Origin of the sequence: Lentzea tibetensis, from assembly GCF_007845675.1 — a bacterium.
Classification (GTDB): Bacteria; Actinomycetota; Actinomycetes; order Mycobacteriales; family Pseudonocardiaceae; genus Lentzea; species Lentzea tibetensis.
Genome location: NZ_VOBR01000045.1, coordinates 1 through 48421, shown reverse-complemented (window position 1 = coordinate 48421; position 48421 = coordinate 1). Strand labels below are relative to the sequence as shown.

General features: G+C 70.6%; 45 protein-coding genes, 2 pseudogenes and 1 riboswitch. Of the genes and pseudogenes, 28 read left to right on the top strand and 19 right to left on the bottom strand.

The genetic code is table 11. The features are described 5' to 3' along the window. From FKR81_RS45395 to map, 4 genes and pseudogenes are all read left to right on the top strand, one after another. Positions 1-179: pseudogene (locus FKR81_RS45395) on the top strand (flavodoxin-dependent (E)-4-hydroxy-3-methylbut-2-enyl-diphosphate synthase); the annotation flags it as partial. Positions 180-282: 103 nt separating this feature from the next. Continuing rightward, positions 283-1137 carry a GNAT family N-acetyltransferase gene (locus tag FKR81_RS40345; RefSeq protein WP_186763461.1) on the top strand — a complete coding sequence of 285 codons (855 nt, stop codon included), beginning with the start codon at positions 283-285 and terminating at the stop codon, positions 1135-1137. 27 nt (positions 1138-1164) lie between these two features. Then, positions 1165-2964: a penicillin-binding transpeptidase domain-containing protein gene (locus FKR81_RS40340; protein WP_146360428.1), complete on the top strand. Its 1800-nt coding sequence runs from the start codon at positions 1165-1167 to the stop codon at positions 2962-2964. Positions 2965-3067: 103 nt separating this feature from the next. After that, entirely contained in the window at positions 3068-3925 is an 858-nt protein-coding gene (gene map, locus FKR81_RS40335; RefSeq protein WP_146360426.1) for a type I methionyl aminopeptidase, read from the top strand. Positions 3926-4254: 329 nt separating this feature from the next. Here map and FKR81_RS40330 read toward each other — a convergent pair whose 3' ends face one another. Beyond that, the gene (locus tag FKR81_RS40330) at positions 4255-4941 is read right to left on the bottom strand and encodes an alpha/beta fold hydrolase (protein ID WP_235922196.1); all 687 of its coding nucleotides are present in this window, start codon (positions 4939-4941) and stop codon (positions 4255-4257) included. 28 nt (positions 4942-4969) lie between these two features. Here FKR81_RS40330 and FKR81_RS40325 point away from each other — a divergent pair, with 28 nt between their 5' ends. After that, positions 4970-6481: a cobyric acid synthase gene (locus FKR81_RS40325; protein WP_146360436.1), complete on the top strand. Its 1512-nt coding sequence runs from the start codon at positions 4970-4972 to the stop codon at positions 6479-6481. Here FKR81_RS40325 and FKR81_RS40320 read toward each other — a convergent pair. After that, positions 6408-7298, bottom strand: coding sequence for an EamA family transporter (locus tag FKR81_RS40320; RefSeq protein ID WP_146360424.1), 891 nt, complete (start codon positions 7296-7298; stop codon positions 6408-6410). The two genes, FKR81_RS40325 and FKR81_RS40320, sit on opposite strands and share 74 nt — an antisense overlap. A gap of 72 nt (positions 7299-7370) precedes the next feature. Here FKR81_RS40320 and FKR81_RS40315 point away from each other — a divergent pair, with 72 nt between their 5' ends. After that, the gene (locus FKR81_RS40315) at positions 7371-8264 is read left to right on the top strand and encodes a LysR family transcriptional regulator (protein WP_146360422.1); all 894 of its coding nucleotides are present in this window, start codon (positions 7371-7373) and stop codon (positions 8262-8264) included. Here the strand turns inward: FKR81_RS40315 and FKR81_RS40310 are convergent. From FKR81_RS40310 to FKR81_RS40300, 3 genes are read right to left on the bottom strand one after another with little or no spacing between them, the layout of a single operon-like run. Then, positions 8245-9318 (bottom strand): winged helix DNA-binding domain-containing protein, encoded by a 1074-nt coding sequence (locus FKR81_RS40310; RefSeq protein ID WP_186763460.1) that lies wholly within the window; start codon positions 9316-9318, stop codon positions 8245-8247. The genes FKR81_RS40315 and FKR81_RS40310 overlap by 20 nt on opposite strands. Beyond that, positions 9315-10418, bottom strand: a complete 1104-nt coding sequence (locus tag FKR81_RS40305) for an epoxide hydrolase family protein (protein ID WP_146360412.1) — start codon at positions 10416-10418, stop codon at positions 9315-9317. Before FKR81_RS40305 ends, FKR81_RS40310 begins: the two co-directional genes overlap by 4 nt. A gap of 39 nt (positions 10419-10457) precedes the next feature. Further along, the gene (locus FKR81_RS40300) at positions 10458-11132 is read right to left on the bottom strand and encodes a FadR/GntR family transcriptional regulator (RefSeq protein WP_146360410.1); all 675 of its coding nucleotides are present in this window, start codon (positions 11130-11132) and stop codon (positions 10458-10460) included. 162 nt (positions 11133-11294) lie between these two features. On the opposite strand from FKR81_RS40300, the gene FKR81_RS40295 reads away from it, so the two are divergent. Further along, a complete protein-coding gene (locus FKR81_RS40295) occupies positions 11295-12434 on the top strand; it encodes a CynX/NimT family MFS transporter (protein WP_235922195.1) in 1140 nt (379 codons plus the stop codon). Here the strand turns inward: FKR81_RS40295 and FKR81_RS40290 are convergent. From FKR81_RS40290 to FKR81_RS40275, 4 genes and pseudogenes are all read right to left on the bottom strand, one after another. Next, positions 12431-13296, bottom strand: a pseudogene (locus FKR81_RS40290) (N-acetyltransferase family protein). The gene FKR81_RS40295 and the pseudogene FKR81_RS40290 sit on opposite strands and share 4 nt — an antisense overlap. 53 nt (positions 13297-13349) lie before the next feature. Next, a complete protein-coding gene (locus tag FKR81_RS40285) occupies positions 13350-13769 on the bottom strand; it encodes an NADPH-dependent FMN reductase family protein (protein WP_146360406.1) in 420 nt (139 codons plus the stop codon). Between the two features lie 64 nt (positions 13770-13833). Beyond that, positions 13834-15207, bottom strand: a complete 1374-nt coding sequence (locus FKR81_RS40280; RefSeq protein ID WP_146360404.1) for a mycothione reductase — start codon at positions 15205-15207, stop codon at positions 13834-13836. Between the two features lie 380 nt (positions 15208-15587). Next, positions 15588-16115: a YbhB/YbcL family Raf kinase inhibitor-like protein gene (locus FKR81_RS40275; RefSeq protein WP_146360402.1), complete on the bottom strand. Its 528-nt coding sequence runs from the start codon at positions 16113-16115 to the stop codon at positions 15588-15590. Between the two features lie 125 nt (positions 16116-16240). On the opposite strand from FKR81_RS40275, the gene FKR81_RS40270 reads away from it, so the two are divergent. The 3 genes from FKR81_RS40270 (at position 16241) to FKR81_RS40260 (ending at position 17986) form a co-directional block, all read left to right on the top strand. Then, positions 16241-16969, top strand: a complete 729-nt coding sequence (locus FKR81_RS40270) for a polysaccharide deacetylase family protein (RefSeq protein ID WP_235922194.1) — start codon at positions 16241-16243, stop codon at positions 16967-16969. Between the two features lie 25 nt (positions 16970-16994). After that, positions 16995-17444, top strand: a complete 450-nt coding sequence (locus FKR81_RS40265) for an AMIN-like domain-containing (lipo)protein (RefSeq protein WP_146360398.1) — start codon at positions 16995-16997, stop codon at positions 17442-17444. 62 nt (positions 17445-17506) lie between these two features. After that, entirely contained in the window at positions 17507-17986 is a 480-nt protein-coding gene (locus FKR81_RS40260; protein ID WP_146360396.1) for an AMIN-like domain-containing (lipo)protein, read from the top strand. A 50-nt stretch (positions 17987-18036) separates the two neighbouring features. On the opposite strand, the gene lon is transcribed toward FKR81_RS40260, so the two are convergent. Continuing rightward, positions 18037-20355 carry an endopeptidase La gene (lon, locus tag FKR81_RS40255; protein WP_146360394.1) on the bottom strand — a complete coding sequence of 773 codons (2319 nt, stop codon included), beginning with the start codon at positions 20353-20355 and terminating at the stop codon, positions 18037-18039. A 92-nt stretch (positions 20356-20447) separates the two neighbouring features. Here lon and FKR81_RS40250 point away from each other — a divergent pair, with 92 nt between their 5' ends. Continuing rightward, positions 20448-21026, top strand: coding sequence for an HD domain-containing protein (locus FKR81_RS40250; RefSeq protein ID WP_146360392.1), 579 nt, complete (start codon positions 20448-20450; stop codon positions 21024-21026). Here FKR81_RS40250 and FKR81_RS40245 read toward each other — a convergent pair. Continuing rightward, a complete protein-coding gene (locus FKR81_RS40245; protein WP_146360390.1) occupies positions 21023-22237 on the bottom strand; it encodes a cytochrome P450 in 1215 nt (404 codons plus the stop codon). The genes FKR81_RS40250 and FKR81_RS40245 overlap by 4 nt on opposite strands. An 85-nt stretch (positions 22238-22322) precedes the next feature. Here FKR81_RS40245 and FKR81_RS40240 point away from each other — a divergent pair, with 85 nt between their 5' ends. Then, positions 22323-23117 (top strand): SAM-dependent methyltransferase, encoded by a 795-nt coding sequence (locus FKR81_RS40240; RefSeq protein WP_146360388.1) that lies wholly within the window; start codon positions 22323-22325, stop codon positions 23115-23117. Here the strand turns inward: FKR81_RS40240 and srmL are convergent. Next, on the bottom strand, positions 23087-24133 hold the full coding sequence (srmL, locus tag FKR81_RS40235) for a PheS-related mystery ligase SrmL (RefSeq protein WP_222598566.1): 1047 nt from the start codon (positions 24131-24133) through the stop codon (positions 23087-23089). The two genes, FKR81_RS40240 and srmL, sit on opposite strands and share 31 nt — an antisense overlap. Before the next feature lie 258 nt (positions 24134-24391). Here srmL and FKR81_RS44100 point away from each other — a divergent pair, with 258 nt between their 5' ends. Both FKR81_RS44100 and FKR81_RS40230 read left to right on the top strand, forming a co-directional pair. Beyond that, entirely contained in the window at positions 24392-24550 is a 159-nt protein-coding gene (locus FKR81_RS44100; protein WP_186763459.1) for a hypothetical protein, read from the top strand. Between the two features lie 67 nt (positions 24551-24617). Then, positions 24618-25823 carry a DUF6585 family protein gene (locus FKR81_RS40230; RefSeq protein WP_146360384.1) on the top strand — a complete coding sequence of 402 codons (1206 nt, stop codon included), beginning with the start codon at positions 24618-24620 and terminating at the stop codon, positions 25821-25823. On the opposite strand, the gene FKR81_RS40225 is transcribed toward FKR81_RS40230, so the two are convergent. Genes FKR81_RS40225 through FKR81_RS40215 form a run of 3 tightly spaced genes read right to left on the bottom strand, consistent with a single transcriptional unit; the run spans position 25807 to position 29497 of the window. Continuing rightward, positions 25807-27693, bottom strand: a complete 1887-nt coding sequence (locus FKR81_RS40225; protein WP_146360382.1) for a patatin-like phospholipase domain-containing protein — start codon at positions 27691-27693, stop codon at positions 25807-25809. The genes FKR81_RS40230 and FKR81_RS40225 overlap by 17 nt on opposite strands. Positions 27694-27734: 41 nt before the next feature. After that, positions 27735-28370, bottom strand: coding sequence for a CatB-related O-acetyltransferase (locus FKR81_RS45390; protein ID WP_235922193.1), 636 nt, complete (start codon positions 28368-28370; stop codon positions 27735-27737). Then, complete coding sequence (locus tag FKR81_RS40215; protein ID WP_146360380.1) at positions 28367-29497, bottom strand: alpha/beta hydrolase; 1131 nt, start codon at positions 29495-29497, stop codon at positions 28367-28369. Before FKR81_RS40215 ends, FKR81_RS45390 begins: the two co-directional genes overlap by 4 nt. Positions 29498-29610: 113 nt before the next feature. Between FKR81_RS40215 and FKR81_RS40210 the strand changes: the two genes are divergently transcribed. Next, entirely contained in the window at positions 29611-30180 is a 570-nt protein-coding gene (locus tag FKR81_RS40210) for a TetR/AcrR family transcriptional regulator (protein WP_146360378.1), read from the top strand. A 78-nt stretch (positions 30181-30258) separates the two neighbouring features. On the opposite strand, the gene FKR81_RS40205 is transcribed toward FKR81_RS40210, so the two are convergent. Continuing rightward, positions 30259-32136 carry an ABC transporter ATP-binding protein gene (locus FKR81_RS40205; protein WP_146360376.1) on the bottom strand — a complete coding sequence of 626 codons (1878 nt, stop codon included), beginning with the start codon at positions 32134-32136 and terminating at the stop codon, positions 30259-30261. Between the two features lie 34 nt (positions 32137-32170). Continuing rightward, positions 32171-33076, bottom strand: coding sequence for an alpha/beta hydrolase (locus tag FKR81_RS40200; RefSeq protein ID WP_186763458.1), 906 nt, complete (start codon positions 33074-33076; stop codon positions 32171-32173). A 71-nt stretch (positions 33077-33147) separates the two neighbouring features. Between FKR81_RS40200 and FKR81_RS40195 the strand changes: the two genes are divergently transcribed. Genes FKR81_RS40195 through FKR81_RS40185 form a run of 3 tightly spaced genes read left to right on the top strand, consistent with a single transcriptional unit; the run spans position 33148 to position 35706 of the window. Next, the gene (locus FKR81_RS40195; RefSeq protein WP_146360372.1) at positions 33148-34173 is read left to right on the top strand and encodes a M48 family metallopeptidase; all 1026 of its coding nucleotides are present in this window, start codon (positions 33148-33150) and stop codon (positions 34171-34173) included. A gap of 15 nt (positions 34174-34188) precedes the next feature. Next, complete coding sequence (locus tag FKR81_RS40190; protein WP_146360370.1) at positions 34189-34968, top strand: S1 family peptidase; 780 nt, start codon at positions 34189-34191, stop codon at positions 34966-34968. A gap of 18 nt (positions 34969-34986) precedes the next feature. Further along, positions 34987-35706 carry a S1 family peptidase gene (locus FKR81_RS40185; RefSeq protein ID WP_146360368.1) on the top strand — a complete coding sequence of 240 codons (720 nt, stop codon included), beginning with the start codon at positions 34987-34989 and terminating at the stop codon, positions 35704-35706. Here the strand turns inward: FKR81_RS40185 and FKR81_RS40180 are convergent. Then, entirely contained in the window at positions 35703-36311 is a 609-nt protein-coding gene (locus FKR81_RS40180) for a LysE family translocator (protein WP_146360366.1), read from the bottom strand. The genes FKR81_RS40185 and FKR81_RS40180 overlap by 4 nt on opposite strands. 149 nt (positions 36312-36460) lie before the next feature. On the opposite strand from FKR81_RS40180, the gene FKR81_RS40175 reads away from it, so the two are divergent. Together FKR81_RS40175 and FKR81_RS40170 are read left to right on the top strand one after the other, a co-directional pair. Continuing rightward, positions 36461-37192: a serine protease gene (locus FKR81_RS40175; protein ID WP_235922192.1), complete on the top strand. Its 732-nt coding sequence runs from the start codon at positions 36461-36463 to the stop codon at positions 37190-37192. A 13-nt stretch (positions 37193-37205) separates the two neighbouring features. Next, the gene (locus tag FKR81_RS40170; protein ID WP_146360364.1) at positions 37206-37658 is read left to right on the top strand and encodes a GNAT family N-acetyltransferase; all 453 of its coding nucleotides are present in this window, start codon (positions 37206-37208) and stop codon (positions 37656-37658) included. A 33-nt stretch (positions 37659-37691) separates the two neighbouring features. Here FKR81_RS40170 and FKR81_RS40165 read toward each other — a convergent pair whose 3' ends face one another. Then, on the bottom strand, positions 37692-38867 hold the full coding sequence (locus FKR81_RS40165; protein ID WP_146360362.1) for an 8-amino-7-oxononanoate synthase: 1176 nt from the start codon (positions 38865-38867) through the stop codon (positions 37692-37694). Positions 38868-38905: 38 nt separating this feature from the next. Here FKR81_RS40165 and FKR81_RS40160 point away from each other — a divergent pair, with 38 nt between their 5' ends. The 8 genes from FKR81_RS40160 (at position 38906) to FKR81_RS40125 (ending at position 48288) form a co-directional block, all read left to right on the top strand. Continuing rightward, positions 38906-40000, top strand: coding sequence for a cytochrome P450 family protein (locus FKR81_RS40160; RefSeq protein ID WP_222598565.1), 1095 nt, complete (start codon positions 38906-38908; stop codon positions 39998-40000). Positions 40001-40026: 26 nt separating this feature from the next. Further along, on the top strand, positions 40027-41034 hold the full coding sequence (locus FKR81_RS40155; RefSeq protein WP_222598564.1) for a threonine aldolase family protein: 1008 nt from the start codon (positions 40027-40029) through the stop codon (positions 41032-41034). After that, positions 41032-41176: riboswitch (cobalamin riboswitch) on the top strand. It overlaps the preceding gene by 3 nt. A 36-nt stretch (positions 41177-41212) precedes the next feature. Next, the gene (locus FKR81_RS40150) at positions 41213-43123 is read left to right on the top strand and encodes a putative cobaltochelatase (protein WP_146360358.1); all 1911 of its coding nucleotides are present in this window, start codon (positions 41213-41215) and stop codon (positions 43121-43123) included. Positions 43124-43149: 26 nt separating this feature from the next. Next, on the top strand, positions 43150-43764 hold the full coding sequence (gene cobO / locus FKR81_RS40145; protein WP_146360355.1) for a cob(I)yrinic acid a,c-diamide adenosyltransferase: 615 nt from the start codon (positions 43150-43152) through the stop codon (positions 43762-43764). After that, positions 43758-45137, top strand: a complete 1380-nt coding sequence (locus FKR81_RS40140; RefSeq protein ID WP_222598563.1) for a cobyrinate a,c-diamide synthase — start codon at positions 43758-43760, stop codon at positions 45135-45137. The genes cobO and FKR81_RS40140 overlap by 7 nt, the downstream gene beginning before the upstream one ends. A 33-nt stretch (positions 45138-45170) precedes the next feature. Further along, a complete protein-coding gene (locus FKR81_RS40135; protein ID WP_146360351.1) occupies positions 45171-46205 on the top strand; it encodes a cobalt-precorrin-4/precorrin-4 C(11)-methyltransferase in 1035 nt (344 codons plus the stop codon). Continuing rightward, a complete protein-coding gene (locus FKR81_RS40130; RefSeq protein ID WP_146360349.1) occupies positions 46205-47032 on the top strand; it encodes a bifunctional cobalt-precorrin-7 (C(5))-methyltransferase/cobalt-precorrin-6B (C(15))-methyltransferase in 828 nt (275 codons plus the stop codon). The genes FKR81_RS40135 and FKR81_RS40130 overlap by 1 nt, the downstream gene beginning before the upstream one ends. Continuing rightward, positions 47029-48288 (top strand): cobalamin biosynthesis protein, encoded by a 1260-nt coding sequence (locus FKR81_RS40125; RefSeq protein WP_146360347.1) that lies wholly within the window; start codon positions 47029-47031, stop codon positions 48286-48288. The genes FKR81_RS40130 and FKR81_RS40125 overlap by 4 nt, the downstream gene beginning before the upstream one ends. Positions 48289-48421 lie beyond the last annotated feature (133 nt).

Here is a 48421-nt window from a genome sequence, read left to right as displayed (position 1 = left end):
AGGCCCGCGAGGCGGACCTGGGTGTCGCCTCGGGCAACGGCAAGGGCCAGATCTTCGTCAAGGGCAAGGTCATCAAGACCGTCCCGGAGCACGCGATCGTGGAGACCCTCATCGAAGAGGCCATGCGTCTCGCCGAGCAGATGGAGGAGGCCGGCGAGCCCGTCGTCTCGGTGGGCTGATGCCGTGATGCCGTTCGGGGGTCTCCATCGTCACGTGGTGTAGGCCCCCTGCGGCACTGTTGGCTGATGCCGATCGGACGTCTCGTCTGGCAGTCTGGTGGGCGTGCTGAGGCTGGCCGGAGCGCGTTTGCTCGATGAACGGGATCTCCCCGAGGTGCTCGGGGTGTTCGAGGACGATCCCGTCGGTTCGTGCATGGTGGCCGCACGCGTCGAGTCCGCAGGACTGGACCCGTGGCGGCTCGGTGGTGAGATCTGGGCGTCGGACAGCCGCTCGCTGCGCGGGAACCGGGTGGACGGGCTGTGCTTCTCCGGCCCGAACCTGATCCCGTTGCGTGGCAACGCCTCGGCCATGCGGTCTTTCGCGGACCGCGCACGCAGGCGCGGCCGCATGTGCTCGTCGCTGGTCGGACCGGCCGAGCAGGTGCTCTCACTGTGGGAAGAGCTGCAGCCGGACTGGGGTACGGCCCGTGAAGTACGCGCTGACCAGCCGTTGATGGCGCTGGGTGGCCCGCCGACGGTGAAGATCGACCCGCTGGTGCGCCAGGTGCGCCCGGACGAGCTGGACCGCTACCTGCCCGCCGCGATCGCCATGTTCATCGAGGAGGTCGGCGTCGACCCCTGCGCGGACGACGGCGGCGCCGGGTACCGCGCGCGGGTGGCCGAGCTGATCGCGGGCGGCCGCGCGTTCGCCCGGTTCGAGAACGGCGAGGTCGTGTTCAAGGCCGAGATCGGCGCGCTGTCGAAGAAGGTCGGGCAGATCCAGGGCGTCTGGGTGCGTCCCGGCCGTCGCGGCGAGGGGCTCGGGTCGGGTGGCACCGCCGCGGTCGCGGACCGGCTGCTGCGCGGGCTGGGACGGACGGCGTCGCTGTACGTGAACGGCTACAACCACGTGGCGCGCGCCGCGTATCGCCGGATCGGGTTCGAACAGGTGGGCACGTACGCCACGGTCCTGTTCTGACCGCGTTCCTACTCCCGATCCGCAATACTGCCCGCCGTGCGGATCATCACGGTGTGTGCGGTGGTCGTGTTGCTCGTCAGCGGCTGCGGGCTGTTCGAGTCCAAGCCCGGCCCGTCGGACGTGACCAACGACTTCCTCGGCAGGCTGTCCAGCGGTGACACGCAGGGCGCCGCCAACCTGACCGACGATCCCGGCGCGGCGAACGAGCTGCTGGAGAAGTTCCGGGGCGTGCTGAAGCCGGCGGGCCTGACGACGAAGGTCGAGCAGGTGCGTGAGGCGTCCGGCGAGTCCGCGTCGTCCGAGGCGACCGTGACGCTCGACTGGGACCTCGGCAAGGGCAGGCGCTGGAGCTACCAGGCGAAGTACGACCTGCGCCGCGAGGCGGACGTCTGGAAGCTGCACTGGTCGCCGTCGATCGCGCACCCGAAGCTCGGCGCGCAGCAGACGATCGCGCTGACCGAGCTCAAGCCGGACCCGGCGCCCGTGCTGGACCGCGACGGAACCGCGTTGCTCACGCCCGAGAAGGTCGTGTCGGTGCTGCTGGACCGCAAGGAGGCCGGTGACCTGGCCGCGGTGTCCGCGACGCTGGCGGCCGCGCTGACGCCGTTCGACAAGGCGATCACCCCGCAGTCGATCACCGAGGGCGCGACGAAGACGCCCGACGGGCAGGTCTACCAGGTGGCGGCGCTGCGCGACGCGGACTACCAGTCCGTCAAGCCCAAGATCTACGAGCTGCCCGGCGTGCGCTTCACGACCCAGACGTCCGTGCTGCCGCCGACCCGCGGCTTCGGCTCCCAGGTGCTGCCCGCGGTCCGCAAAGCCGTCGAGGAGGAGATCGCCGGGCACACCGGGTTCCGCATCGCGACCGTCGACGCGGCGGGCGGCGAGGTGGACGAGCTGCACGCGACGCAGCCGTCACCCGCGAAGGCGATCAACGTATCGCTCAGCCGGGTGATCCAGTCCGCGGCCGAGGACGCGATCGAACCGGCCACCCAGCCCGCGATGCTGGTGGCGATCCAGCCGTCGACCGGCGACATCCTGGCCGTCGCGCAGAACGAGCCCGCCGACGCGCAGGGCGCGATCGCCCTGACCGGCCGCTTCGAGCCCGGCTCGACGTTCAAGATCGCGTCGGCCATGGCGGCGCTCGACTCGGGCAAGGTCAACGCCGACTCGCCGGTGCCGTGCCCCGGCAAGACGACCATCGCTGGCCGCCGCGTCGTGCCGAACTCGTCCGAGTTCGACAAGGGCACCATCCCGCTGCGCAGCGCTTTCGCGTTCTCCTGCAACACGACGTTCGCGACGCTGGCGGTCGACATGCCCGCCGACGCGCTGACCAAGTCCGCGCACTCGCTGGGCCTGGGCGTGGACTTCGACATCCCGGCGCTGACGACGATCACCGGCTCCGTCCCCGCCGCACCGGACGTGGTGGAACGCGCCGAGGACGCGTTCGGCCAGGGCAAGGTGCTCGCGAGCCCGTTCGGCATGGCCCTGGCGGCCGCGACCGTGGCGAAGGGCACCATGCCGACCCCCACGCTGCTGCGCGGCCGCGAGACCAAGGTCGAGAAGCCGGGGCCCGCGCCGATCGGGCTCGAGCCGATCCGGCAGATGATGAAGGAGGTCGTCGACTACGGGACGGCCACCCAGCTCAAGGCCAACGGCGACGTGCGCGGGAAGACCGGGACCGCCCAGTTCGGCGACGGCGTGCACTCGCACGGATGGTTCGTCGGCTATCGCGGCGACGTGGCGTTCGCGGTGCTCCTGCTCGGTGCGGACAGCTCGACGCCCGCCGTGGACGCGTCGGCCCGGTTCCTCAAGGCCATCCCGTGAGCCGCGAGGCAGCGCCTCGTTCGCGCTCGTCAGGTTGGTGCACGAGGAGGTGAGGCTGGTCTCCCGGCGGAGTCGCCGGGGGCGTCCGGCTAACCTGGTGGGCATGGCTGTTCGTGCTCCGCTGGTCCCAGGTGTGCAATCCCCGCGTCGTCAGGTGCCTTCCCGCATCACGCGTCCCGAGTACGTGGACAAGCCCGCACCGGCGAAGAACACCGACCCCTGGGTCCAGCCGCCCGAGATCATCGAGGCCATGCGCGTCGCGGGACGGCTCGCCGCGCAGGCGTTGCAGGAGGCCGGCAAGGTCATCACGCCGGGCGTCACCACCGACGAGATCGACGCCGTGGCGCACGAGTTCCTGTGCGACAACGGCGCCTACCCGTCGACGCTGGGCTACCGGAACTTCCCGAAGTCCTGCTGCACCTCGCTCAACGAGGTCATCTGCCACGGCATCCCGGACACCACCGTCGTCGAGGACGGCGACATCGTGAACGTCGACGTCACCGCGTTCATCGGTGGCGTGCACGGCGACACCAACGCCACGTTCCTCACCGGTGACGTGTCCGAGGAGAACCGGCTGCTCGTCGAGCGCACGCTCGAGGCCACGATGCGCGCCATCAAGGCCGTGAAGCCCGGCCGCGAGATCAACGTCATCGGGCGGGTCATCGAGGCCTACGCCAAGCGCTTCGGGTACGGCGTGGTGCGCGACTTCACCGGGCACGGCATCGGGCGGTCGTTCCACAGCGGGCTCGTGGTGCTGCACTACGACGAGCCTTCGATGAAGACCGTGCTCGAGCCCGGCATGACGTTCACCATCGAGCCGATGATCACGCTGGGCGGGATCGAGCACGACATCTGGGCCGATGACTGGACCGTCACCACCCAGGACAAGAGCTGGACCGCTCAGTTCGAGCACACCATCGTGGTGACCGACACGGGCGCCGAGATCCTCACCGTCTGCTGAGCAACGCGCACTCGCGTACGGGTCCCCGCCCAGGGGATCCCCTGACTTTCATTCTCCCAGGCGGCACCGACAGTTTCGGCGGCTCCGAGGCGTGAACGGGCCGTTCACGCCGTCAGTTCGCGCACAGCGAACCTGTCACCCCACCGTCGAGTTCGCGCGCGACGAACCCGTGCGCAGTCGGTGTTCAGGCACGGCCAACCCGGCACAGCTGAGGACGGTGAACTCGGCGCGGCGAGCGCGCGGCGAACTCGGCGCGCAGCGAGCCCGGCTCAGTGAACCCAGCGCGGCCAACTCAGCGCACAGAGAACCCGCGCGCCGAGCCGCGCACCTCACAGCTTGCTGAGCACCGCGTTCAACGCGGTGGCGACCACCTCGGGGTCGGTAGCCATGGCGAGGTGGTGCAGCCCCACCCGCTGCACCGGCCAGTCACGCGCCTCAGCCTCGAGCGCCGCCTCGTCGTAGGCAGAGCTGAGCTGGACGTACCCGGAAGGCCCGAGCCACGCCACCGAGGGCCGCTGCTCCTTCAGGAACTCCCACGACACCTCGGGCACCTCGTCGCGCAACGACGCGCGCAACGCGTCGGAAGCCACCAGCTCGGCCAGCGGGTCCGTGTCGAACCACAGGTCCCATCGGGGCAGCTTCCCGGCCCGAACGCGAGACTTGATGTGAGTCACAAGAGGGGCCGGGACCGTGTCGCGCCACGAACGCCCCGGCGTCGGTAGATCCGAGTCCAGGTAGACGATCCCGGACACGGTGGTCTCCAAGGCGTCCGCGAACGACGGCAGCAGCGGCCCCGCGCCGCTGTGCCCGACGAGCACGATGTCGTCGGTGACCAGCGAGTCCTCCAGTGCGTCGGCGAACGCGCCGATCAGGCGCTGGTGCACGGGTGCCTCGTTGACGGTCATCTGCAGGTCCATCAGCAGCACCGGCCAGCCCTGCGCGGCGAGCGCGTCGGCCAGCGGACGCATGCTCGCGGGACCGAGGAAAGGGCTGTGCACGAGTACGACGGTGGACATGCCCGTGATGATGGCAGCATTGGCGTCCATGCGGGGTGCGTTGTTGATCGCCGGGACGACCTCGGACGCGGGCAAGAGCGTCCTGGTCGCCGGGTTGTGCCGGTTTCTCGCGCGCCAGGGGATCGACGTGGTGCCGTTCAAGGCGCAGAACATGTCGAACAACTCGGTCGTCACGCTCGACGGCGGCGAGATCGGGCGCGCGCAGGCGCTGCAGGCCGCGGCGTGCGGCAAGGAGCCCAGCGTGCGGTTCAACCCGGTGCTGCTCAAGCCGGGCGGTGACCGCACGTCGCAGGTCGTCGTGCTCGGCAAGGCCGTCGGCGAGGTGTCCGCGCTGGGCTACCGCGAACGCAAGGCCGGGCTGATGAGGACCGTCCTGTCCACATTGGACGACCTGAGAGTGGACCACGAGGTCGTCATCTGCGAAGGCGCGGGCTCACCCACCGAGATCAACCTGCGGGCGAACGACATCGCGAACATGGGGTTGGCGACCAAGGCGAACCTGCCGGTGCTCGTCGTCGGCGACATCGACCGCGGTGGTGTCTTCGCGCACCTCTTCGGCACGCTCGCCCTGCTCGACGCCGCCGACCAGGCGCTGATCTCCGGCTTCGTCGTCAACAAGTTCCGCGGTGACCCGAAGCTGCTCGAACCAGGTCTCAAACAAATCGAGGCGCTCACGAAACGACCGGTGCTCGGCGTCCTGCCGTGGCGCGAGGAGCTGTGGCTCGACGCCGAGGACTCGTTGTCCTACACGGCCGACGGTGTCGTGGGCAGGCCGAAGCCGCCGGTGGGGGAGGAGTGGCTGCGGGTCGCGGTGATCCGGCTGCCGCGCATCTCCAACGCGACGGACGTGGAAGCGCTCGCATGCGAGAGCGGCGTGTCGGTCCGCTTCGTCACCGAGCCGTCCCGCCTCGCGGACGCCGACCTCGTCGTGCTCCCCGGATCGAAGGCGACGGTCGACGACCTGGCGTGGCTGCACAAGACCGGGCTCGCACAGGCGATCCTGGCGTTCCGCGGCCCGGTCTTCGGGATCTGCGGCGGTTTCCAGATGCTCGGCAAGCGCATCGACGACGCGGTCGAGTCGAAGGCGGGCAGCGTCGACGGGCTGGGCCTGCTCGACGTCGACTTCCGCTTCGCGCCGGAGAAGACGCTCGCCACGCCGTCCGGCACGGCGCAGGGCGTGCCCGTGACGGGCTACGAGATCCACCACGGCCAGGTCGTGCGCTCGGGCGAGGACCCGTTGATCACCGAACCGGCCGAAGGCGCGATCACGCAGCGGATCTGGGGCACGCACTGGCACGGGCTGCTGGAGAACGACGAGTTCCGCCGGACGTTCCTGCGGTGGGCCGCGCACGAGTCGGCCCGGCGCGGTTTCCGGCCCGGCGCGGTGAGCTTCGCGCAGGCGCGGGCCGCCCAGCTCGACCTGCTGGGCGACCTCGTCGCGGACCACATGGACACCGGCGCGGTGTTCAGGCTGCTGGAACGCGGGGCTCCGCGAGGACTTCCGTTCGTGCCGCCGGGCGCGCCACCAGCTGCGGGATAGCCAGCCCCAGCAACACCAGTGCGCCCGCCGCGAGCCGCAGCACGGTCAGCTGCTCGCCGAGGAACAGCCACGCGGCGAACATCCCGAAGATCGGCACCAGCAACGAGAACGGCGCGACCGTGCTCGCGTCGTACCGCTGCAGCAGGTAGCCCCAGAGCCCGAACCCGAGCAGCGTCGCGAGCCACGCGACGTACCCGACGGCGCCGATGCCCGCCCAGCTCAGCCGTCCGAGCGCCGACATGTCCTCGAACAGGAACGACAGCAGGAACAGCGGAAGCACTGCCACCGCGCTCACCCACACCATGAACCGCAACGTGTCCGGCGGCCGCGCATACCGCAGGATCACGTTGGACACGCCCCACGACGCGGCCGCACCGACCACCAGCAGGAAGCCCAGCACCGGGCTTCCCCGGCCGTAGTCGATCGCGATCAGCAGGATGCCGGTGGACGCGATCACGATGCCTGCGACCTGCACGTACCGCGGCCGCTCCCGCAGCAGCACGAACGCGAACACGGTCGTGAAGATCACCTGTGACTGCAGGACCAGCGACGACAGTCCCGGCGGCATGCCTGCGTGCATGCCGCCGAACAGGAGCGTGAACTTCACGACGCCCAGCACCAGTCCGGTGAGCAGCACCCAGCGCCACGCCACCCGCGGCAGACCCACGAAGAAGATCGCGGGCACGGCCGCGACGAGGAACCGCAGTGCGGAGAACAGGATCGGCGGGAAGTTGTCCAGGCCCAGCTCGATGAACACGAAGTTGAAGCCCCAGATCGCTGCGACGAGGACGGCCATGGCGACGTGACGTGGGTTCACGCTTCGAGTCTGCAGGCTTCAACAATTAAGAACTAGCGATGAGTTCTGCACGGTTCGGTTTAGTATCGCTACATGTTGGATTTGGGACGGCTGAGGGCGCTGCACGCCATCGCGGCGCACGGTTCCGTGGGTGCCGCGGCGGGCGCGCTCGGCTACACACCGTCCGCGGTGTCGCAGCAGATCGCCAAGCTGGAGCGCGAGACCCGCACCGCCCTGCTGGAGAAGCGCGGCCGCGGCGTCGCGCTGACCGACGCGGCGCAGCTGCTCGTCGACACCGCGGGCCAGGTGCTGAAGCTGGTCGAGGAGGCCGAGGTCACCCTCGAAGAGCTGCGCGGCGCGGCCGTCGGCAAGCTGTGCGTCGGCGCGTTTCCCACGGCCGCGCGCGGCCTGCTGCCGGACGTGCTGTGCGCATTGGCGGAGCGGCACCCCGCGCTCGACGTCCGGGTGCTGGAGATCGACCCGACCGAGGCGCTCGACGCCGTCACGCGCGGCGAGCTGGACCTCGCGGTCGTGCACGACTGGGCCAACACGCCGCTGCCGGTGCCGGAGTCGTTGTCCCGCATGCGGATCTGCGACGACGTGGCGGACGTGCTGATGCCCGTGTCGAACCCGTTGTCCCGCAAGGCGTTCCTGGAGCCCGGCGATCTCGCGGGCGAGCGGTGGATGTGCCAGCCGGAGGGCTCGATCTGCCACGACTGGCTCGTCCGCACGTTCCGCGCGGCGGGCGTCGAGCCGAACCTGGTCTACCGGGTCGGCGAGTACCAGACCCAGTTCGCGCTGCTGGAGCGCGGCATCGGCGTCGCGCTCCTGCCCCGGCTCGGCCGCGGCCCGATCCCGGGCAACGTGCGTGCCGTGCCGTTGCGGCCGACGCCGACGCGCCGCCTGTTCGCCGCGTGGCGCACCCAGGCGTCGCGCCGACCGGCGATCACTGCCGCGCTGGAGGTGATCAGAGAGGTCGCATCGTGAACGTGTGCGGCTCGTCCGGCGCGAGCACCTTCAGCAGTGCCATACCCTCGCGCTTCAGCGCAGCGACGTCCTTTTTGGACACGTTGGCGTACGGGGTGAGCACCAGCGTGCCGCCCTCGGCGACCCACGTCCCGCGCACGAACCCGTCGACCAGGAACGTCTGCGGGAAGACGCCGTTCTTCCCGGCACCCCACACCTTCCGGTGCTCCTCGGCGATGACGCGGGTGCGGTCGGCGTGCGACAGCAGCACGTTGTCGTAGACGCCCAGGTACCGCACCGGTGTGGGGACGTCCTCATCGGTCAGCTCGCCGTCGGGCACGTCGAGCAGCTCGCGCCCGTTCGGGTCCTGGTGGCGCACGAGGTCGAGTGCGTTGATGTGCGGGCGCAGGCCGGTCAGCCGCGACCACGCCGCGACGTCCGCCGCCGACGCGGGACCGAACGCGCGCAGATACCGCTCGATCATCGGCCCGGCCGGGGCGGTCTCCGGCAGGTCCTCGCCGATCCACTGCGCGAACGACGCGTTGGCCGAGGTCGCCGACCGGCCCCAGATGCCGCTCGGCGGCACGCGCACCATCGGCGTCAGCAGCTGCGCCCCGAAGTACAGCGACCGCTCGGACTCGTCCGGCCACCGCTCCCGCAGCCGGGCACCGATGTCCGTCAGCGGAAGCGGCCCGTCCGCGAGCACGTCCTTCGCGGCGGCGACCACCTTCTCGATCCCGATGGCGGCGAGTCCTGGGTGGAGGGTCAACAGCGCCTTGGTGAGCATCGGTTGCAGCACGGGGCGCAGCACCGCGCAGTCCGCGGCCGGGGCCAGGTGCAGCGTGCCGCGCATCAGCGTCATCCGCACCAGTGCGCGGCTGGTGATCGCGTCGCTCAGGTCGTCGAACCGGAACCCGTGCAGTCGCGACCACAGTGCCAGGTAAGGAGGTCCGGTCGTCTGCGCCTGCAGTCCGACCAGGTGGCTGACGGCGGGGGAGACCGCGAGCTCCTGGCGTGCCAGCAGGAGCTGGCGCGCCAGGAGCGTGCGGTTCAGCGTGCGCAGACTCAGTTTCACAGTGCTCCGAAGAACTTCCTGATGTCGTCGACCAGCAGGTCGGGCTCCTCCATGGCCGCGAAGTGGCCGCCGCGCTCGAGCTCGGTCCAGTGCACGATGGTCGGGATCATCTTGTCCGCGATCTTGCGCACCGGGTGCCCGAGGTCGGCGGGGAACACCGCGACACCGGTCGGCACGGTCGTCAGCGTCCGCTGGCCCCACGAGGAGTCCTGCTCGCGGTAGATCTGCGCCGACGAGCCCGCGGTGCCGGTGAACCAGTAGATCGAGATGTTGGTCAGCATCAGGTCCCGGTCGACCGCGTCCTCGGGCACGTCGACGCAGTCGGTCCAGTCGTGGAACTTCTCCGCGACCCACGCCAGCTGGCCGACGGGTGAGTCGTGCAGCCCGTAGGCCAGCGTGCGCGGGCGCGTGCGCTGGATGTGCATGTAGCCGGACAGCTCGTTCTGGTAGCGGTCCAACGACTTCAGCCGCTCCCTGTCCTCGTCGGACAGATCACTTCCGTCGCCCGTGGGGAACGTGAGCAGCATGTTCACGTGCACGCCGACGACGTGGTCCGGGTCCACCTTGCCGATCTCCTGCGAGATGCTCGAACCCCAGTCGCCGCCCTGCGCGCCGTACCGCTCGTAGCCGAGTCCGGCCATGAGCGCGGCGAACGCGCGCGCGATCCGGTTGACGTTCCAGCCGATCTCCTTCGTCGGACCGGAGAAGCCGAAGCCGGGGATCGACGGGATCACCAGGTGGAAGTCGTGCGACAGCGGCTCGATCACGTCGAGGAACTCGACGAACGAGCCCGGCCAGCCGTGCGTGAGGATCAGTGGGAGCGCATCCTCCTTTGCGGACCGCACGTGTGCGAAGTGGATTCGCTGTCCGTCGATCTCGGTGGTGAACTGCGGAAGCTCGTTCAGCCGTGCTTCGGCCGCACGCCAGTCGTAGCCGTCTCGCCAGTACTCGGCGAGCGGCCGCAGGTAGCTGACCGGGATGCCGTACGACCAGCCGACACCCGGCAGGTCCTCCTCCGGCCAGCGCGCGTTCGCGAGCCGGGCGCGGAGGTCGTCGAGATCGGACTGCGGGACGTCGATGCGGAACGGGGTGATCTCCATGTCGTCCACAGTACGAAGAAACCCGGACAGGTTCAGTCCTTATTCACCGTGCTTCTGGAGCAGGTCCTCGAGGAACCCACCCGCCTCGGCGGCGGCCTTGGCCGGGTCGCCCGCGCGCACCGCTTCCAGCAACCCGGTGTGCGACACCTGGTTGTGGAACGGCAGCGAGGTGTCGACCGACGCGGCGACACTGGCCCGGACGGCCTCGGACAGTCCCTGGTAGAGCTCGGCGAGCAGCGCGTTGTGTGAGCTTCTGACCAGCAGCTGGTGGAAAGCGGTGTCGGTCTCGACCACCTTCTCCCAGTCCTGCGCGGCGAGAGCGGTGTCCCGCTGGCCGAGCAACGTCGTCAGCGTCGCGAGCTCGGTGTCGGTGCGGTGCGTCGCGGCGAGTCTGGCGCCCTCGACCTCGAGGGTGCGGCGCACCTGGAGCACGTCGCGCAGCTCGCTGCCGCACATCCGGCGGACCGCTCCGGAGAGCTCGCTGGTCGCGCGGACGAACGTGCCATCGCCCTGTCTGACCTCCAGCAGTCCGGCGTGGGAGAGAGCGCGGACTGCTTCGCGCACCGTGTTCCTGCCGACGCCGAGCGCGGTGACGAGCTCCGGCTCCGGCGGGATGCGCTGCCCGACGGGCCATTCGCCGCTGGTGATCGTCGCACGCATCTGCTCGATCACCTGGTCGACAAGGCCCGCCCGTCGGGTAGTGGCCAACGGCACAGCGTCATCCTTTCATCCGAACATCCCATGTCTGCGATAGTGGAGCGCGTGACGATTCAGCAGACGACTCTTGCGGCCCAGACTGCCACTGTTCGCGTGTCCGGGGTGTCGATCTCTGCAAAGAACCGCCACGTTCCGCTGGTCGGAAGCACGTTGCTCGCGATGGGGGTCGCCCTCGCGGCCGCGAATCTCCGTCCCGCGGTGACCAGTCTGGCCTCGGTGCTCGGCGATGTCCGGTCTGCCCTCGGTGTTTCCGCCGCATGGACCAGTGCGCTGACGGCCGTTCCGGCGCTGTGCTTCGGCTTCGCGGCGTTCGCCGCCCCGTGGCTCGGTCGCAGGCTCGGCATGGCTCGCGCGGTCGGGCTGTCGCTCGCGGTGCTGACGCTCGGTCTCGTGCTCCGCGTGATCGACGGCCCGTGGGTCGTGCTCGGCGGCACCTTCGTGGCGTGTGCCGGCATCGCTGTGTCCAACGTGCTCATCCCGGTCGTCGTGAAGGACTCGTTCCCGGCTCGGGTCGGTCTCCTCACGGGTGTCTACACCGCCGCGCTCGCCGCCGGTGCCGCCGTGGCGGCCGCGGCGACCCCGCGTCTCGAAGAGCTGATCGGCTCGTGGCGGGGTGCGGTCGGTGCGTGGGCACTGCTCAGCGCCGCTGCGCTCGTCGTGTGGTTCGCGGGCGCGCGGCACGGTGCTCCAACTCGGACATCTGGTGTTCGTGTCAGCGGCTCATCCGGTTCGAAGTCGCTGTGGGCCAGTCCGCTCGCGTGGGTGATCACCGTCTTCTTCGGCCTGCAGTCGCTCTTCGCCTACACCGTCATGGGCTGGCTGCCGCAGATCCTCGGCGACGCGGGCGTCGACCGGAACACCGCAGGCCTGCTGCTCGCGGTGTCGATGCTGCTCAGCGTCCCGGTCAGCCTGATCGTCCCGCCGATCGCGGCGCGGCAGCGCAGCCAGGTGGGCATGGTGCTGCTGCTCGGCCTGCTGTCGTTCGCGGGCATCGCCGGCCTGCTCGTCGCCCCCACCGTCGTCCCGGCGCTGTGGGTCGTGCTGATCGGTCTCGGCATGGGGATGTTCCCGCTCGCGCTGCTGATCCTGTCGCTGCGCACCCGGTCCACTTCGGACACCGCGCGGCTCTCCGCGATGGCGCAGAGCGTCGGTTACCTGATCGCCGCAACCGGTCCGTTCGCGTTCGGCGTGCTGCGCGAGATGACCGGTACCTGGTCGATCGCCCTGGTCGTGCAGCTCGTCCTGCTCGGCGCGCTCACCGCGTTCGGCGTGATCGCCGGGCGCCCGCGGTTCGTCTAGAACTCCCGGCGGCGGTCCCGGACCTCGGGGAGTTGCTCGAACCCCGCTGACCGGTAGGTGGCGACGGCGCCGACGTTCGAGCTCGGGGTGCAGACGATCGCGCTCGACGAGCCGAGCTCCTGGAGCGCGGCCGCCGCGGCGACGGTGATCGCCCTGCCGTAGCCGTGACCGCGGTGGTCCCGGTGCACACCCATCGGCTCGAGCAACCCCGGCTTTCCCGGCCCGGCCGACCACACCGTCACCGCTGCCACCGCGTCGCCATGGTCGTCGTGCGCGACCAGGCAGCGGCGTCGGCGTACGGCAACCCGGCCGCCATCGCGTGCCATCTCTCGTCCGTGAACGTCGACCTGTCGAACGATGCCCGCTGCACGGCGGTCCGCAGGTGCGTCTGCTCCGGCCCGGTCACCTCGATCCGCACGCCGGGGTCCACCACCTGCTCCGTGAGGTCGCGGCGCAGCGGCGTCCACGGCTCGTCGGTGCTCCAGCCCTCTTCGGCCAGCAGGTCCTGGACCAGTGCGCGCATCGGTGCCTCGACGTTCACCTGCCCCTCGGGCAGGACGCCGCGCTTCGGCTCGGTCACGTCCGCCACCAGCTGCCGCGCCAGCTCCTCGTCCTGCTGAGCGTCGGGCGCGATCGTCATCCGCAGCAGCTCGGGACCGTCCAGCAGCCCGACGGCGAGCACCCGCCCGTCCCGGCTCCAGGTCCGGACCGCGGCGGCCGTCGCCTCCGCGCCGAACCGCCAGAACCAGCCCAGGTCTCCCGGATGCAGTTGCATCGGCGCACCTTCGTGCTGCCACTCCCGCAGCACGCCCACGGCCTCGCTCAGCCCGTCGACTCCCGGCTCGTCCAGCACAATCGCCATGCCCTGATCAGACACCACAGCGCTGATCGTCCGCACCCGGATTCCGGCAGGGACTAGTTGCTGACGAACCCCCTGTGCAGCACGGTGAGCTGGTCCGCGAGATAACGCGCCCAGGCTTTCGCGCGGTCCCAGTCCGGTGACGCGCCGCCGAAGCTGACCGGCCCGTTGGCCGCGAAGCGGCGGACCATGCGCGTGACCTCGGGCGGCACGGGCGGCTGGCCGCGGTGGAACAGCCACAGCGGTGTGTGCTTCAACGGTGCCTTGTGCAGTCGCACGAACCGGTGCGCGTCACGGGCGGCGGCGTCTCCCATGATCACCGCCCCGAAGTCGTGGAGGTCCGGTGTGTCTGCGACGGACAAAACGGTGACACGGAGCCCGCACCCCGCGAGCTCCGTGCCGATGACTTTCGCGATCTCGTCTGTGGCGGCGATGGCCGAGGTGTAGGCGACCAGCACCTTCCCCTTCTCTCCCATCGGTGCATCCTGAACGGTCGAATGCTCGTGCGGGAGCGGCGGAAGTCCCTATGTCGTAGGGCATTCAGTCCAGCGGAAGGCTCAGCAGCGCGTTCTCGACGATCTCGGGCATCGCGGGATGGATCCAGTACTGCCCGCGCGCCATGCTGCGCGCGTCGAGCCCGAAGCTCATCGCCTGCACGATCGGCTGGATCACCGACGACGCCTGCGGCCCGATGATGTGCGCGCCGAGCAGCAGTCCGGTCTCCGGGTCCGCGATGATCTTGGTGAACCCGGTGGTGTCCTCCATCGCCCAGCCGTACGCGATCGACGCGTACGCCTGGCTGGCCGTGACGTACCGGATTCCCTTGGCCCTGGCCTGTTCCTCGGTCAGCCCGACCGACGCGATCTGCGGCGACGAGAACACGGCCGCGGGAACGTAGCGGTGGTCCGACTTCCGCATGTCTTCCGGGTGCAGCAGGTTGTGCTGCACCACGCGGGCTTCGTGGTTCGCGACGTGCTTGAGCTGGTACTCCGAGCTGATGTCGCCCATCGCGAAGATGCCCTCTTCGCTCGTGCGCTGGAACTCGTCCACCTCGATCCGCCCGTCGGCGTGCAGCGCGACGCCGGTCTTGCCCAGGTCGAGCAGGTCCGTGTTCGGCTTGCGCCCCACCGCGACCAGCAGCTCGTCCGCCTCGACGACCTCTGCGCCGTCCGGGCCCTCGAGGTGCAGCCTGATCTTGTCGCCGGTGCGTTCGGCGCGCACCGCCTTGCGGTGCAACCGAACGTCCCACTTGCTCTTCGCGATCTCGGTGAACCGCTCCGCGATCTCCGCGTCCTCGGCGCGCAGCAGCACGTCACCGCGCGCGATCAGCGTGACCTCGACGCCGAAGCTGGCGAACACGTGCGCGAACTCGGTCGCGACGAACCCGCTGCCCAGGATGATCATCTTCTGGGGGAGCCGCTCGAGCCGCATGATCGTGTCGCTGGTGTGGAAACCGGCTTCCTCGATGTCCGCGACCTCGGGGATCACCGGCCTGCTGCCGGCCGCGATCACGAACCGGTCAGCGGTGATCGTCTCGCCGGTGCCCGTGTCGAGCGTCTTCGGCCCTACGAACCGCGCCGTGCCCTCGTACACCGTGACGTTCGCGTTGTCCTGCGCTCGCCAGCGGCGGCCGCCTTCGGAGATCGGGTCGATGCGCCCGAAGATCCGGTCCCGGATCTCCGGCCACCGCACCCCGTCGAGGTGCGCGTCCACGCCGAGCTTCTTCGCGTTGGCGGGCGCCGCGGCCTGGTCGGCGGTGTGCACGAACATCTTCGTCGGAATGCAGCCGACGTTCAGGCACGTGCCGCCGAACACGCCTTTCTCGACGATCGCGATGTTCAGATGCGCGAACCGCTCGTCCGGGATCGAGTTGCCCGAGCCCGTGCCGATGATGACCAGATCGAAGTGCCTCACGTGGTGATCCAACCACCGGGGCGGGGTAGTTGTTCCCCCGTGGTCCGCACGTCACACGGCTCCTGCTGGTCAGGCGGCTGCCGGGTACTCCGGCCGGTCACACCGCTGCTGGCCGCACCGCTGCCTGCCGGTCGCACCGCTGCCAGCCACACCGCTGCCTACAGGTCGCACTGCTGTCAGCTGGCCGCACCGCTGCCGGCCGCACTGCTGCCTGCCGGTCCGCACTGCTGGCCGCATCGCTGTCTGCCGGCCGCACCGCCGTCCCGTGCCGCGACCGCCCCCCGCGCGCTTCCTCCTGGCGCAACGATCGCCGACCCCCGATCGTTCCGCCCCAGCCGGAACCGCGTGCGTGAACGGGCCGTTCACGCACTAACTCCTGGTTAGTGCTGGTAAGTAGGCGTGATGATGGCGCGCGCCATCGTGTGGAACGCCAGGTTGAAGCTGACCACCGCGGGAGAGGCGTCGGAGTCGACGTCGAGGGCGTCGACGTCCACCGCGTGCACCACGAAGAAGTACCGGTGCGGATGATCTCCCTTGGGCGGAGCGGCCCCGCCGAACGCCCGCTGGCTGTAGTCGGACCGCACGTGGAAGGCGTCACCGGGCAACGAGGAGTCCGCGGCGCCCGCACCGGTATCCAGTGAAGTGACGGTCGCGGGGATGTTCACCGCAACCCAGTGCCAGAAGCCGGACGGCGTGGGCGCGTCGGGGTCGAAACAGGTCACCACGAAGCTGCGGGTCTCCGCGGGAAACCCGGACCAGCTCAGCTGCGGCGACGTGTTGCCGCCTTCGAAGACCTGTGCGTCGTTCAACTGCTCGCCGTCGCGCACGTCGGTCGACGTGACGGAGAACGACTCCACCTTCGGCAGCAGCGCGTAGGGGTCGGGAGCGACAGGACGCTCGAGGCTCATCAGAAAGTCCTCCACACGAGTCGGGTGTGACCTGGATGACCTTAACGCCGTGCAACGTGATCGACCTCTTCGGCGTCATTCACAGCGTGGGGGGAAGACTGCGCGTTGCCGCCGCGCTCGCTGTCGTGGCCATTCTCGTTTCGTGTGCGCGTGAACCGGAGCCGCGAGCTCCGGTTCTGACGACCGCGCCACCGACTACTACTACAACAACATCCGCACCGCCGCCGGTGATGTTCCCGCCGCCGTACGCGTACGGCACGGTGCAGGCGACGGCGCCGCCGATCACCGGCGGGCTCGTGCCCGTGGTGAACCGGATCGCGACGGACAAGCCGTACGTGTTCATCACGATCGACGACGGGGCGATCAAGCACCCGGCCGCCGCCGAGATGATGCGCAAGGCCGGCATCCGGCCGTCGTTGTTCCTCAACACCAAGTACATCGAGGGTCAGCGCGACTACTTCAAAGCGCTGCCGGTCACCGTGCACAGCCACACGTCGACGCACCCGAACCTGTCCGGCAAGGGGTACGACTTCCAGAAGAACGAGATCTGCGGCAACGCGGACTTCATCACCGGTGAGTACGGGAAGCGGCCGACGCTGTTCCGGCCGCCGTTCGGCAACCACGACAACACCACGCGCAAGGCCGCCGCGGACTGCGGGTTCAAGGCGCTGGTGATGTGGACGGCCGCGGTGAACGACGGGCGCGTGCAGTTCCAGGCGGGGGACAAGCTCAACCGCGGCGACATCGTGCTCATGCACTTCCGCACGACTTTCGCCGAGGACTTCCAGGCTTTCCTCGATCGCGCCAAAGCCGACGGCCTGACCCCTGTTCCTCTGGAAGACTTCCTGGCGTAGTCACATCGCAAGAGGGGGAAAGTTCATGAAGCGTCTATTTGTGCTGCTCACAGTCGTGTGTGCGACGTTGGCGGTAGTGCCGGCCGCGTCGGCGGCCGAGCCGATCGCCGACCTCACGGGCATCCGGACCAGCCGTTTCGCGACGTTCGACCGGGTCGTGCTCGACCTGTCCGGGACGAAGCCCAACGTCGACGAGTTCGTCACGGACGAGGTGACGGGCTGCGCCTCCGGCAAGCCGATCACGGTGCCGGGCAACCAGTTCCTGGAGGTGCACGCGCAGCCCGCACGCGGGTGGAACTACAGCGGGTCGCGCAAGTTCTCGACGCCCGAACTGGCGAACGTCCGCGGCATCGCGATCTCGTGCGACTTCGAGGCCGACCTCGGCATCGACATCGGTTACGAGAAGCCGGGATCGGCGTACACGGTGTCGTTCATCGACGACCCGATGAGCGTCGTGATCGACATCCGCCACTGACGCAACCCCGGTGGCACTGGGACGTCTGCACTTCATCAAGGCAACCCTGAGAGGGGGCCGACGTGAAGAGAGTCGTCGTTCTGCTGCTGGCTGTCGTGGCGGTGTTCTCGTTCATCCCGGCTAGTTCCGGGATGGCTGCCTCGGCTGCCGGCACCCCGACCCTGACCGACATCAGGACGGGCCGTCACGCGACGTTCGACCGCGTGGTGCTCGACCTGAACGGCCAGCGGCCGGAGTACTTCGTCAACGAGGTCGACCAGCTCGTCAACTGCGGGTCCGGACAGCCGGTTTCCGTCCCCGGCAACGGTTTCCTGGAGGTGCGGCTCGCTCCGGCCGCCGCGCACGACGAGTCCGGGAACCCCACCTACACGGGTCCGAGGAACTTCCCGACGCCTGGACTGGCCAATGTTCGCGGTGTCGCGCTGACGTGCGACTTCGAAGCGAACCTGACCGTTGGTGCCGGCTACGCCAACGCCAACTCCTGGCACCGGGTGTTCCTGCTCGACAACCCGACCCGAGTCGTCATCGACATCGGGGTGTGAACGAAAGCCTCGTGGGGGAGCTGTCGCCGCAGCTCCCCCACGAGGGTCCATCAGGCCGCCGCGGCGGCGGCCGGCTTCTCCAGGGCGTGCTGCAGAACCTCGGTCACGTCCGACACCAGATGCACGGTGAGCGCTTCCAGGACCGACGCGGGCACGTCGTCCAGGTCGGGCTCATTGCGTTGCGGGAGCAGCACTGTCGTGATGCCCGCCCGGTGGGCGGCGAGGAGCTTCTGCTTCACGCCGCCGATCGGAAGCACCCGCCCGGTCAGCGAGATCTCGCCCGTCATCGCGACGTCCGACCGCACCGGCCGTCCCGACAGCAGCGACGCGAGCGCCGTCGTCATCGTGACGCCCGCCGACGGACCGTCCTTCGGCACCGCGCCCGCGGGCACGTGGATGTGCACGCCCGCGTCGTCGGACTGCGGGGGAGCGATGTCGTGCGAACGCAGGTACGACAACGCGATCTGGGCCGACTCCTTCATCACGTCACCCAGCTGCCCGGTCAGCGTGAGGCCCTTCCCGGCCAGCGACGCCTCGACGAACAGCACGTCACCACCGGCACCCGTGACGGCCAGACCCGTTGCGACACCGGGAACAGCGGTCCGCTGCGCCGTCTCGTGCGTGTGCTTCGGGCTGCCCAGGTACCCGCGCAGCGACGGCTGGTCCACCGTCAGCGGCAGCTCGGCGTCGCCGAGAGCGACCTTCGACGTCACCTTGCGCAGGATCCGCGCGAGCGCGCGTTCCAGTTGCCGCACACCGGCTTCCCGCGTGTACTCGCCGGCGAGCTGGCGGATCGCCGCCTCGTCGACCGACACGTCGTCCGGGGTGAGCCCGGCGCGCTCGATCTGCCGCGGCAGCAGGTGGTCACGCCCGATGACGACCTTCTCGTCCTCGGTGTAGCCGTCGAGCTGCACCAGCTCCATGCGGTCCAGCAGCGGAGCCGGGATCGACTCCAGCACGTTCGCCGTCGCCAGGAACACCACGTCCGACAGGTCGAGCTCGACCTCCAGGTAGTGGTCGCGGAACGTGTGGTTCTGCGCCGGGTCCAGCACCTCGAGCAACGCGGCCGTCGGGTCGCCCCGGTAGTCCGAGCCGACCTTGTCGATCTCGTCGAGCAGCACGACCGGGTTCATCGAACCGGCCTCGGAGATCGCCCGCACGATGCGGCCGGGCAGCGCGCCGACGTAGGTGCGCCGGTGCCCGCGGATCTCCGCCTCGTCCCGCACACCACCGAGCGCGACGCGCACGAACTTGCGGCCCATGGCCCGCGCGACCGACTCGCCCAGCGACGTCTTGCCGACACCGGGCGGCCCGACGAGCGCCAGCACCGCGCCGCTGCGCCTGCCGCCGACGACACCCATGCCGCGGTCGGCCCGGCGCCTGCGCACCGCCAGGTACTCGGTGATCCGCTCCTTCACGTCGTCCAGCCCCGAGTGGTCCGCGTCCAGCACCTCACGCGCGCCCTTGATGTCGTAGGCGTCCTCGGTGCGCTCGTTCCACGGCATCTCCAGCACCGTGTCGAGCCACGTCCTGATCCACCCGACCTCGGGCGACTGCTCACTCGTGCGCTCCAGCTTGTCCACTTCGGACAGAGCGGCCTTGCGCACGTTCTCCGGCAGGTCCGCGGACTCGACGCGGGCCCGGTAGTCCTCCTCCTCGGACGCGGGCTTGCCGTCGAGCTCGGCGAGCTCCTTGCGGACGGCGGCGAGCTGCTGGCGCAGCAGGAACTCCCGCTGCTGCTTCTCCATGCCCTCCTTGACGTCCTTGGCGATGGTCTCCGCGACGTCCAGCTCGGCGAGGTGGTCGCGCCCCCACTCGAGCAGCTTCTCCAGCCGCTCGGCCACGTCGCTGGTCTCCAGCAGCCACACCTTCTGCGCGTCCTTGAGGTACGACGCGTACCCGGCGAGGTCGGCCAGCGCGGACGGGTCGTCCACCTGCTGCACCGAGTCGACCACCTGCCACGCACCGCGCTGCTGCAGGATCGTCGTCACCAGCGCCTTGTACTCGCGGGCCAGCTCGCGGGCGCGGTCGCCAACCGCTTCGTCGACGACGGTCGCCTCGACCCACAACGCCGCACCGGGCCCGGTCGTCCCGCTGCCGATCTTCACGCGCTTCGTGCCCCGCACGACGGCCGCGCGCTCGCCGCCCGGCAGGCGTCCCACCTGCTCGATGACGGCCAGTGTGCCGACCCGCGCGTACTTCCCGTCCAATCGGGGGACCAGCAGAACCTGCTGGTCAGCGGCCGCGGTGGCGGCGTCCACCGCGGCTCGGGCCTCGGCGCTGGCGTCCGCTCCGGAGATCCGGATCGGCACCACCATGCCGGGCAGTACAACCACGTCGTCCAGCGGCAGTACCGGCAGAGCCACCATCTCATCCTCCAAAGTTGAGTCTGACTGGCTCAACCAAGTGGAGCTGGCTGGTGTTCCCTTGTTCGCTGTCAGCGAGCGCCACCTTGGACGGGGTGACCTCTGACCTGCTGCGTCGTGCCCTGACCTCCGAACGTACTCTCCGTCCGCTGCCGGCCGCGGCCGTTGCCCTGCTGGAGGAGCTGCAGGCTCCGCCCCGGCTGGCCGCACACCTGCGCGCGGTCCACGACGTGGCCGCTCAGCTGGCCGACTGGCTCGCGGAGCACCATCCCGCCGTGGTGATCGACCGGGAGGCCGTGCTGTTCGGCGCCGCCACGCACGACATCGGGAAGGTCGAGCACCCCGCGGAGCTGTCCGGGCCGGGGTCGGCGCACGAACAGGCGGGCTGCGACCTGCTGCTGGCCCGCGGCGTCGAGGAACGCTTCGCTCGCTACGCGCGGACGCACGGCTCGTGGTCGGCCGACCTGCCCCTGGAGGACCTGCTGGTCACCCTCGCCGACAAGGTGTGGAAGGCCAAGCGCGTCGCGGACCTGGAGCAACTGGTGACGGACCGGCTGGCGGTAGCGAGCGGGCAGGAGCCGTGGGAGGTGTTCCTGGCGCTGGACGACGTGCTCGACCGGATCGCGGCGGGCGCCGACGCCCGGCTGGCCTTCCAGTCGGGCTACCCGGTCTAGAGCCGTACCGGCAGCGCGGTCAGCCCGCGCAGCACGGGATCCGCCCGGAACACGGGCTCCACGCCGGTGAGCCCCAACGCCGGAAACCGCGAGAACAGCTTCCCCAGCGCGACCCGTGCCTCGGCCCGCGCGAGCGAAGCCCCGATGCAGTGGTGCACCCCGCCCCCGAAGGCGAGCACCCCGGACGGCGCCCGCGTGATGTCCAGCCGATCCGGGTCGGGATACCGGACGGGATCGCGGTGAGCGGCGCCGATCACGGGGAACAGCAGCTGCCCGGCCTCGATCCGCCGCCCGCTCAGCACGATCGGCGCCGTGGTGAGCTGTGGCGGCATCACGGGCACCGGGGTGTCCCAGCGCAACAGCTCCTCGACCGCGGAGTCGATCAGCGACGGATCACGTCGCAGCAGGTCCGCCTGCGCGGGGTGGCGCAGCAGTGCGAGCGTGGCGTTGCCGATGAAGTGCGCCGTCGTCTCCAGGCTGCCGTTGATCAGCACCAGCACCAGGAGGATCAGCTCCTCCTCGGTGTAGCCGGGGGACGCGGCGATCACCGAGATCAGGTCGTCCGCGGGTGCCTTGCGGCGCCAGCGGATGAGGTCCTCGAGGTAGTCGAACGTCTTGACGGTGGCGACGTGCGCGGCCCGCGCCGCGCCGACCGGGTCGTCGGACGGCAGGGCCTGGCCGATGATCTTCATGGCGTCGCCGACGAGTGCGATCAGGCCGTCGACGTCCTCGTCCGGCACGCCGAGCAGGCGCGTCACCGCGATCGCGGGCAGCGGGTAGGCGAGGTCGCGCAGCACGTCGGGGTCGGGCTCGTCCGCCATGGCGTCGAGCAGGTCGTCGGTGGCGCGCTCGACGTGCGTGCGCAGCGCCTCGGTCGTGCGGGGCGTGAAAGCCTTCGACACCAACGTGCGCAGCCTGCCGTGCTCCGGCGGGTTGGCGAACGGGAGGCTCGTCTCGATCTTCTCCTCGAACCACGCGAGCTCGGCGCGCACGTCGCCCGGCAGGCGTCCCAGCAGCATCTCGCCCGCCGGCGGGCGGACGGTGCGCGGGTCGTTGAGCACCGTCCGCACGTCGTCGTACCGCGTCACGAACCAGCCGCCGAGCGCGGGCTCGAAGTGCACCGGTGAGTACTCCCGCAGGAACTGGTAAGCCGGGTACGGGTCCTGGATGAACGCGGGGTCAACGGGGTTGAACGCGGCGGCCGTGGGCATGGCGAGCACACGTGAGACGACGCGTCTCAGTTCGGACGTGTGGTGGTGGACACCCGTGTGGCGTACAGGCAGGATCGCCGCCGTGATGGAACAGCTCAGATGGGTGCCGTCCACAGTCGACGTCACGAAGCCGAGCGTCGCTCGGATGTACGACTACTACTTGGGCGGGTCCCACAACTTCGAGGCCGACCGCGCCGCCGCCAAGGCAGTGGAGCAGATCTTCCCCGGTATCGCGCTCACCGCGCAGGCCAACAGGTCGTTCCTCCGCCGCTGCGTGCGGCACTTCGTCGCGCAGGGCGTCACGCAGTTCCTCGACCTGGGGTCCGGCATCCCGACCGTCGGCAACGTGCACGAGATCGCGCAGCAGGACGTGCCGGACGCGCGGGTCGTCTACGTCGACGTCGAGCCGGTGGCCGTGTCGCACGCGAACGCGCTGCTCGCCGAGAACCCGTGCGCCACGGCCGTGCAGGCCGACCTCCGCTCTCCCTCCGCCGTGCTCGCGGGGTGCGACCTCCTGGACTTCTCCAAGCCGGTCGCGGTGCTGCTGATCGCCGCGCTGCACTTCGTCCCGGACGCCGACGACCCGCACGGCGCCGTCGCGCACTACATGGACGCCTGTGCGCCCGGCAGCTTCCTGGCGCTGTCGCACGGCACGCACGACGGCCTCAACCTCGAGGAGACCGCCGAGGCCAAGCAGGTGACCGCCATCTACAACAAGACGGACAACCCGCTCACGATGCGCTCGCACGCTGAGGTGTCCCGCTTCTTCGACGGCCTGTCACTGCTCGACCCCGGCGTCGTCGCCGTCAACGACTGGCGTCCCGACACCTACACCGACTACATGAGCATCTACGCGGGCGTGGCCCGCAAGGACGCGTAGATCCGGTCGCGGATCTCGTTGGCCTCACCGTCGGTCAGCGTCCGCGCCGGAGCGCGGAGCGTCAAGCGCAGCAACACGTTCTTCTGCCCCGGCCGGGCGCCGAGCCGTTCGGCCGCCTGCCGGGGCAGCTCGTCGACGGGTGTCTCGGACAGGATCTCGATCTCCTCGACGACCTCCTCCGGCACCACGTCGCGCACGACGGCGCCAATGGTCTCGAGATCCGCTTCAGGTGTGGTGGCGATCGAGATGTCCCTGATCATCCTGGGGTGGCGGGACACCGGCCGGTACGGCGCGGGGTCGCGCATCTGCCGTGCCACCCGAGGATCGGACTCGCGCAGCAGCCTGATGTCCGGGACTCCCTTGCGCAGCATGAGCAACCGGTCGAGCCCCCAGCCGCTCGCCAGCCCGTGCACGCCGGCAGGCAGCCCGGCCCGGTCGAGCACGTGCCGCGCGGCGGTGCCGCACTCGCCGACCTCGACCCACTGGCCGTCGTGCCGGACGTCGACCTGCCGGCCGGTCTCGGTGTACGGGTGCTCGGAGGGCGTCGTGCGGTACTCGGCGCCGGGCAGCGCCGCCCGCACGACCGCCTCGACCAGTGCGTCGATGTCGCCGGGAGCGTCGCTGATCCGCCACACGTCGAGCTGGTGCGGTGTGCCGGTGTGCAGCCGGTCGACGGTGTCGCGCCGGTACACCATCCCCGGACAGACGAGCGTGGTGTTCGGGCTGGTCCGGCGCAGCGCGGGCGGGATCATCGCGGACGTGTGGCTGCGCAGCATGCACGTCTCGCTGACGTACCGGGTGTAGCGCGCGTCGCGCGTCACCGCGTCAGCCGGGTAGCCGAGGTGCTCGTAGTTGTGGTCCACCGGGACCACCGGGTGCTGCCGGACCACGCGCACCGGTCCGGGGAGTGCGGCGGTGATCGCGTCGACGACCAGCTGGATGGCGTGCGGGCCCTGCGCGGGGTCGGTGAGGTCGCGGACGGACAGCGCGCGGGTGAGTTCTTCGGTGCGGTGCATGAGAAGTCCCATCGGGTGGAAGCGGGCGTGGGGGTCACCCCCGGACTGGCCCGCCGCCGATGAGAGTCAGGCGCGCGTGCACGCCCCGGCGACTGGCACTGCCAGCCGGGGGCGGATGAATCGCTGCGTCATGCCTTCCACGGTAGCGGAAGGCGCAAGGGTGATAGGGCCATTCGGGTGGCCGGGCACGTGTTGCGCTAACGGTCGGTAGTTACCGGGCGAAGAACGTGCAAGCCGAGTGTCTGAAGGTGACCACCAGTGACCGAACCGTTCGCCGAGCCGACCTGGCCGCAGGCCGCGCCCGGTTACGAGCCGCAGGTGTACGAGGAGCCGGAGAAGAAGCGGGTCTGGCCGTGGCTCGTCGCTGCCGCCGCCGCGGTGCTGATCGCGTTCGGGGCGGTTCGCTCAGTACGCTGAGGGCCGCGCTGATCGAGTGCGTTGTGCGTGTGGTGGCGATGTGGTGAGTTTTCCTACGTTGCCGGGCATGTCGAAGAAACGCGGTCCCTGGGCGAGGCTGACGCCTCTGTTCATCATGATCGCCCTGGGAGCGGGTCTCGCCAGTGTGTGGGCGTGGCCGGCGTACACGTACAAGTTCGGTGAGCGTGTGATGGTCAGCTACACCGGACCGTGTGAGACCACGTACGGCCGCAGGGGCGGCAGCACCACGGACTGCCCCGCCACCTGGACCGTCGACGGTGTCGAGGTCTCCGGAGAGCTCACCGACAGCGTCGGTGAGGACATCCGGGACAGCAGCGACGGGGGTGCCATGGTCACGAGCGTGTGGGGGAGCACGGCTCGGACCCAGGTGCAGCAGCCGGAGTACGGGCTCGGCCTGGCCGGGCCGTGGGTGCTGCTGGCGTCAGTCGCGCTCGCCTTCACGTCGAGCGCGCTGGACAAGCGCCGCACCCGCAGGCGGATCGCGCAGGGTCTCGAGGACCCGAACGCCGACCCGCTCGACCTGGCGGACACGCCGGACCTGACGCCGGAACTCCTGGCACTCGAACGCCGGCTGGGGAGGCCGGTCGCCGAGTACACCAGCAGGGCGCCCATCGGGTGGCTGCTGTTCGGCGGGGTGCTGTTCTTCCCGTTGGGCTACAGCCTCTTCCAGGGCATCGAGACCGTGTTCGAGTACCTCGTCGCACTTGCGGGCGCGGGTGCGATGGTGTGGGGCACGATCAAGATCCGGCGGCGGAAGGCTTGGCGCGCCACGTTCTTCGACAACGGCGTGCACGTGCGTCAGGACAAGAGGATCTTCACGTGCGGCTGGCAGGAGGTGACCGCGGTGCTCGCCGCGGTCACCATCCAAGGCGCCACGAAGCGCCACAAGTACACGGTGTGGCGCAACTCCGAGGAGAGCTACGTCTTCGACGACGACTGGTCCGGCATCGATGAGCTCGGGCAGCGGCTGGTGCGCGACGCCAACCAGGCGATGCTGCCGCGCTACGTCGAGTCGTTCGACGCCGGTGTGGCGTTGAAGTTCGCCGACCTGGTCGTCAACAGGGACGGGCTCAGCGTGGGCAACCAGTTCGTGCCGTGGGGAGCGGTCACGCACTTCGCGTTGTCCAACGGAATGGTGGAGATCCGCGCGGGCGGTGTGCACAAGCTGCAGGCGGTGGCGGACACGCCGAACGTGCCGATCCTGCTCGCACTCGCCAACGCGGCCCGCAAACGGGTCACTCGGGTGGAGTGAGCCTCAGGTCCGGATCGACGGGCGGGGCCCCGTCGTACGGACCGAACCCGGCGAGATCGCCCGCGCCGGTCAGCGCGTTCGAGATCTCCGGCCCGCACGGATCGGTTCCGCTCGGTGGGGTGTGGAACCACCCGTGCAACGCGGCCGGGATCTCGAACCGCTCGACCAGGTCGTGGTACATCGCCGTCCGGTCGGCCACCTCGGTGCCGAGTGCCTGGTACTCGCGCATCGCGATGCGCAGCCGGATCCAGCGGTAGCGGTCGGTTTCGGACTGCCGGGAGAACCGGTCGTGCAGCAGCTGCCCGGCGCGTTCACCGCGTTTCGCCAGGCGCAGAATGGTTTCCGGCGGCATGAACAGGTTCGTGCCGCCCTCGTCCGCGTGCTGCCGGACGTGCGCGATGCGGCCGCGGTAGCCGGGCAGCGCGGACTGCATGGTGTCGCGCCAGCTCAGGAACGTGTCGAGGATCGACACCATGAACGACCGGGTCGAGCCGAGCCGCGCGTACGGCGCGCCGCTGGTCGACGCGTCCTGCTCGGGCAGCCAGATCTCGTCGTCGTCACCCGCGGGGAACGCCTGCAGGCTCAGTCCGAACGTGGGCCAGCGGGGGAGCAGCGAGTCGAAGAAGTGGATCGGGAAGTTGCTGGTGATGCCGCCGTCGGAGAACCAGTGCACCCGTCCGTCGCGGCACAGCGGCACCGACGCGATCAGTCCGGGGCAGGACAGGCTCATCCGCACGGCGAGCGCGACCGGCAGTTTGTCGTTGGGAGGCAACGGACGCAGCTTGGTCGCGGGGTGCAGTGGGCAGGCCTGGGTCTCTTCGTCGCCCTTGAGCGCGTCGACTGTTCGGGCGGGGAGCACGTGGCCGAGGCACTCGGTGCAGTACTGCCAGTGGTTCTCGTCGTGCCAGGGCAGCCGGTACGGACGTCCCTCGGACAGGTCCGTCGTCATCAGCACGAGGTTGATGTTCTCCAGGTCGCCGAACGTCAGCGGCTCCTCGGTGCCCGCGAGGTCGTCGAGCCGGTCGGCGATCCAGTCGCTCAACGGTGGCACACCGGTCGACTTCGGCACACCGGAGAGCCGGTCGAGCAGCGACGGCTTGAAGGTGCCGGTGCCGGGGATCAGTCCGAAGTGGATCCGTTCGGCGTTGTCGTGCAGGAACCGTTGCACGGCGAGGCCGTAGGTCACGATCAACGCGCTCGCCCCGGCGAAGCTGAGCACCAGCCACGTGATCAGCGCGACCGCCGCGGTCGCCCAGTGCCGTGCGAAGGCCAGCCCGATCACCAGCGGAATGGCCGCGACCAGCCACGCCCGCCACGGCAGTGCGCGGCGAATGCGCAGCAGCACCAGCGGAACCGTGGCCAGCGCCAGCACCACCAGCGTGATCGCGAGCCAGCGCTCGTACGACTTCGGCGCGAGCACGGCCGTCCACAGCACGGGCCCGCCCAGCCACAGCGCGCCCATCAGCGCGAGGGCCAGCTTCGCGCGGAAGCCGACCGCGCCCAGCAGTGCGAAGAACAGGCAGGACATCGCGCTGCGGCCGGTGGTGCTCTTGCGCTGCATGGTCGCGACGACGATCCGGTACAGGGCTCTGGTCCGCCCGGACGGCTGGAACAGCTGCGCCAGCCGCCACCTCTCCGCGTCCTTCCCGGAGGTGAACCAGTCGATCGTGGCCGCGAGCTTGGTGAACCCGCCCTCGGCGCGCCCGCGTTCCGCGGCGGCGGTGAACGCGGCCGCGATCGCGCCCGCCGACGAGCCGCCGATCGACTTGAACTCGTAGTGCTCCGCCAGCGCGCACACGGCGAGCGGGTAGACCACTCCGCTGGTCGTGCCGCCCCGCATGGTCAGATCGCAGTACCGGTCGTACTCCATGTGCCCATGATCGCGCGGTCAAGTGGAGGCGCCGGAAAAGTTCACTCGGACGCCACCCTTTCGATCTCGTCCGGTGTCCCGGCCATGATCGTCCGGAGGTGCGCGGTCACCTTCTCCACCGGCCAGTCCCACCACTTGACGCGCAGCAGGCGTTCGACGTCCGCCTTCGGGTAGCGCTCCTTGACGACCTTCGCCGGGTTTCCACCGACCACGGTGTAGGGCGGCACGTCACTCGTGACGACGGCTCCCGTCGCGATGATCGCGCCGTCGCCGATGGTGACACCGGGCATGATCACCGCCCGGTAGCCGATCCAGACGTCGTTGCCCACCACCGTGTCGCCGCGGCTGGGGATGTCCAGCGCGATGTCGAGCGTGCGCTCGGCCCACTCGCCGCCGAAGATCGTGAACGGGAACGTCGACACGCCCTTCGTGCTGTGGTTGGCGCCCGACATGATGAACCGCGTCTCCGCCGCGATCGCGCAGTACTTGCCGATGACGAGGTTCTCGGCGCCGTAGTTGTAGAGCACGTTGCGCTGCTCGAACTGCGTCGCGTGCTCGGGATCGTCGTAGTAGGTGTAGTCGCCCACCTGGATCTGCGGGTTCTTGACGAGCGTCTTCAGCAGCACCACGCGCGGGTGGTCCGGCAGCGGGTACAGCTGGGTCGGGTCGGGAATCACTTGGCCCCCAGGAAGTGGAGCAGCCCCTTGATGGTGCTGCGGCGGAAGGTCGCGAAGTCGTGGCCGCCCGGCGCCTCGTGGTAGGCGACGTCGTAACCCTTGGCCTGCAGGACCGTGCGCAGGTGCCGGTTGGCCGCGCGCTGGTCGACGCCGGGCGCGTAGTCGTCGGACACCCCCGTTTCGAGGTCGCCGACGTCGACCCAGAAGCGGAGGGGCTTCTTCGGCGCGGCGGCGATCTGGCGGGTGAGCCACTCCGGTTCGCCGTCGACCTGCTTGCCCCACCAGTGGCTGCCCGACGTGGAGATCACCGCGTTGAACACGTCCGGCCGCGTGAACGCCGCGTGCGTCGCGGCGAGCCCGGCGAGGCTGTCACCGCCGATGATCACCTCTTCGGTGCTGTAGTGGTTCTGCAGGAACGGAACGATCTCGTCGGCGAGGTGGTTCGCGAAGTCCTCGCTGCACGTCTGCTCGGCGAAGCGCTCCGCCGGTCCGCCGGTGTTGTGGACGAACGCGACGGTGGCGAGCCCCAGCTCGTTGCGCTTGATCAGGGTGTCGATCGCGGTGTGCAGGTTGGCGACGCGCGGCCAGCACTCGCCGTCCAGCAGCACCACGAGCGGCATCGTCAGGCAGAACGGGACGTCGCGCTCCTCGTGGATCGGCTGGTAGACGGTGATCTGGCGCCCGCCGCACGTGTGGGTCGTGAGGTTCGGCGCCGGGCCGTCGAACCAGTCCATCGGTTCGGCGTCCGGCATGATCGCGACCGAGTCCCAGTTCTCCGGTGGCGCCTCGGTGGCGCCCGCGATCACCGCGGCCTGCGGGAAGATCCGGTGCGGGTTGGCCGGGTCGGCGAACGACCGACCGCGCGCCTCGGCCATCAGCTGCGCCAGCTTGTTCAGGTCGGTGGTGTCCGCGTCGAGGAACGGGTCGTCGACGATGAACTGGTAGGTGAACACCGCGTCCTTCCGCACGATCGCGGACAGCTGCCACTCGTCGCCGACCCTCTGCATCGGGTGCGACAGGGCGTTCGGGTCGTCGAAGACCTGCGCCCGCATCGACACCTGCGCATCGGGACGCGGCCAGACGAACGTGACGCGGACGTGGTGCTGGTCGACCTCTTCGATGCGCATGTTCCCCCAATGCCGTGTTGCTTCGATCCTGCCCGGTGTTGCGAGGAGCTAATGCAACCTCCGTTGCGTTAAGCTTGCCACGAGGCCCGCCACTAACGCAACTGGAGTTGCAGATGAACGCGAGACCCGGTGGCCGCACGGCCCGCGTGCGCGCGGCGGTGCTGGAGGCGACGTACGAGGAACTGGCCGAACACGGCTGGTCCGGCCTGACGATCGAGAACGTGGCCACTCGCGCCGGCGTCCACAAGACGACGGTGTACCGCCGCTGGGCGACCACCGACGGCCTGATCGCGGACGCACTCGCGGCGACCGCCGCCGACACGTGGCCGATGCCGGACACAGGCTCGCTGGAGGGTGACCTGATCGAGCTGGCGCGGGAGATCGTGCGGGGCACGTCGCCGGTGTTCGAGGCGGTGATCGCGGCGGGCTTCCAGTCGGCGCGGGCGCGGGACGCGCTGCGCGACTTCTACACGCGGCGGCACGAGCAGGCCGCGGTGGTGGTGGTGCGCGGAATCGGGCGCGGGGAGGTGCCCGCGGGCACCTCCCCGGAGGAACTGGTGCGGCTCACCTGCGCGCCGCTGTTCTACCGCTACTTCATCACCCGTGAGCCCGTCGACGACGCGGTCGCCGTCCGGTCGGCTCGCGCCGCGTTCGCCGCCGCCGCTGCCGGAGTCCTCTGCTGAAGGGCCCGCGTCCCCCGCGTTTCCTTCTATTTGCGGAACGCTCGAAATCCAGTTCGAGTTCCGACACGATCGGGTGATTCACGCCAGGTCGGCGGCGGCTTCCTCGCTGAACTGCGTGCGGTACAGCAGCGCGTAGTGCCCGTCCAGCTCCAGCAACGACTCGTGCGTCCCCCGTTCCACCACCTGTCCCTTGTCCACCACCAGGATGAGGTCGGCGGCGCGAATCGTGGACAACCGGTGCGCGATCACCAGCGACGTCCGCCCGGCCAACGCCTCGACCAGCGCCTCCTGCACCGCGGCCTCGGACCGGGAGTCCAGGTGCGCGGTGGCCTCGTCGAGGATCACCACCCGCGGCTTGGCCAGCAACAACCGCGCGATGGTCAGCCGCTGCCGCTCCCCACCGGACAGACGGTATCCGCGCTCACCGACAACGGTGGCCAGCTGATCCGGCAACGACGAAACGAGCTCATCCAGCCGGGCCCGGCGCAACGCGTCCCACAGCTCGGCGTCGGAGGCGCCGGGAGCGGCGAGCCGCAGGTTCGCCCCGATGCTCTCGTGGAACAGGTGCCCGTCCTGCGTGACCATGCCGACGGTGTCGCGCAACGAGTCGAACGACAGGTCGCGCACGTCCACACCGGACAGTGAGACGGAGCCGGAGTCCGTGTCGTACAACCGGGGCACGAGCGACGCGATGGTCGACTTGCCCGCACCGGACGCGCCGACCAGTGCGATCAGCTGTCCCGGAGCGGCCTGGAACGACACACCGGTGAGAATCTCCTCGCCACCACGGGTGTCCAGGGACGCGACCTCTTCGAGAGAAGCCAGCGACACCTTGTCCGCGGACGGGTAGGCGAACTTCACGTCGGAGAACTCCACCGACACCGGGCCGGGAGGAACGGAGACGGCGCCTGCCTTCTCCTGGATCAACGGCGGCAGGTCCAGGACCTCGAAGACGCGGTCGAACGACACCAGCGCGGTCATCACGTCCAGGCGTGCACCCGCCAGAGCGGTCAGCGGCGAGTACAACCGGGTCAGCAACAGGGCCAGCGACACGATCGTCCCCGCCTCCAGCTGACCGGAGATCGCGAAGTAACCGCCCAGCCCGTAGACGACGGCCAGCGCCAGCGCGGACACCAGGGTCAGCGCGACGATGAACACCCACTGCCGCACCGCGGTGCGCACGCCGATGTCCCGCACGCGCCGCGCACGACGGCTGAACTCGGCGTTCTCCTCGGACGGACGGCCGAACAGCTTGATCAGCGTCGCGCCCGGCGCGGAGAAGCGCTCGGTCATCTGGGTCGTCATGGACGCGTTCAGGTTGGCGCGCTCGGCTTCCATGCCCGCGAGACGGCGGCCGACACGGCGGGCCGGGATGACGAACACCGGCAGCAACAGCAGGGCCAGCACCGTGATCTGCCAGGACAGGGTCAGCATCACGGCCAGCGTCAGCACCAGCGCGATGATGTTGGTGACGACGCCGGACAACGTGCTGGCGAACGCGCGTTGCGCGGCGATCACGTCGTTGTTCAGCCGGGAGACCAGCGCACCGGTGCGGGTGCGGGTGAAGAACGCGACCGGCATCCGTTGCACGTGTGCGAAAACCGCCTCGCGCAGCCGCAGGATCAGGTCTTCGCCGACGCGCGACGACTGCCAGCGCTCGGCCAGGCTCAGGCCCGCCTCGGCGACCGCGATGATGGCGATCAGCACCGAGAGGCGGACCACGGTCGAGACCTCACCGCCGTGAACGATGGCGTCGATGACCCGGCCGGCCAGCACCGGCGTCAGCACCGCCAGCACCGCGGCGATGGAACTGGTGATGAGCAGTGCGATCACGGCAGCCCGCTGGGATGCCGCGAACCGCACCACCCGCAGCACCGTCGCGCGGGTCACCCGGCGGTCCTGCTTGTCCTGCATGGCGCTGTTCAGCGCTATCCAGGCGTTCATGTCGATGTTCATGACGGAAAGTCTGGAACGTCGACTTAGGTCGAGGTCAAGCGAATTGTCGGGCCAGGAAGGAGTCCACCTCGGTCAACGCACGCGTGCGGACGGGCTCCGGCGACAGGAACAGGTCGTGCAGACCGCCGGGGATCTCGACGAGCGTCACGTCGGAGCCGATCTTCGGGCCCCACTTGCGCATGTGCTCCACCTCGATCACGAGGTCGGCGGTCATCGCCTCCTGCGACCACTTCTTCATCGTCAGCAGGCTGCGGTCGGAGTGCAGCAGCAGCACCGGGACGCGCACGTCCAGGCCGCCCTGGACCTTCTCCTGCGCCAGCAGGATCGCGCGGATCCACCCGGCCAGCACCGGGAAACCGTCGAGCGGCTTCATCGTCAGGTCGAACGCCCACTCGCCGTGGTGGTCGCTGTGGATGCTGCGCCCGTAGACGTCACCGAGCCCGCCGCGGATCTTCAGGTGCGGGAACCGGCGGCCGAGGAACTTCACCAGCTTGCGGACCGGCGGCGGCTCCACCACGTCGAGCCACGGGCTGTTCAGCACCAGCGCGTCGACGACGCCCGCGTCGCGCCGCTCGTGCGCCCACAGCGACGTGATCAGCCCGCCCGTCGAGTGGCCGACGACGACCAGCCGCGAGTGGCCGTCCTCCGTGCGGATCGCCTGAACGGCCTGGTCGAGCTCGTCGTAGTACACCGCCATGTCGGTGGTGTAGTTCGGCGGCACGCCGGGACGCAGCGACCGGCCGTAGCCGCGCAGGTCGATGGCGTAGAAGTCGTAGCCCTGCGCCGTGTAGTGGTCCGCGACGTGCTCCTGGAAGAAGTAGTCGGCGAAGCCGTGCACGTACAGAATGGCGCCCTTGTCCGGCGACGCGGCGCGGCGGCGCAGCAGTGTGGCGACGACATCGTCGCCGAGCGGCAGGATCCGGGTGTCGTCAGAGGTCACGGCGGACAGTGTGCCTCGCGAAAACCGCGAATCAAGACAGCCGACGCCGGATCGTGTCTAATCTGGACCCCGTGACTGGGGACATCGAACAGACATCCAGGGTGCGTTTTCCAGGGCTGAGCCCGCGTGCCTACGAACACCCGGCGGACCGCGGCGCGCTCGCGGTGCTGCGCGCGGTGCCCGGCATCGGGCCCATCCTGCAGGCCGTGGCGGGCGCGTTCACCGAGCGCGGCGAGCGGTTGCTGCAGGTCGCGTCCTCGATCCGGGTCGGGCCGAAGGCGTACCCGTCGATCGACCGGCTCCGCAACGAGGTCGCCGCGACGCTCGACCTCGACCCGGTGCCCGACATCTACGTCGAGCGCGACGCGCAAGCGTTTGCCGGCACCTACGGCATCGACCAGCCGTTCATCGTGCTCTCGACCGGGCTCGTCGACCTGGTCGACCACGAGACGCTGCGCTGGGTGATCGGGCACGAGATGGGCCACGTCATGTCCGGCCACGCGCTGTACTCGACGATCCTGCGCAGGCTGCTGGGCCTGCAGCGGTCGCTCGGCTGGCTGCCCGCCGGGTACCTGGCGATGCGCGCGATCATCGCCGCGCTCTACGAGTGGCAGCGCAAGACCGAGCTCTCCTGCGACCGCGCCGGCCTGCTGGCCTGCCAGGACCCCCAGGCCGCGCTGCGCGGGCACATCGCGCTCGCGGGCGGCATGGACGCGAAGCAGATCGACACGAGCGAGTTCCTCGCCCAGGCGAAGGAGTACCAGGAGGTCGAGGACGTCCGCGACAGCCTGCTCAAGCTCCTGCACACCGAGCGCCGGTCGCACCCGCTGGTCGTCGTCCGCGCGGCCGAGCTGCAGCGCTGGTCCGCGAGCGAGGAGTACCGCGACATCCTCACCGGCACCTACGCGCGCCGTGAGGACGACAGCCCGTCGAACAACTTCTCCGAGGACATCAAGTCCGCGGCCCGCTCGTACAAGGAGTCGATGGCGAACTCCACCGACCCGCTGATCAAGGTCATCAACGAGGTCGGCGAGACCGTCGCCGGCACCGCGGGGAGGGTTTGGAGCAGGTTTGCTCCGAACGGAGCAACGGAGTGACTACTCTCTAGGGTCATGCGACGACTCGGGGTAGTGCTCTCGGCCCTCCTGTTCCTGGTCAGCGGCGTTGCGCAGGCGGACGTCCAGATCGTGGGCGGCGAACGCGCCCGGATCGAGGACAACCCCTGGGTCGTCTACCTGACCGACTCGACCGGCTTCCAGTTCTGCGGTGGCACCCTCGTCGCACCGTCGAAGGTGCTCACCGCCGCGCACTGCGCGGCCGGACGGTCGGCGGCGAGCCTGCGGGTCGTCGCCGGACGCGAGGACAAGCAGGACAAGAAGGCCGGCGACGCGGTCACTCCGGCCGAGGTGTGGGTGCACCCGAAGTACTCGTCCGCGGACTCAGGCGAGGACGTCGCGGTGCTCACTCTCAAGGAGCCGTTGTCCTACCAGCCGTTGCCGATCGCGGACCGGTCCGACCGCGAGCTGTACGCGGTCGGCACGAAGCTGACCGCGCTCGGCTGGGGCCGGACCAGCGAGAACGGCAACGGCTCGCGCTTCCTGATGGCCGCGAGCGTGCCGGTGATGCCCGAGACGGCGTGCCGCGCCGCGTACCCCCAGTTCATCGCGGCCGACATGTTCTGCGCGGGCTTCCCCGATGGCGGCGTCGACACGTGCCAGGGCGACTCGGGTGGCCCGATCGTCGCGAACGGCAAGCTCGTCGGCGTCACGTCCTGGGGCGAGGGCTGCGCGCGGCGCGGCAAGCCCGGCGTGTACGTCCGGCTGTCCGCCTACGCCGACGACCTTCACTCGGTCGTGTCGCCTTCTCCGGCTCGAGTGGCCGCCGGTCGGTGATCTCGGTTCAGTGACCGCATGCGCCTCACAGCAGCGGTTCTGGCCCTGTTCCTGGTCACGGCGGCGCCCGCGGGCGCGGATCCGCGCATCGTCGGCGGCACGCCCGTCGGCAGCATCGCCGAGTACCCGTGGATGGTCGCGCTCACGACGGCGGGCGGTTACCAGTACTGCGGTGGCGCGCTCGTCGGCCCCGCGCTCGTCGCGACCGCCGCGCACTGCGTCTACCAGAAGGCGCCCACGTCGATCTACGTCGTGTCCGGGCGGCTCGACCTGACCACCACCCAGGGCGCGGTCACGAAGGTGACGCAGTACCAGATCGCGGGCGGGTACACGATTCCCCAGCAGGGCAAGGACATCGCGCTGCTGACGCTCGCGAACGCGTTGCCGGGCCCGGTGCTGCCGATCGCGGACAGCTCCGCCTACCTCGCGGGAACCACGGGCACCGTGCTCGGCTGGGGCAGGCTCGCCGAGGGCGACACGAACAAGAGCCCGGTGCTGCGCAAGGCTTCCGTGCCGATCATGGCCGACGCCGCGTGCACCGCCGCCTACACGAGCTACCAGGCGGACTCGATGTTCTGCGCCGGCCTCCCGCAGGGCGGCGTCGACTCGTGCACCGACGACTCCGGCGGGCCGTTCGTGGTGAACGGCAAGCTCGCCGGGATCGTCTCGTGGGGCAAGGGATGCGCGCGTCCCGGCCAGCCCGGTGTCTACACGCGAGTGACGGCGTACCTGAGCTAGACGACCAGGCCGACGGACATCGTCAGGAAGACGGCCGCGCACACCGCGTCGAGCGCGGTCGTCACGCCCGGACGGTGCAGCCTGCCCGCGACGCGGCTCGCCGCCAGCACGATCAGCAGCTCCCACGCGGCGGCGAGCCCGAGGAACACGACCGCGAGCAGGGTCAGCTGCGCGGCGGGCTGGCCGGCGCCGATGAACTGCGGCAGGAACGCCAGCGAGAACAGCAGCATCTTCGGGTTCGTGATGTTGGTCAGGAAGCCCTGCCGGAACGGCCGCTCGCCGACCACCTCGTCGGCCGGGCCGTCGGTCCGCCTGAGCAGGCCGCGCGCGATCGTCACCGCGAGGTAGAGCAGGTAGGCCGCGCCGATCCAGCGCAACGCCGTGAGCACCATCGGGTAGCGGGCCAGCACCACGCCGAGACCGGAGATCACGAGCCCGACCTGCACGGCCGCGGCGGTGTGGATCCCGGCGAGCGCGAGCAGCCCGGCGCGGGTGCCCGAGCGCATCGACGTCCGCAGCAGCAGGAAGGCGTCCACGCCCGGTGTCACGATGACGACCGCGCACGCGATGAGGAAGGCCGGAACCTGGCCGAAGTCGAAGTACACCGGACATTACCCCCGTGATCTGCATAACAGGCCGTGGAATCTTCGGCCTGATACGACTCTAACAAGAGAATCTTCGGTTTTGACGCCGCCTTGGCGCGTTCGCTACGGTTCGTGACCGTTCGTCCACCTGGTGCAACGGGGAGTGGTCCGTGAGGGTCAAGCGGTATGCCGTGGTCGCGGCGGTGATCGCGCTGGTCAGCGGCGCGCAGAGCGCTGAGGCGATCGTCGGCGGCTCGCCCGCGCGGATCTCGGACACACCCTGGGTTGTGGCGATCACCACGCCGGACGGCCAGCTGGTGTGCGGCGGTTCGCTCGTCACCCCGGAGAAGGTCGTGACGGCCGCGCACTGCGTCACGGACAAGGGCGTGTTCAGCTCGAGCCAGCGGTCCGCCTCCGCGGTCCGCGTCGTCGCCGGCCGCTCTGACCTGCGCGAACGCGACGGCGTCGAGGTCTTGGTCCGCTCCGTCTGGCGCCACCCCGAGTACCGCGACGTCGCGCACGGCGACGACGTGGCCGTGCTGACGCTGGCGCACTCCCTGCCCTACCGGACGATCGCCGTCGGCGACACCGGCACCGAGGGCACCGTCCTCGGCTGGGGCCGCACGGGCGAACTGGACCAGCCGTCACCGGTGCTGCGCCAGGTGCGCCTGCCGATCCTCGGCGACGCCGAGTGCTCCCGGCTCGACCCGGACTACCGGGCTGGCTCGATGCTGTGCGCCGGTCGCGGCACCAGGGACGCCTGCACCGGCGACTCGGGCGGCCCGCTGGTCGTGCGCGGCAGGCTCGCAGGCGTCGTGTCGTACGGACGCGGCTGCGCGCGGCCGGGTGAGCCAGGCGCGTACACCCGACTCTCGTACTACCGATCGGTACTCGGCGTCTGATACCCCTTGTGCGGTGCGCACATCACCGTTCCCCGCCACCCTGCGCAGGCTCTGGGCCGCCGACCTGACCACGGCCCAGCTCTACGCGCTCCTCAAGCTGCGCGGCGAGGTCTTCGTCATCGAGCAGACCTGCCTGTACCTCGACATGGACTCCCGCGACCTCGAGCCGACCACCCGGCACTTCTGGCTGGAGACCGACGGGCACTCCGCGCCCGTCGCCTACCTGCGGCTGCTGGAGGAGGCGGACGGGAGCTTCCGCATCGGACGGGTGTGCACGGCGCGGGCCGCGCGGGGGTGCGGGTTCAGCCGCAGACTGGTCGAGGCCGCGCTGGTGGACGTGGGTGGTGCGCCCTGCGTGCTCGACGCCCAGGTGTACGTCGCCGACTTCTACTCGACCTTCGGGTTCGAGCCCGAAGGCGCCGAGTTCATCGAGGACGGCATCCCGCACCTGCGGATGCGCCGCTAGCTCATGGCATCAACCGCGCCCCTGCGGTGACCGCTAGCGGCGGGTCTCCACACCCGCCGTCGCGGCGCACTCGGTGATCACGCGGACCGCGCGCTCGATGTCGGCCTCGGACAGGTCGGCGCGCGCGGTGAGGCGCAGGCGGGAGATCTGGTCCGGCACCGACGGCGGGCGGAAGCAGCCGACGACGACGCCGTTGGTGCGGCACGCCTCGGCCCACGCGAACGCCTGCTCGGGGCTGGGCGCGCGGACGCTCACGACGGCCGCGGTGGGCGTGCTGGTGTGGAAACCGGCCTCGGCGAGGCGGTTGCTCAGCTCGTGGGCGACGTTCAGCGCCTGCGCGGGGCGGTCCGGCTCCTCGCGGAGGATCTTGATCGCGGCCAGCGCCGCGGCGGCGCTGCTCGGGGCCAGTCCGGTGTCGAAGATGAACGTGCGGGCGGTGTCGACGAGGTGCCGGATCACCCGGCTCGGGCCGAGCACCGCGCCGCCCTGCGCACCCAGCGACTTCGACAGGGTCAGGGTGGTGACCACGTCCGCCGACCTGGCCAGGCCCGCATCGGCCACGGCGCCGCGGCCGCCGGGACCGACCACGCCCAGGCCGTGCGCGTCGTCGACGATCAGCGCGGCGTCGTGCTCGCGGCAGGCGTCGGCCAGCTCCTTCAACGGGGCCAGGTCGCCGTCCACGGAGAACACCGAGTCCGTCACGACCAGTGCGCGGCGCTTGCCGCGCGTCTGCAGGGCGTGCGTGACCTGTGCCACGTCGCAGTGGCCCGCGACGACGACGTCGGCCTTCGACAGGCGCGTGCCGTCGATGAGCGAGGCGTGGATGTGCTGGTCCGCGACGATGGCCGTGCCGGGACCGCTCAGCGCGGTGAGCGCGCCGAGGTTCGCCGCGTAGCCGCTGGAGAACACCAGCGCGGACTGGGAGCCGCAGAAGTTCGCCAGCTCGTACTCCAGCTCGGCGTGCAGTTCGGTGCTGCCGGTGACCAGGCGCGACCCGGTGGAGCCCGCGCCCCAGCGCAGCGTCGCGGCCGCGGCGGCGCCGCAGACGCGCTTGTCGCGGGCGAGGCCGAGGTAGTCGTTGCTCGCCAGGTCGAGGTCCGTCGAGTCGGCCTGGCGGGGGCGCAGCCTGCGCGCGAGGCCCGCCTTGGCACGCGCGTCGGCGCGGACGTCGATCCAGTCGAAAGTCGACTCACCTGTGCTCACGGTCACCGCTGCAGTCTCGCATCCTGCGGCTACCGTTCCGCTGCGTGGACCTGTTCTCGCTGACCCGGGACGACCTGCCCGCGCCGGTCCACCACCTCGACGGGCGGTGGGTGGTGTCCGGCTACGACGCCGTGCGCGCGGTGCTCGCCGACCCCGCCGCGTACCTCCCGGACAACGCGCTGACCGCCGTCACGCCGGTGCGCCCGGCCGCGTTGCGCGAGCTGGTGCGGGCCCGGTTCACGCTGCCGCCGACGCTGGCCAACAACTCCGGCGCGTCGCACTCGGGGCTGCGGCGTCTCGTCGCCTCGTTCCTGACGCCCGCGCGGGTCGCCGCGATGGAACCGCGGATCGCCGAGCTCACCGCGGAACGGCTCGGTGGCGCCGATCTCGTGCGCGACCTCGCGTGGGACCTGCCGTGCATCGTGCTGATGGAGGTGCTCGGACTGTCCGGAGTGGACGTTCCGGCGCTCAAGGCGTGGAGCACCGCGTCGCTGGAGTTCTTCTGGGGCGACGTCACGCCCGAGCGGCAGCTGGAGCTCGCCGGGCCGGTGGGGGAGTTCCACCAGTGGCTCGTGAAGCGGTTCCACGCGCGCGACGGCGACCTGTTCGCGGCGCTCGCCGACCACGGCGTCACGGCCGAAGAGGCGGCCGGCCTCTGCTACTTCCTGCTCATCGCCGGCCAGGAGACGACGACGCAGCTGCTGTCGGTCGCGTTCGACCGCGCGTTGCGCGACCGTCCACTGTGGTCGCGGCTGGCACTGCCGGGCGTGGCGGAGGACGTCGTCGAGGACGTGCTGCGCGAGGTGCCGCCGGTCGTGACGTGGCGGCGGGTGACCGCGCGGCCCGTCACGCTCGCCGGGGTGGACCTGCCAGCCGGTGCGGAGCTGGTGCTGCTGCTCGCCGGGGCGTTCGACGACCGCGGGCGGCACCTGGCGTTCGGCTACGGGCGGCACTACTGCCTCGGTGCCGGCCTCGCCAGGCTGGAGGCGGCCGTCGTGCTGCGGACCGTCGCCCAGCGCCTGCCCGACCTGCGGCTGGCGTCCGCGGGACCGCCGCCGATGCTGAAGCTGCTGTCGTTCCGCGCGCCACTCGAGGTGCCGGTCGGATGTCCGCTGAGCGGCAATTTGATTGGCGCGTGAGCGGGCCGGGCATCGATGCTGGACCGATGAGCCGTCAGCTTTCCGGTATCCGGGAACTCACCATGCGAGCGCAGCTCGCCGACCTGCTGACCGACGAGAAGCCCGACCGCTACGGCGACGGCGGTCCGGTGGCAAAGCTGGAGGAACGCGTCGCGTCCCTGCTCGGCACCGAGGCCGCGCTGTTCGTCCCGACCGGGACCATGGCGCAGCAGATCGCGTTGCGGTGCTGGGCCGACCGCACGTCCAACCCGATCGTCGCGATGCACCCCACCGCGCACCCGCTGCTCCACGAGGGAGACGCGCTCTCCGTGCTGGCCGGGCTGCGCGCGATCGAGCTGGCGGACCCGTGGGCGCTGATCGCGCCGTCCGACGTCGCGGACTGCCCGGAGCCGTTCGGCACGCTGCTGCTGGAGCTGCCGCAGCGCGAGGCCGGTTTCGTGCTCCCGACGTGGGACGAGCTCGTCGCCGTGGTCGAGGCCGCTCGTGAACGCGACGCCGTGCTGCACCTCGACGGCGCCCGCCTGTGGGAGAGCGCACCCGGTCTTGGCAAGCCGCTCGACGAGATCGCGGGGCTCTTCGACTCGGTGTACGTGTCGTTCTACAAGTCGCTCGCCGGCATCTCCGGCGCGGCGCTCGCGGGCTCGAAGGAGTTCGTCGACCAGGCCCGCATCTGGCGGCACCGGTACGGCGGCATGCTGTTCGGGCAGTGGCCCGCCGCGCTCGCCGCGTTGCACGGCCTCGACGTCGTGCTGCCCAGGCTCGCGACGTACGTCGAGCACGCGAAGGTCGTGGCGAAGGCGCTCGGTGTCGCCGAGCCGCACACGCACCAGTTCCGGTTGCACGTCCACGGCTCGCCCGAGCGGATCAACGAGGTGCGGGGTGACTTCCTCGGGAAGTTCTGGCCGAGTCCCGTGCCGGGGATCGCGATGACCGAGGTGACCGTCGCCGGGCCGGCACTGGAGTGGACGCACGACGAGATCGTCGAGGCGTACGCGAAGTTCCTGGCGGTGGTGGGCGAGACGCGCGACACCTGAGGGTTGGTGCCGGGGGATCGGGATGCGACGATGCCGGGGCTGTAGGGGAGTGCGAGGAAGCCGGTGGGAGTCCGGCACCGTCCCGCGACTGTGACCAGCCGCTGGCTGGGAGTCAGGAACTCGTCCCCCTTCGTCACCGGACACGGGCGTGGACACCCGAGGAAGGACTCCCTGGAGCATGTACCCCTTTTCAGCCGTCGTCGGACACGACGACCTCCGGCTGGCCCTGCTGCTGAACGCGGTGCACCCCGGCATCGGCGGCGTGCTCGTCCGCGGCGAGAAGGGGACCGCGAAGTCGACCGTCGTGCGCGCCCTCGCCGCACTGCTGCCCGAGCTGGACGTGGTGCGGGGCTGCCGGTTCGGCTGCGACCCGGCCGAGGACACCGGCTGCCCGGACGCGCCGCACGGCACCGAGACCGAGCGCAGGCCGGCGAAGCTCGTCGAGCTGCCGGTCGGCGCGACCGAGGACCGGCTGATCGGCTCACTGGACCTGGAGCGCGCGCTCAACGAAGGTGTGCGCGCCTACCAGCCGGGGTTGCTCGCGGCCGCGCACCGGGGCGTGCTCTACGTGGACGAGGTCAACCTGCTGCACGACCACCTCGTCGACCTGCTGCTCGACGCCGCCGCCATGGGCCGCGCGCACGTCGAGCGCGAGGGCGTGTCCGTGTCGCACGCGGCGCGGTTCCTGCTCGTCGGGACGATGAACCCCGAGGAGGGCGAGCTGCGGCCGCAGCTGCTGGACCGGTTCGGGCTGACGGTCGCGGTCAAGGCCGCGCGGGACGTCGGCGTGCGCACCGAGGTCATCCGGCGGCGCCTGCGGTACGAGGCGGACCCCGTCGCGTTCGCCGCGCAGTGGGCCGGGCACGACGACGAGCTCAAGCGGCAGATCGCCCAGGCGCGTGCGAACTTGCCGGGTGTGTCCCTTCCGGACGGTGAGCTGCGCCGGATCGCCGCCGTCTGCGCGGCTTTCGAGGTGGACGGCATGCGCGCGGACCTCGTCGTCGCGCGCACGGCCACCGCGCACGCCGCGTGGCGCGGTGCCGCCGAGGTCGAGGAGGCCGACGTCGAGATCGCCGTGCGGCTCGCGTTGCCGCACCGGCGCAGGCGCGACCCGTTCGACGAACCCGGCATCGAGGAGCAGCAGCTCGAGGACGCGATGCGCGAGGCCGCCGAGCACGCCCAGGACGAGCAGCCGGACGGTCCGGACGACGACGGACCCGACGGCGGTGGCCTGCCGGAGACGAACGAGGCGCCCAGGGGCAACGGCCAGTCGTCCGACCGGCCCGCACCGGAGCCGTCGGCCGCGTTCAAGGCGCGGCTGCTGGAGGTGCCGGGCGTCGGCGAGGGCGCGCCGGGCAAGCGGTCGCGAGCCCGCGCGCGGACCGGCCGCGTCGTCCGTTCGTCCACTGTGGACGGAACGGGTCTGCACCTGATCGACACGCTCGCCGCCGCCGCACCGCACCAGCACGCGCGCGGCCGCAGCGGGCCGGGCCTGGTGCTCGCGAAGACGGACGTGCGGCGCGCGGTCAAGGAGGGCAAGGAGAGCAACCTCGTGCTCTTCGTGGTCGACGCGTCCGGATCGATGGCCGCGCGGCAGCGCATGTCGGCGGTCAGCGGCGCGGTGATCTCGCTGCTGCGCGACGCCTACCAGCGGCGCGACAAGGTCGGCGTGATCACGTTCCGCGGCAGCACGGCCGAGCTCGCCCTGCCGCCGACGACGTCGGTGGACGCGGCGGCGGCCCGGCTGCGCAGGATGCGCACCGGCGGCCGCACCCCGCTGGCCGACGGACTGCTCAAGGCGCACCGCGTGCTGGAGATCGAACGGTTGCGCGACCCGCAGAAGCGGCCGCTGGTCGTGCTGCTCACCGACGGGCGCGCCACGTCGTCCGGGCTCGGCGGCGACCCGACCAAGGACGCGCTGAAGGCGGCCGGGCTGCTCGCGTCCCAGGCCGTCGTGGTCGTCGACTGCGAGAGCGGGCACGTCCGGCTCGGTCTGGCGGTCAAGATCGCCGAGGCGCTGGCGGCCGCCTGCGTCAGGCTCGAGGAACTCAACGCCGACCACCTCGCCGGTGTCGTCCGAGCAGCATAGATTTGGCCGCGTAAGGAGAAACCGCTGTGCCACAAGGACAACCGACGAGCGTCCCGGAGGACGGCCTCACCACCCGGCAGCGCCGCAACCGCCCGTTGCTGATGCTGCACACCGGTGAGATGAAGGGGAAGTCGACCTCCGCGTTCGGGATGGCGCTGCGCGGCTGGAACCAGGGCTGGGACATCGGCGTGTTCCAGTTCGTGAAGTCCGCCAAGTGGAAGGTCGGCGAGGAGGCCGCCTTCAAGGCGCTCGGCAGGCTGCACGACGAGACCGGCGAGGGCGGCGCGGTCGAGTGGCACAAGATGGGCGAGGGCTGGTCGTGGACCCGCAAGCAGGGCACCGACGACGACCACGCCGAGGCCGCGCGCGAGGGCTGGGCGGAGATCAAGCGCCGGATCGCCGCCGAACGCCACGGCTTCTACGTGCTCGACGAGTTCACCTACCCGCTGCACTGGGGCTGGATCGACGTCGCGGACGTCGTGGAGACGATGGTGAACCGGCCCGGCCACCAGCACGTGGTGATCACCGGGCGGTACGCGCCCGAGCAGTTGGCCGAGGCAGCCGATCTCGTCGTGGAGATGACCAAGGTGAAGCACCCGATGGACGCGGGCCAGAAGGGCCAGCGGGGGATCGAGTGGTGAACAGGCTGGTGGTCGCCGCGCCCGCGTCGGGCAGCGGCAAGACCACCGTGGCCACCGGGCTGATGGCCGCGCTGCGGCGCTCGGGCAACCGGGTCGCGCCGTTCAAGGTCGGCCCGGACTACATCGACCCCGGCTACCACTCGCTCGCCACCGGACGGCCGGGCCGCAACCTCGACCCGGTGCTCGTCGGCGAGTCGATCATCGCGCCGCTGTTCGGTCACGGCGCGCGGGGCTGTGACATCGCGGTCGTCGAAGGCGTCATGGGCCTGTTCGACGGCCGCGTCGACACGATGGGCATCGGCTCGACCGCGCACGTCGCGAAGCTGATCAACGCACCGGTGCTGTTCGTCGTGGACGCGCGCGGCCAGAGCCGCTCGCTCGCCGCGCTGCTGCACGGGTTCCGCGGTTACGACCCGACCGTGCGGATCGGCGGCGTGATCCTCAACCAGGTCGGCTCCGAACGTCACGAGCAGGTGCTGCGCGACGCGTGCCAGGAGGTCGGGCTCGACGTTCTCGGTGTGCTGCCACGGGATCCGGAGTTCACGCTGCCGTCGCGGCACCTCGGGCTGGTGACCGCGGCCGAGCACGGGCCCGAGGCCGTCGCCGCCGTCGACGCGATCGCCGCCGCCGTCACCAAGCACGTGGATCTCGACGCGGTGCGCGCGCTCGCCTCGTCCGTGCCGTCGATGGCCGTCCCGTCGTGGGATCCCGGGATCACCCCGGTGCCCGACGGTCCGCTCATCGCCGTCGCTGGCGGTCCCGCGTTCACGTTCGGGTACGCGGAACACGTCGAGATCCTGAAGGCGGCCGGCGCGGACGTCGCCGTCGTCGACCCGTTGCGCGACGAGGCGTTGCCCGAGGGCACGGCGGGTCTCGTGCTGCCGGGCGGGTTCCCCGAGCAGCACGCGGCGGCGCTGTCGGCGAACGTTCCACTCCGGACGGCCGTCGCCGAGTTCGCCCGATCGGGCGCTCCCGTGCACGCCGAATGCGGCGGCCTGCTGTACCTGGCGCGCACGCTCGACGGACTGCCGATGTGCGGTGTGCTCGACGCGGAAGGCGCGATGACGCCGAAGCTCACGCTGGGGTACCGCGATGCCGTGGCGCCGCAGGACTCCCCGCTGCACCCGGCGGGTGCCCGCGTCACCGGGCACGAGTTCCACCGCACCGCTCTGTCCGTTCCGCACGGTGACCAACCGGCGTGGCGCTGGCGGGGCGTCGATCACAAACCGGTCGCGGAAGGATTCGTCGTCGGCGGCGTGCACGCGTCTTACCTGCACACCCATCCGGCTGGTGATCCACTTGCTGTCAAAAGGTTCGTGGAGGCGTGCCACCCGTTCGTGGAGCCGACCGCAGACGGTACGGTCTTCGCCTAATCAATCCCAAGAATTTCGTCGTGGGGAGCAGTCGTGACGACCGGTCGGGTCTCCTTCGTCGGTGCCGGTCCCGGTGCCGCCGATCTCATCACCCTGCGGGGTGCGCGCCGCATCGCCGAGGCCGATGTCGTGGTCTGGGCGCCGAGCGTCGTCGACGCCGAATGCGTTCGCGAGCACGCGCGGGCCGAGGCGGAGCTGGTCGACTTCTCCCGCGTGCCGCACGAGGAGGTCGTCGAGCTGTACCGGCGCGCCGCCGCGAGCAGGCTCAAGGTCGTGCGGCTGCACGCGGGTGATCCCGCGCTGTGGGGCGGTGTGCAGGACCAGTACGACAGCTGCCAGCGGCTCGGCCTCGAGGTCGAGATCGTGCCGGGCGTGGCGCCGTTGTCCGCCGCCGCCGCGGTGATCGGGCGGGAGCTGACCGGGTCCGAGATCGCGCAGTCGATCATCCTCACCGCACCGGACAGCGTCGAGCAGGTGCGCGAGTTCGCCGAGCACGGCACGACGATGGCGGTGTCGCTGCCGGGTGCGCGCGCCGGGCACTTCGTCGAGAAGCTGCGCGCGGGCGGATACGCGGGCGAGACACCGGTTGTGGTGGCGTACAAGGTTTCCCAGCCGGACGAGCTGATCGTGCACACGACGGTCGCCGAGCTGGAGAACACGGTCAAGAAGCACAAGCTGTACCGCGCGGCGCTGTTCATCGTCGGCCGCACCCTCAAGGCCACCCAGTCCCGCGCGCGGCGCGAGGTGCCGGACGAGCCGATCCGCTCGGCCCGCCCGACCAGCTGGTCGCGCCGCGCCGCCACGCGCATCGCGGCCCGCGTCGAGGAACCGCCCAACCCGGCGTGGACGGCGGTCGAGGGAATACAGCAGGCCGCACGAAAGGCTCCAGCCAAAGAAGAATTCAAGGCCGAGGAGCCGCAAAAGGACACGGTGACGACTGAGCCCGTTGCGAAGCCGAAGCTGACGGTCGTCGCGGCTGCCAAGAAGACGAACTCGGTGCAGGCCAGCACGACGCCCAAGAAGAAGCCGGCGCCGCGTAAGAACACCAAGCGCACCAATACGAACTGATGACGGTCCAGCGTCTGCTCGACGCCTCCGGCAGGTCCGACGTCCCCGTGGTCGACGCGGCGGACGGCCTCCGCCCCGCGCTGAACCTGTGCCGCGCCCGGTCGGCCGTGGTCGTGAAGACCGCGCCCGGTGCGGGCCCGGCGGAGCTGGGCAGGGGACTGTCGGGCTGGCGGCGCACGCTGGTCGTGTCGGACGCCGACGAACTGTCCACTGTGGACCCCGCTGACGCGGTCGTGAAGCGCTGGACCGCGCCGACCGCGGTGCTGTGCCTCGCGGACACCGAGCTGAGGCCCGGAACCGAGGGCTGGGCGCTGTCCGACGACGCGTTCGCGCACCGCGACGGGCACGTCACGTCGTCCGAGGTGCGCGCGCTCGTGCTGGCCAGGCTGGCCGCGCGGCCGGGAGTGCTGGTCTGGGACGTCAACGCCGGATCCGGCGCGGTGGCCATCGAGTGCGCGCGGCTCGGCGCCGCGGTGCTCGCGGTCGAGCCCGACCCGGTGCAGTGCGTGCGGATCATCGCGAACGCGTCGGCGCACCAGGTGGACGTGCGGGTGGTCGAGTCCGAGCTGCGAACCGACGACCTGCCGAAGCCGGACGCGGTGTTCGTCGGCGGTGGCTCGCTCGCGGACGTGCGGGCGTCCGCCTCCGTCGGCGCGCAGCGGGTCGTGCTGACGACCGCGAGCGTCGACCGGATCGTGCCCGCGCGGGATGCGTTGCGGGACGCGGGATACGACGTGGACGGCTGCCAGCTGACGGCGGCGCGTCTGGTGGACGAGGGCTTCGCGGCGGCCGCACCGGTCACCGTGCTGTGGGGGACGAAGAAGTGATCGGTGTTTTCGCGGCGACCGAACGCGGTCGCCGGGACGCGGCTGACCTGGCCGGGTTGCTGGGCGCGGACGCGGTGGTGCCGGACGGCCCCGTCCGCCCAGCGCTGCACCGGCTGTGGCCGCGACTCGGCTCGGCCGTGCTCTTCGCGGACGCGGGCTCGGCCGTGCGCCTCATCGCGCCCCTGTTGCGGGACAAGCAGTCCGACCCCGGCGTCGTGTGCGTGGACGACGAGTTCGTGGTCGCGCTCGCGGGTGACGCGGACGCGCTCGCCAGGCACGTCGCGGACGTGCTGAACCGCACGCCGGTCGTCACCACCGGCCCGTCCGGCGACACCGTGCTCGACGAGCTGCTCGAACAGCTCGACGCGACGGTCGACGGCGACATCGGCGCGTGCGCGGCCGCGATCGCCGCGGGCGAGGTCGTGGTGCTGCGCAACCCGCTCGGCTTCCCGCTGCCCGCGTTGCCGGACAACGTGGTTCCGGCGGGCGAGGTGCCGTCGTGGATGATCGTCATCGACGACCGCGCGGCACCGCAACGGGAGCACACGCTGCGGATCGTGCCGCGCACGCTCGTCGTCGGCGTCGGGTCGACGCGCGGGGTCAGCGCGCAGGCCGTCGCGGGTGCGCTGGAGGAGCTGGACGTCGAGGGCGGGCTGGACCTGCGCGCGGTCAAGGCGTTCGCCACCGCCGACGCGAAGGCCGACGAACCGGGCATCGTCAACGCCGTCGAGGAGTGGGGCTTCTGGCACAGCGACACCGCCGAGCTGCTGACGTTCAGCACGGACGTGCTCGGTGAGGTGGGCGTGCCCAACCCGAGCTCGGTCGTGCGCAACTCGATGGGCACGGCGAGCGTCGCCGAGGCCGCCGCGCTGCACGGGGCGACGACGCTCTGCCGCGGCGGCCGGATCGAGCTCGCGGCCGAGAAGTACAAGCGGGACAACGTGACCGTCGCCGCCGCGCGCATCCTGCCGCGCGGCAGGCTCGCGCTCGTCGGGCTCGGTCCCGGCGCCGCGGAGCAGCGGACTCCGCTCGCGGAGAGCGAGCTGCGGCGCGCGGCATTCGTCGTCGGGCCGACTGACGCGATCGACGAGATCAGGCACTTGTTGCGCCCTGGCACGGAAATTCGCGAATCGGGCGCCGTCGCACTCGCCGAGGCCGGCGCGGCGGTCGCGCTCGTCGAGCTCGGAACCGGTCCCGCGATGGACAATCCGGTCGAAGCAGACGTCGTGGTAATTCCCGGAGTCTGGACTCCCTGACGCATATCCTCCTAATGAGTCGTGAGTCGCCCGTCGGGCAGACTCGGGTCTGGTAGCCGCTGGCAGGTGAGCACTCGTTCCTCCTGGACGTCTGAGTCCTGACGAAAGATCGTGCCCCTGCTGGTGGGCCGGG

Coding starts and splice junctions, on each gene's coding strand:
- FKR81_RS40150 (WP_146360358.1), top strand. CDS start 41,213: ATGTACCCCTTTTCAGCCGTCGTCGGACACGACGACCTCCGGCTGGCC.
- FKR81_RS40230 (WP_146360384.1), top strand. CDS start 24,618: ATGTCGAAGAAACGCGGTCCCTGGGCGAGGCTGACGCCTCTGTTCATC.
- FKR81_RS40210 (WP_146360378.1), top strand. CDS start 29,611: ATGAACGCGAGACCCGGTGGCCGCACGGCCCGCGTGCGCGCGGCGGTG.
- FKR81_RS40205 (WP_146360376.1), bottom strand. CDS start 32,136: ATGAACATCGACATGAACGCCTGGATAGCGCTGAACAGCGCCATGCAG.
- FKR81_RS40325 (WP_146360436.1), top strand. CDS start 4,970: ATGCGGGGTGCGTTGTTGATCGCCGGGACGACCTCGGACGCGGGCAAG.
- FKR81_RS40285 (WP_146360406.1), bottom strand. CDS start 13,769: ATGGGAGAGAAGGGGAAGGTGCTGGTCGCCTACACCTCGGCCATCGCC.
- lon (WP_146360394.1), bottom strand. CDS start 20,355: ATGGTGGCTCTGCCGGTACTGCCGCTGGACGACGTGGTTGTACTGCCC.
- FKR81_RS40215 (WP_146360380.1), bottom strand. CDS start 29,497: ATGCGCATCGAAGAGGTCGACCAGCACCACGTCCGCGTCACGTTCGTC.
- FKR81_RS40245 (WP_146360390.1), bottom strand. CDS start 22,237: ATGCCCACGGCCGCCGCGTTCAACCCCGTTGACCCCGCGTTCATCCAG.
- FKR81_RS40275 (WP_146360402.1), bottom strand. CDS start 16,115: ATGAGCCTCGAGCGTCCTGTCGCTCCCGACCCCTACGCGCTGCTGCCG.
- FKR81_RS40330 (WP_235922196.1), bottom strand. CDS start 4,941: ATGTCCACCGTCGTACTCGTGCACAGCCCTTTCCTCGGTCCCGCGAGC.
- FKR81_RS40240 (WP_146360388.1), top strand. CDS start 22,323: ATGGAACAGCTCAGATGGGTGCCGTCCACAGTCGACGTCACGAAGCCG.
- srmL (WP_222598566.1), bottom strand. CDS start 24,133: ATGCACCGCACCGAAGAACTCACCCGCGCGCTGTCCGTCCGCGACCTC.
- FKR81_RS40305 (WP_146360412.1), bottom strand. CDS start 10,418: ATGGAGATCACCCCGTTCCGCATCGACGTCCCGCAGTCCGATCTCGAC.
- FKR81_RS40225 (WP_146360382.1), bottom strand. CDS start 27,693: ATGGAGTACGACCGGTACTGCGATCTGACCATGCGGGGCGGCACGACC.
- FKR81_RS40155 (WP_222598564.1), top strand. CDS start 40,027: ATGAGCCGTCAGCTTTCCGGTATCCGGGAACTCACCATGCGAGCGCAG.
- FKR81_RS40265 (WP_146360398.1), top strand. CDS start 16,995: ATGAAGCGTCTATTTGTGCTGCTCACAGTCGTGTGTGCGACGTTGGCG.
- FKR81_RS40185 (WP_146360368.1), top strand. CDS start 34,987: ATGCGCCTCACAGCAGCGGTTCTGGCCCTGTTCCTGGTCACGGCGGCG.
- FKR81_RS40295 (WP_235922195.1), top strand. CDS start 11,295: ATGGGGGTCGCCCTCGCGGCCGCGAATCTCCGTCCCGCGGTGACCAGT.
- FKR81_RS40190 (WP_146360370.1), top strand. CDS start 34,189: ATGCGACGACTCGGGGTAGTGCTCTCGGCCCTCCTGTTCCTGGTCAGC.
- FKR81_RS40130 (WP_146360349.1), top strand. CDS start 46,205: ATGACGGTCCAGCGTCTGCTCGACGCCTCCGGCAGGTCCGACGTCCCC.
- map (WP_146360426.1), top strand. CDS start 3,068: ATGGCTGTTCGTGCTCCGCTGGTCCCAGGTGTGCAATCCCCGCGTCGT.
- FKR81_RS40315 (WP_146360422.1), top strand. CDS start 7,371: ATGTTGGATTTGGGACGGCTGAGGGCGCTGCACGCCATCGCGGCGCAC.